We start from the raw sequence: 57,671 nt of genomic DNA on the forward strand, positions 1-57,671 counted from the left end.
GCCGAGACCGAACCAACAGCCGCCAAACCCGTGCCGAGGAACGTGCCGGTGGCAAGGTCGATCAGTGTCACTGCGCCAGCATCCGCCGCGCTGCTATTGTTCCAGACATCCGAGCGAATGTAAGCGACACCGCTGTCGCCGAGTAGGCTGACACCACCAATGCCGACGTAATCACCAGTCGTACTGCTGGTGATGGAATTGGAGGCCGAGACCGCACCGACCGCCGTCGTGGCCGTACCGAGAAACGTGCCCGCGGAAAGGTCGATCAGCGTCACCGCGCCAGCATCCGCCGCGCCGGTGTTGTTCCAGTATCGCGAGCGAATGTAAGCGATGCCGCTGTCGCCGAGCACGGCGACACCGTCATTGCCGACGTTGTCATTAGCGGTGCTGCCGGTGATGGAATTGGAGGCGGAAACCGCACCGACGGCCGTCGTGGCCGTACCGAGGAACGTGCCGGCGGCAAGGTCGATCAGCGTCACGGCACCGGCATTCGTCGCGCCGGCTGCGTCCCATTCTTGGGAGCGAATGTAAGCGATGCCGCTGTCGCCGAGCAGGTTGATGCCGCCATAGCCGATCCGGTCATATGCGGTACTGCCGACAATGGAATTGGAGGCCGAGACCGCGCCGACCGCCGTCGTCGCCGTGCCGAGGAACGTACCCGCGGAAAGGTCGATCAACGTCACAGCGCCAGTATCCGCCGCGCCGGTGTCGTTCCAGGAATACGAGCGAATGTAAGCGATGCCGCTGTCGCCGAGCACGGCGACACCGTCATTGCCGACGTAATCATAAGTCGTACTGCCGGTGATGGAATTGGAGGCCGAGACCGCGCCCACCGCCGGCGTCCCTGTGCCGAGAAACGTGCCGGCGGAAAGGTCGATCAGCGTCACGGCACCGGCATTCGTCGCGCCGGTTGTGTCCCATTCTTGTGAGCGAATATAAGCAACGCCGCTGTCGCCGAGCAGGTTCACGCCGCCTTTGCCGATATTGTCATTAACGGTGCTGCCGGTGATGGAATTGGAGGCGGAAACAGCGCCGACGGCCGTCGTGGACGTACCGAGAAACGTGCCGGCGGAAAGATCGATCAGCGTCACAGCGCCCGCATCCGCCGCGCCGGTGTCGTTCCAGTAGTACGAGCGAATGAAAGCGATGCCGCTGTCGCCGAGCAGGCTCACGCCGTAGGTTCCAATTCGGTCATCAGCGGTGCTGCCGAGGATGGAATTGGAGGCCGAGACCGAACCAACAGCCGCCAAACCCGTGCCGAGAAACGTGCCGGCGGAAAGGTCGATCAGCGTCACCGCGCCAGCACCCGCCGCGCCGGTATTGTTCCAGAAATCCGAGCGAATATAGGCGACGCCGCTGTCGCCGAGCAGGTAGACACCGTTTTTGCCGACGTTGTCATTAGCGGTGCTGCCGGTGATGGAATTGGAGGCGGAAACAGCGCCGACGGCAGTCGTGGCCGTACCGAGGAACGTGCCGGCGGCAAGGTCGATCAGCGTCACAGCCCCCGCATCCGCCGCGCCGCTATTGTTCCAAATATGTGAGCGAATGGAAGCGACGCCGCTGTCGCCGAGCAGGTCCACGCCGTAGGCTCCAATCCGGTCATTCGCGGTACTGCCGACGATGGAATTGGAGGCCGAGACCGAACCAACAGCCGCCAAACCCGTGCCGAGGAACGTGCCGGTGGCAAGGTCGATCAGTGTCACTGCGCCAGCATCCGCCGCGCTGCTATTGTTCCAGACATCCGAACGAATGTAAGCGATGCCGCTGTCGCCAAGCAGGCCGACGCCACCGGATCCGACTACGTCAGAAGCGGTGCTGCCGGTGATGGAATTGGTGGCCGATACAGCACCGACGGCCGTCGTGCTCGTGCCGAGAAACGTGCCGGCGGCAAGGTCGATCAGCGTCACCGCGCCAGCGCCCGCCGCGCCGGTGTCGTTCCAGCCATATGAGCGAATGTAAGCGACGCCGCTGTCGCCGAGCATGTAAAGGCCGCCAACGCCGACTTGGTCATGAGCGGTACTGCCCGTAATTGTCCCGATCAATTGACGGGTTTGCTCATCGAACACATAGACCGCGCCAGCATTCTCGGCCGCATCGTCGTCATTGTAGTCGGAGACGAGAAGCAATCCGTTGCTTGCGGCAGTATAAACTCCGAACGTGCCGGCGGCCCCGGAATTGTTGGGATCGTCGATCGCGTAGGCGACGAACGTGCCAGCGGAGTCGTCGACGAGAATGAATTTCGGATCGAGCAGCAGCGTCTCGCCTTCGGCGAGGCCGCCATAGCGTATCTGCTCATGACCGGAGACTTCCATGAAGCCCCAGCCACCCGGCGCCGTCGTATCCAGATGGCTGCCGACGGCGGTATCTTCCGTCGACCAGAAGGTTATCATTCCACCTGTTGCCGCAGAGGCCGTGGCAGTCGCCGAAAAGCTCGACGGGCCGTCGGCAAAGATCTGCCTGGCGGACGTGTCCTCACGCGTACCGCCGATGAGGATCGTGCCGCCACGGTCCAGCCCATCTGCCGAGAGGGACGCGGAGGCAAACTTGATCGTCTCGCCATCGACCGAAATGGTGCCGCCGTTGCCGGCGGTGCTGTCAACCAGCAACGCACCCGAGGAAAAGAAATTCGTTCCGGCATCGATAGCAACACTGCCGCCACCGGCACCCCCGGACGCATCGATCGTCGTTCCGGCCACTCCAAGGAAAGTCTCGTCCGTATTTATGGCCACCGTTCCGCCGTTACCGACATCTCCGGTCGCTTGAATATCACCGTAAAGATGAACGGCACGGCCATCGACACGCGCTGTCCCGCCCTCGTCGCCGGAAATATCAAGCAGTCCGCCGATGGACACAAAATCCGCATTGGCGAAGATGGTGCCGCCATCTGCTTTCGGGCTTGCCGGCGTCGGCTTTTTGCGTGCGCGGACGGTTTTCTTCACCGTTACCGAACCGCCCGGCGCGGTCAGGAAAACGCGGCCACCGCTCGTTGCGACACCGGTCGCGTTGATCGCGCCGTCATTGTTGCCGGCCAGCGCGTAGATGTTGCCGCCATTGGCGCGCAGTTCAACCTCGGCGGCCTCGACATGGCCCTTCTCGGTGATGGAGGAGCCCGGATCGCCGATACGGACAAAAAACTTGCCGTCATCAAGCGCAGCATCGCGCAACAGGATTTCCCAGCCGACAGCCAGGCCAACCGTGCCGTTCGGTGCGCTGATCCGGCCGTCGTTGACGACGGTTTTCGAAATCATGGCGACATCGCCGCCAAGAGAACCGATCCGGCCCAGATTGACGACCTGGGTATCGGCGACCCCTGCAAAGGTGGTGTCGCCACCATCAAGGAAATCTCCGTCCGCGACATCAAGCGTCGAGGCAATGAAGCTTCCCCCGGTCTCGACGACACCGTCCTCGCCTATGATCACGCCGTTTTCGTTGATGAGGAAAAGCGAGCCGCTGGCCGTCAGAGACCCATCGATCGCGGAAATCGAACTGCCGGTCACCCGGTTGAGGGTCGCACCCGTGCCGTTGTGGAAACTGACCGCGTTGCCCGACCCGACGGAAAATCCGTCCCACTCGATTATTCCATACTGACTGAATTGGTCGATCAGGAGTGAGCCAGAGGCCGGCGCGGAGATGTTCGCACTTCCCGATACGACATTGCCGCCGGTTGGCAGCGTTTCCTGCGCTGATACGGGAAACGTCGCGATCGCCTGACCCAGCAGAAACGTCGCAATAAAACCGGTCGTCCCGGTGCGCCTGCAGCGGCCCCCGCGCATTCCGGCACCTGGTATCTGGCGCGCCCCCACGCTTCGTATCCCTCTAAACTCGGCACCCCTAAAAACTGTTAGGCAAGATTTAACATTTTTCTGTATCGACAAGTCAATTCCCAATGCACTTCGTTCCGCAATACAGCGAATGATATGTTGGTGATACTTGCCTGCTTTCATTTCTCTGCATCGAAAGTACCCGGCACGGATTTCAGACTTTCCGAAATCCAAGTCAGGATACTAACCTCCCGCTTTGCGAACCCGATGCCACACGCAACCAAAGGTGATTTCCCCAATTCACAAGACTAAATAACGAAATACAACGCCACTTCATGACCCATATGAGCTATATTGCGCCATGAATCGCAGCCGCTCGCCGAAATCCGCTTTCGCGCAGCTCAATTCGAGGATGGCCCTCCAGGATCTGCCGGATGCAGATGCACCAAGCTCGATACCGAAGACTTATCTGTGCTGAGCGCCCCTTGCGTCACCTCGATCCTGTCCAGCCCCCATTGTCGGGGCCACTGATTTGGGATTTCCCTATTCGCATTTCCGGAACGGATGCTCGCATGCCAAGCGCGTGATGCGGGCGGATGTGATTGTGCTGGCGCAGCCATTGATTGATGGCGATCTCGGCCCGTCGGATCAAGGCGAAGCGCCGCCGGGCAATGGGAGAATGGCTGCTGCGAGAGCTTCAATGGCCATTTCCGCGATGAATTGCTCGAAAGGGCAATCGCCGACAGCCTCAGCGAAGCGCAGATCCTCGTCGAGCAATGGAGGAAACATCACATGCAAACGGCCGCAGAGTTCTTTGGGTGACCGTCCACCGGCTCCCGAAACCATCGTCCGGATGGACCGAAGGCCGGTCACGCACGAACAATCAACATGGTCTACTCGGGTGGGCCTGATCAGAAAGGCCAGAATCTGCTCGCGTGTAGTCGTTCACGATACGGGAGGAACGCCAACTCGAAAATGCCCGTTGGCACTCGAACGAACGGCCGCTTGATTGAGATAATCAAGCGACGTCAGTCCGTAACGAGTTTGAGGGCTGGTGACATCGCGATCCGGCCACCAAACCCTCGTTCCCCGTCGTAATCGTGTTACGCCTGCAATGCGCCTGCCTATAACGCGAATTCGGAAACGAATTTCGTGCGCTGAAAGGCTTCCAACCCTTCCAGGCCGCTCTCCGAGCCGAAGCCGGATTCGTTGACGCCGCCGAAAGGCGTTTCGGGGGTCGAGATGACCATGTGGTTCACGCCAACCATTCCGGCATTCAACCGGGATTCGGTCTTTTGCGCGAGGGCGGAGCTGCGGGTGAAGCAGAACGAGGCCAATCCATAGGGAAGCGCATTGGCGCGATCGATGACCTCATCCACATCCGAAAAGCGCATCAGCGGCGCGATCGGGCCGAACGGCTCTTCGGTGAGGATGCGCGCATCGTCACTCAGATCGGTCAGCACTGTCGGTTCGAAGAAATAGCCCCGGTTTGCGATCCGGCGTCCGCCAAGAGCAACCGTCGCGCCCTTGGATTTGGCGTCCTCGACAAAGTCCTCCATCACGCCAAGCCGGCGCTCGGCGATCATCGGCCCCATCTGCGTGCCGTCTTCCAAACCGTTTCCGACAACCAGCGACTTCGCTTGCGCAACGAAATCATCGACAAATTTTCCGAAGAGCTTGTCATGGACAAAGAAGCGGGTCGGCGAGGTGCAGACCTGACCGGCGTTGCGGAACTTGGCCGCCACCAGCGTCTTCACCGCATGATCGAGATCCGCATCCTCGTGGACGATCACAGGCGCGTGGCCGCCGAGTTCCATTGTGCTGCGCTTCAGCGTTTCCGCTGCACGGCGCTGAAGCAGCTTTCCGACCGCTGTCGAGCCGGTAAGCGTGAGTTTCTTGAAAACAGGCGATGCCAGAAGCGTTTCCGAAACGTGATCCGGCTCACCGAAAACCACATTCAGGACACCGTCCGGCACGCCTGCCTCCTGGAAGCAACGCGCCATCGCAATGGCCGTACCGGGCGTTTCTTCCGCCGGCTTGACGACGATGGAGCAACCGGCCCCCAGGGCTCCGGCGATTTTGCGGATGACATTGCTTGCAGGGAAATTCCAGGCGGCAAAAGCGGCAACCGGCCCCACAGGCTCCTTGAGAACCATCTGGCGAACGTTCGGCATGCGAGCCGGAACAATGCGGCCATAGGCGCGCTTGCCTTCTTCGGCATACCAGCGCGTGGCATCTGCCGAAAACTGGACTTCCGGTACGGCTTCAGCGAGCGGCTTGCCGTTTTCGATGGTCAAGGTCCGGCCGATGGCTTCCTTGCGCTCCTCGATCAGGGCGGCAGCCTTCATCATGATCGCATAGCGCTCGTTTGCCGTCTTGTTCTTCCAGACTTCGAAGCCGCGCTCGGCCGCCTCGATTGCCTCGCTCAGATCGTCGTCGCTGCAAAGCGGGACCTGACCGATCACATCCTCGTTCGCCGGATTGACGAGATCACGGGTGCGTCCATCGCTCGCCTGTCGCCATTTGCCATTGATCAGCAGTTCCAATTTTTCCTGATACATAGGTTGTCTTTCTTTCCGTTTTTTGTGCGGTTCGGAGGATGGTCACGCGCATAGGAAACCGTCCTGAAGCGGATCGTTTTCTCCGAGGATGAAAAAGTGTGTGCCCGTGACGTGCGCCATGCCTTCGATACGGGGCTGGTAGAGAGTTGGGGCCGAGGATGACGGTGACGGTTCGGGCCGGGCAGACGCGGCGAAGTCGATATCCAGAATGTTGCGCATTCTGACGCGTTCGCCGGGCTTGATCTCCCCGTCCTCCAGCAATTGCGCCAGACGTGCCGAGCTTCCCGTTCCACAGGGCGAACGGTCGAACTTGTTGGACGCCAAAACGACCAACTGGCGCGAAACGATACCGGCTGCATCGCTTTGCGTGTCGTAAAAGAGCACGCTGTGGACAGGCTCAACGGCACCATCGATCGCGCCGTTTTTTATACGGGTGTTGATGTCCGTCTTGATGGAGGACCCGATGGAAAGCGCATTCTGTACGCCATCGGGCTTCAGGGAGACGCCCACTTCGCTCGCCTTCACCAAGACATACCAGTTGCCGCCATAGGCGATGTCGCATTCATGGTTTTCTCCCGACAGGGAGAAAGGAACGCGTCGTGCCGCTAGGTAAGCTGGTACGTTCTCAAACTCGACACCGACCAACCGGTCGCCCTCGTAACGGGCGTGCACCGTGATCACGCCTGCGGGAACTTCGAGGGTGAAGCTGGCGTGTCCTTGCGCATCCGGCTTCAGCTTGCCCAGATAATCGAGTGTCGCGGCGAGACCGATCGTGGCGTGGCCGCACATCGGCAGGTAATTGTAGCTGCCCATGAAGAACGCGCCGTGATCGGCGATATCGCTTTCGAACAGCACCGCACCGACCATTGCGGAATGGCCGCGCGGCTCGTGCAGAAGCAGTTTGCGGACATCATCGTGATGCTGCTCGAACCAGACGCACTTTTCTTGCGCGGTCCGGCCTTCGAGCATCGGCACGCCGGACATGATGACCCGCGTCGGATGGCCAGCCGTGTGACTGTCGATCGTCCGGATTTCGTGTTTGTGGGCCACAGGGACTACTCAGTTCCCGGCCTTGATGGCATCGGCGATCTTCTCGCCCGCCATCACGGTCGTCAGCATCGTGTTGCCGCTGATGACGAAGGGCATGATCGAGGCATCGACCACGCGCAGGCCATCCACACCGATAACCCTGCCGTTATTGTCCACGACGGCGTTCGGGTCGTCCCTGTCTCCCATCTTGCAGGTGCCGCTGGCGTGCCAGCTGCCGCACGCATTGTCGATGATCCATGAGCGCAGCATGTTCGGGGAGTTCTGCAATCCTGCGATATCGACATCGGGAACGATGACGTTTTCAATCAGCAGCCGACGGAATATCGATCCCATCTGCATGATGCCGGCCGCAATCAGCGTCAGGAACCAGTTCATTGAACTGACGGCCCCGAGTTTTCGAACGCGCTCCGAAAACGTTGCGGGGAAGATCTCACCGACAGCTGACTTCATCTGCGGGTCGGCCATGATCTTGAACAGCCGCTGCATCCCGTCTTCGAGGCGCCTGAGATCGCGCTCATCGGTCAGCTGCCTGAAATTCACATGGGGCCCTGTCGACGGGTCACTGTCTTTCAGACGCACATATCCGGTGGAATACGGCCGGTTCACGCAAACGAGGATCGACGCGAGCCGTCGTCCGAGCGGATGCCAGGCTGCGCGGTTGGAGGCCAGGATGAACATGTCACCCGGCGTGGTTTCCGGCATACCGGATGTGTAGCGATAACCCATCTGGATATGCCGCCGCATCGTCGCTGGGAGGCGCGATTTTACGGGTAGGTAAGCTGCCAGCGCCACCATCGGGTGGTCCTGGAGGTTCTGTCCCGTACCGGGCCGATCGGCCCGCACGGGAATTCCGAGTTCCTTGAGGTGCTCGGCCGGGCCAATGCCGGCGCGCATCAACATCGCGGGCGACTGAAGCGCGCCAGCCGACAAAATGACCTCTTTGGCGTGAAGCGTCCTCTCGCCGGACGGTCCTGCGACCTCGACTCCGCATGCGCGATTGCCCTCGAACAGGATCTTGCGCATGTCGGTCGAGCCAAGAACAGTCAGGTTCGGCCGGTTGCGAACCTCGTTGGTCAAATATGCCCTTGCCGTCGAAATCCGCTTTCCGTCGACATTGTTGGTCGTCATCGGAAAATAGCCATCGTCCCAACAGCCATTGTGGTCGCGGATGTTGGTCTGACCCTGTTTCTCGAGAACGTTTGCCGTTGCTTTCGAAAAGGGCGACCAGTCCTTTTCCGGGATACGGCGCAATTTCATCGGCCCGCTATCGCCGTGGACATCGCTCGGGCCGAAATCCAGATCGTTCTCCAGCTTCTTGAAATAGGGAAGCACGTTTTCCCAGTTCCAGCCGGTCGCGCCTTGCTCGGCCCAGGAATCGTAATCCCAAGGCAGACCCCGGAACGCGAACTGGCCGTTGATGGCCGTACCGCCCCCGATGACCTTCGCCTGTTCGTAGCGACGCGGAGGCTCGTTTGCTGCCTGCTGATCGTTGAGATGAACCTGGATGTTCTGCCAGTGGTAATGGCGATTGAAGTAAGCAACGATCGGATAGGCGTCGAGAATGTCGTCCGGCTCTTCGCCAGGCTTCATGTCAGGGCCAGCCTCGATCAACGCCACCTGGCGGCTGCTGTCTTCGGACAACCGGTTTGCAAGAACCGCGCCGGCGGCTCCGCCGCCGACAATGATGTAGTCAAAATGATCAGTTTTCATGTGACTAGCCGTGATTGACCCAAACGGTTTTGAAACGCAGGAAGCTTTCGAGTCCTGCGCGGCCCATTTCCTTGCCGAAGCCCGATCCGTTGAAGCCGCCTTGCGGTGTGGAGAAATCCGGTTGACGGCCATGCGCGTTGACCCAGACAGTCCCCGCCTCGATCCTTCCCGGCAGTGACATCGCCTTGTTCAAATCGTCGGTATAGATGCTTGCCGCGAGGGCGTAGGAGGGATGGTTCGCCATGGCGATCCCCTCTTCCTCGTCGTCATACTCGTAGACCGAGAGGACAGGACCGAAGAATTCCTCGGTGAACCCGACAGACGTGTCGGGCACATTGCGAAGGATCGTCGGCTCGTAGTAGGCGCCGGCATTCTGGGATGCGACGCGGCTTCCGCCGATGATGGCTTCCGCGCCGTCCGAAAGCGTTTGCCGCATCAGATCGTCGATGCGTTTTGCCTGTTTTTCAGAGATGATCGGCGGAAGCGTGTTTCCAACCTCCCAGGTTGGACCCGCTCGCCGCTCGCCGGCGATTTTCGCAACTTTTTCGATGAGTTCATCGCGAAGTCCGGTCGGCGTGATCAGTCTGGTGCCGGCTGTACAGACCTGACCGGAGTTGGCCAGAAAACCGTTGGCGATATTCAAGGCGACCGCATCGACATCACGGATATCCTTGAGAACCAGCTGCGGTGACTTGCCGCCAAGCTCCAGCGTCAGCGGCTTGGTACCGGTGGCAGCCGCATCGGCCATGACCTTGGCACCGGTTGCCGATGACCCGGTAAAGGTGATCTTGCGGACGAGCGGATGGCGCACGAGCTGCGAACCGGTTTGGCCGGCGCCCTGGATGACATTGAAGAGACCGGCCGGAAGCCCCGCTTCGATGGCGAGTTCCGCAATCGCCAATGCCGAGAACGGTGTCATTTCCGACGGCTTGAGAACGACCGCGTTGCCCACGGCCAGCGCCGGAGCAGACTTCCAGATCGCATTGATTGCGGGAAAGTTGAACGGTGCAATCGACGCCACCACGCCGTAAGGCTCAGGCCGCGCCATCGCGGTGGTACCGGACTTGCCGGCCAGCAATTGCCCTTCGACCTTGTCGGCCCATTCGGCGAAATAACGAAGCGCACCGCTGGCGCGCACAAGATCGCGGTTGACGAGATCCTCGACCGGCCGGGTCGACGAGGCCGCTTCGATCTTTGCGATCCGAATACGATCACGATCGAGCAAATCGGCCCATCGCTTCAGGACCTCTGCTCGCTCCAGAGGAGAGGCTTCCGGCCAGCCGGTGCTTCGGAACGCGGTGTCGGCAGAACGCACAGCCCGGTCCACCGTGTCTTCATCCGCAACCGACATCTGCGCGGAGCCGTTGCCGTCCGAGGGACGATACACCGGCATTTTATTATCAGAATGGACCCGCTCACCATTAATGAGGTGCGCGCCGACAAGCTCAACGCTTGAAGGGTCAAATGATAAGCTCATGATAACTCCTTGCGATCCGCTCAAACGCCGGTCAGGCGAAAGCCATTCGGGAACGGATCATTTGGATCGAGGAAAAAGTTGAATGTGCCGGTGAGATAGGCGGATCCCGTCACCGTGCAGGTGATCGCCGGGAGGTCACCCACCGTCGTTTCTCCGGTAACTGTTCCGGTGAAAACCGTGTCGAGTATGCCGGAGTGACGGAACCGATCACCTGGCTTCAGTTCGCCACGCGCAGCCAGCATCGCCATTCTCGATGCAGTGCCGGTTCCACAGGGCGACCGGTCGATCACGGTCGGCGGGCAGATGACGGCATTCTTGCCGTCACATGTCTCGCCGTCGCCGTCCTGGATGATCTCGATCTGGTAAATCTCATTGATGTGCGACAGCGTCGGATGCTGGACCGGATGATCCTTGAGGCCATCGCGCAGCTCCGATGCGGCGCCGACGATTTCCCACGCACGCTCCGGCGAGATTTCGAGGCCGAGGTCACTTGCCTTGACGATCAGATAGAAGTCGCCGCCGTAAGCAATATCGGCCCGCACTTTGCCGAAGCTCTTCGTCTCCACGAGGATGTTTTCCTTGTAGAGAAAGCTGGCCGGCATCTCGAGCGTGACGGAAACCGCGCGGCCACCCTCCACCTGAAGCCGGGCGGGCACGACACCCGCAGGTGTGTCGAGCCGGACGAGAACTTCTCCGTCCTTTGCGTCGACATAGCCCGCTTCGACCGCGATCGTCGCGACAGCCATCGCGCAGTGTCCACACATCGGCGGGTAGGTATCCGGTTCCAGGATGATCATGCCGATGTCCGCGTCTTCGGAGCACGCTTCCGTCAGCACCGCGGCGGGCATGTTGAAACTGCCGCGCGGCTCGAACAAAACCAGCTGCCGCAGCCAGTCGCGCGTCATCAGATCGGCGCGCTTTTCAACCATCGTCTTGCCGCGGATCGGGCCAAATCCGGACGTGATCAGCCGCAGCGGACAACCCGCCGTATGCGAGTCGACGCCCTGAATGATACGGGAACTGCGCATCAGGCGTGTTCTCCGGCTTGCTGGATCGTCGCGGCGACGTTGTTTTCGGCGAGGATCGTCTCGACCTTCGCCATCTGGTCAGCGGTGAACGGCAATAGCGGCTCGCGGGGCAGGCCGGCACTTTGGCCGAGCGTGTTCATCACCGCCTTGATGCCGGCGTAGTAGCTGCCCTGCTTGAAGCAGGCGTAGATGGCAAAGAGCGCCGGCTCTAGGCGATCGATCGTCGCCTGATCATTTGCGGCACAGGCATCGAAATACGTACGGACCAGTCGTCCGGACAGCTGGTGCGCCATGGCGACGACGCCGACGGCTCCAACGCTCAGGGCCGGACGGATCATCGTCTCGTAACCGACAAAGACACTGAGCCTGTCGCCGAGCCGGCGCGCCAATTCGCTGACCTGAACGATATCGCCCGAACTGTCCTTGATGGCGGCAACTGTCGGCAGCTCCGCAAGCTCGCTCACGAGTTGCACGTCAAGCCCGACGCCTGCCCTGCGGGGTGAATTGTAAAGCATGACAGGCAGGCCGCTGGCAGAGCACAGCTGCTTGAAATAGTGCAGCGTCTCACGTCGGTCCGGCATAGCATAGAGCGGCGGCATGGCGAGGACACCATCAAGGCCGAGCTTTTCCGATGTGCGTGCGAGTTCCATCGCATTGGCCGGGAGAAGGTCCGAGACACCGGCGATAACGGGCACGCGCCCATTCGCGAATTTGGCGGTCTGCCCGAGCAGTTCGGCGCGCTCCGCCATAGTCAAGGCGTAGAACTCTCCGGTGCTTCCGCAGGCGATGAGGCCGTCCGCACCGTTTTCGATGTTCGTTTCGACCTGTTTTTCATAGGTGGCGAAATCGATCTTACCGTCCGTATCAAAAGGGGTGATGAGGACGCTGTGGATTCCGGACCATTTCGGCGTGTGCATGTTTATTCCTGTTCAGATTATTAGCTGACGAACGGCTTCATGAGCTGTGCCGTCTGGTGAAAGCGGTTTACGAATCCCTTGACCCGGTCATTGGGCGGATTCATCAGGATTTCGTGCGGGGCGCCCTCCGCACAGATCGTCCCCTGATCGAGGAAGACTGTGCGTTTTGCGACTTCCAGCGCGAAACCAAGTTCGTGCGTGACGACGATCATCGTCATCCCCTCTTTCGCGAGGTCGATCATCGTGTTGAGGACTTCGCCAACGAGTTCCGGATCAAGCGCCGAAGTGGGCTCGTCGAAAAGCATGACCTCCGGCTCCATGTTGAGAGCGCGGGCGATCGAAACCCTTTGTTTCTGGCCGCCTGAAAGGTTGTCGGGCCGCCGGTCGGCATATTCCGCCATGCCAACCTTCTCCAGAAGGGACATGGCGCGGTCCCGGTTGGTCTTCTCCGCCTCTTTCTTGACGGTCCGAGGCCCTTCCATGACGTTGGCAAGAACGGTCATGTGCGGGAACAGATTGAACTGCTGGAAGACCATCCCGATGTGACTGCGGATGGCGTTGGTCTTGGCGGACGACAGCTTGAGGACGTCCTTTCCGGAGTCATGTTGAAAGAACGGCTCACCGTTGAGCGAGATGCGCCCGTGATTGGGATGAGCGAGCAGGTTGAGGCAACGCAGGAGTGTTGTCTTACCGGAGCCGCTGGATCCGATGAGTGCCACGACGTCTCCGCGCCCGACCGTAAGATCAAGCCCCTTGAGGACCTTCGACTCGCCGAAGGACAGATGAAGATCTTCAACCGCTATGACGGCGTCGTCGGTTTTTGTGTTGTCGTCACGCATTATCTTGGCCCTTTGTCCTCGAGGCGTCGCGCGATGTAGGTGAGCGGGACCAGTACGATCAGGAAGATCACGGCGACTGCGGTGTAGGTCTCAAGCGGACGATACGTGAACGAGGCTATGTAATCGGCCTGATAGAGAAGGTCCGGCACGGTGATGACCGACAGAAGTGTCGTGTTCTTGAGCTGAATGATCATCTGCCCCGCAAGCGGCGGAATCATCCGACGGAGCGCCTGCGGCAGGATGATGCGAGTCAGTTTTTGCCGATAAGACATACCGAGCGCGACAGCGGCGTCGCTCTGTCCCGGATCGATTGACTGAATGCCGGCCCGGAATATCTCTGCGAAATACGCGGCTCCATAGAGGCTCAATGCGAGAATGCCGGCGGATTCCTTGCTGATGTTGATACCCATGAAGATCGGCAGGGCGTAGTAGGCCCACAACAACCAGACCAGAAGCGGGATATTCCGGAAAAACTCGACGAATAATCGTCCGACGAGGACAGTTACCCGAGCTGACGTTAACTGCATCAATGCGACGATCAGACCAATCGCGAGCCCTAGGGCCGAGGTGATCACGGTGTACTTGATGGTGATCCACAACCCCATGAGAAGAAGATGGGAATTTTGCTCAATGACGGACCAATCAAACATGATGGCTTTCCGATTTCAGTTTTAGCTGCCGACACTGACATGAAGCAGTGTCGGCATGTGTTGATCAGAAGCTGAAGTCGCCCGGCAGGACCGACATATCGAGGCCTGCGTCTTCGAACGACTTGGCGAGCTTGCCCTGTGCAAGGCCAAGCGAGCGCTGCTGTGACGTCCAGTTTTCGAGCCAGTTGATCCAACCCGCGTTACCGGCTTCACGTCGCACGCCGATCACCGCCGTGTTGGTCAGCGCAGGCGTGGGAACGAACACATCGCCTTCAACCTCTGGCGCAACCTGGATCGCATCAAAGCTCGCCAGGAGCATCGCGTCGGCGCGACCGGAGTTGATTTCGAGGACGCCGAGAGGACGCGTACCGACAACGATGATTTCCGCCTTCGGTGTCAGAGCTTCCGCGACCACCTGCATGGTGCTGCCCTTCTGGACGGCAAGGCGGACGGACGGATCGTTGAGTTCAGCCCAGCTCGTTTTTTCGAAGCCCTTTTTGGCAACGATTGTCCACGGTCCGTAGAAAAGCGGGGTTGTCGTGTAATCGACCACGAGCCCGCGCTGCGGGTTCGGATTCAGGCCGATTGCGATATCAACCTTCTGCGACTGGAAATCAGCCGCAAGATTGCCCCACGTCGTCTCAACGAACTCAAGGTCAACGCCGAGGATGTCAGCGATTTCCTCGCCCCACTCAACGTAAAAACCGCTCCATTCGCCGGTTTGCGGATCCTTGATGTAGCTTGGCTCCTCGCCGGTGATGACGGGAAACTTCAGAACGCCAGAATCGCGAATCCTGTCGAGTACCAGTGAGGGATCTTCTGCGTGAGCAGGTTGAAGTGTGGCCGCGGCCACCATGGCGAATGCGCCGAACGCAACTGCCAAGGATTTCAACTTTTTGATTAGCATTTACCTGTGCCTCCTTTTGAAGGGTTTTTGGTTCAAGTCCCGAGGAAACCGCGCTTCAGGGGGTCTTCCGGCTCAACGATGAGCGTGGAAACGCCGTTGAGATGCGCACGCCCCGAGATGTTCGGGACGCATACGAGGCGCCCATCGGTCGCCTTCGCAATGCTGATGATTTCGCCGCTGAGGCGGCCGCCAAAGATACTTTCGGCCTCGATCTTGTGACCGGTATCCAGCGTGCCGCGCGTCGCTTCCAGCGCCATGCAGGCGGACAGGCCTGTCACGCCGGGCGAGCGGTCGTAGCGATGCCGGTCGATGGCAAGAAAGAGACGCCGCGTGCCCTCGTCCGTTTTCCTGAACAACAGGACGTTGTCGATCGGCGGATGCGATGAGACCGCCTTCGCGATGTAGGCCTGCTTCAGCGCAGCGCCCAGCGAAAGGATATCATCGAGATTTTCCGAATTGAGGTCGATGTCCGCCTGATCGCAGTCAATGAGCAACTGGCACGAACCGCCACCGACAAGTGCGCCCTCGAAGGTTCTGCCGTCATGCTCGATCTCGATACCGTCCTGCAGCACAAACGTACCCGGCATTTCGACGTCGATCTCATCGCGTGTGCGTCGTAGCTTCACCGCGACTGTGGCGCCGGGCATTTCGATGGTGAAATCCGTGCGCCCTTCCAGCCGGTTCAGCGCCGACAGCGCCTTCGCATAACCGAAGATCGCATGGCCGCACAAAGACGGATAACCATAGGACGTTATGAAAAACGCGCCGAAATCCGCAGTCTGAGACGCGAAGGGAATTAACCCGAATGAGCCCGTGTGGCCGCGCGGTTCCTGCAGCAGAAGGTTGCGCAGATGGTCATATTTTTCGCGAAATGCTTCCGCCTTTTCAGCGGCCGTCTCGCCATCCAGCCCCTCGAGCGCTTCGATGAGAATGCGTGTCGGATGGCCGGCGGTGTGGGTCTCCATGACCCGGTAGGTTTCGCACCCCTCCTGCAACTGCAGATCAAGCGCACCCTCTCCGAGGCCGTCGCTGTGACTGGTGCCAAGCTCCAGCCGGCGCCCGCCACCCCGGAACTGCATTGCCGAAGCGCGCGCGCTGTCCGTATTGACCCACAGAACTACAGCCTTCCCGGCGCCAGGGTTACGCCAGCGGTGTTCTGTGGAGCTGCTGAAATAGGCGCTGTCACCGGAACGAAGGAGAACCGGATCGCGAGCGCCCAGCGTGACCTCCAACTCACCCGAGAGCACATGGAGAAGCTCTTCACCATCGTGCGAGTAGAATCCGTCGCTCTCGCGGCCTGACTCGATCGTCCAGAGCTCGACGTCCATCATGCGCTCTGCGACGGTCACCTGCTCGATGGATACACCCGGCCCGAATGTGCCGACGATGCGCCCGCCGCCTTTCCTGACGAATGGCAGGTTGTCGTTGCTCGTTCCGCCCAGCAGCTCGGCCAGCGACTTGCCGAAAACATCGGCAACCGCGCTTAGCCGCGCTGGCGAAAGGAATGCCGCGCCGCGTTCGAACATGCTGAGATGCGAAACCGTGATGTCGGTCTTGACGGACAGATCCCTCAGCGACATGCGCGCGAGCTTTCTCATCTCGCGCACCTTCGCACCGATCTTGTTGTAATCTATCGGGAGGCGCTGGACCTTGCCTTCGTCAGCGTCATCCGCCTTCGGAAGCGGATCGGATGAGATTTTCTTGCGTATTGCAGAGAGGCTTTGCCCCTCAATCCGCCGGAGCTGTTCAATCCTGCGAATGCGATCGATGTCTTCCGATGAGAACGAACGATGTCCACTTTCGGATTTGTGCGGCTGAACCAGGCCGAGACTTTCCCATGACCTGAGCGTCGAAACCGAGACGCCGCCCATCTTGGCCGCATGGCCAATCGAAAAGGGGCGCCGTTGGTTCACTGGATCAGACATCAAACCTACATATCATCCGTAGATATATTGAATTTTGCAGATCGTATGTTGATATTTTGAACGAGTCAAGGGTAGGAGGTACCAGCTTTTGACGCGCAGGCTTCCGGCGTGGCGGCATCGGCAATGCCGGCGCATCGGCCACCGGTGCGATTGGAGGGGCCTTAAAGCTCCCTAAGGGAAGCCGATGGTATGCACCGCCGACCCCGGGCTTCTCGCGATGGATGAAAGTGTCTCGTCAGGCGGCGATATGAAGATTGAACCGCCCGCGCGGTTTGCCGGAAGCTGGCTGGAGGGGGGCCGTCGGACAAACTCCAACCAGCCTCCGCTTGCCGAAAACGCCCCGCCCTATGCCGCAAGAAACTGGCGCCACTCGTTGGGAGCGACGCTGCGGTTGTGCTTGAACTTCTGTCGGCCAGGGAGACGGCATTTTTTGGCTGAAATGAATGTAGACCAGGCCATGAATGGCGGCGCGCTTCTACACACTTGTTACGCGCCGAAATCCCGGTATCGCCCGTTCTCGTCTTCTTAACGGAAGGGCTGTTCTCTGTTCTGTGGGTGTTCCATCGGCCGCCGGTTTCACGGCGGCTTGCGTCGATGCCGGTTTACCGCATCGCGGCGCCAGAAGGCTTCAGCTTGTCGGTGACGATTACCTCTGGCTTCAGCTGCTTTCGCGGCAATTCCAATGCCGTTTCTGCATCTCGGCGCCTAGTGACAACAGCATCAAGCACCGCACCGTCATGGACGACTGCCCGCGAAAGGCAGGCGGATGACTTCGCGCGGCGTCTTGAAATAGCGAAACGGATTGATCCTGCTCATGCCCAGTCGCGACGAAACCGCCCTCGACTGCTCAAGACCGGTTTCTTCTGACAAGGCAGTCTCGACGCAAGCATCGCCTGCATTCGGATTTCACGGCGACGCCAAGCTGCTATTTTCGGTCTGAGCGTATCGCTTTGGAAAGCCCTTTGGCGCGTATTGCGGCGAACTCTTCGGTCTCATGGCTGAGCTGATGAAGCTCGAAATGAGCTTCCAAGGCCGAACGCATGCCCTGCACGTCGAAGGTGCGATTCAGGGAACGCTTCAGGAGGCGCAGGGCAAAGGGCGGTGCCGCCGCGATCTTGGCGGCCTCCGCAAGAGCGGCGGCATCGAGGTTGTCTCGCGGAACTACGCTGTTGACCATCCCGATCCTAAGCGCGTCTTCGGCCTTCAGGCGACCACCGGTGAAAAGGAGATGTTTTGCCTGGCGCAAGCCCATCACCCAGGGGTGAATCAACACCTCGATCGAAGCGGTTGCGAGCGTGTGGCAAACGGGATCGGCGAAGAAGGCGTCGTCGGATGCGATTACCAGGTCGCACATATTGGCCATCATGAAGCCGCCGGCGACACAGGCCCCCTGAACCTGCGCGATCGTCGGCTTCGGGCTGTCCCAGATGCGGATGCAGTAGTCGAAATATCGCAGGGATTCATAGGCCCAGCGCTCCTCGACCGTGAAATTCGCCCGCTTCGCCTGCGCCTCCTTGAGGTCATGCCCCGCCGAGAAGTGCTTCCCCTTGCCCGCTATGATGATGACGCGGATATCGTCGTCGGCTTCGGCTCGGGTGAAGGCCGCATCCATTTCGTCGAGAAGAAGCTGGCTCTCCGCGTTGCTCGCTTCGGGACGGTTATGGGAGATGCGCGCGACGTTATCGAGCTTCTCGTAGGTAATGCATTCGTAGTCCGCCATGACGTTCCGCCTATCGGTCTTTTCTTGCTGTCAATTGTTGCGTTGGGCCGGACCACCTTTGGCGATACCGGCCCGGCCGTTTCCGAAATCAGACGGAACGATCACCGCGAGGCTGCTGCGAGCTTCTTCACCAGCAAATCAGATTCGACGAAATCGTGTTTCTTGAAAGCCGGACGAAGCTTGAGCTCGTCATACCAGGCGGCCAGGCCCGGATGATCCGCACGCCAATCCTTCTGACCCCAGCGGAAATCCAGATAGGCGAGCGCGTTGGAACACGCCACGGTTCCGACGGTCATTGACGCGGACACGCTTTCGATTTCACGTTCGAGGCAGTCGAGCCCCTCGTCGACCTTGCTCAACTGCTTGGAGATGCGCTCCGGCATCTGCTTGTCCGCCGGACGGGACAGCTCCTGCCGGGCGAAGATCGCCGCGTCGACCATCCCGTCACCCAGCGCCTCGTAGCGCAGGGCCTTCCACAACTCGTCGGGATCCGTGGGATAGAAGGAATTCCCGGCATCGCCGAAGGCATCAACATAGCGGCAGATCACCCGCGAATCGAAAATCGCGAAACCCGGCTCGATGACCAGCGCCGGCATTTTCGCAAGCGGGTTCTCCCGAACGATCCCTGCCTGCCCTTCCGGGGTGAACGGCGAAATGAACTCGAAAACGTCATCCTTACCGTGCTCGGCCGCAATGATGAGCACCTTCCTGGAATAAGGGCAGTTGGAATCGTGATACATCTTGAACTTCATGGTCTCCCCCGACTTTGCATGGACCGGGATCCGGTCAAACGGCCGCATGGCCGGCCATGCCTCACGCTAGCAAGCCGACGCCACATTGTCCAGAATTGTTTCAAACGTTTGTTGTAATTTTTGAACGCATGCGGCCTACCGAGAGGCCTTTGAAGGACCCTTCCCCCACCATCGCACCAACCTTGCGCCGGCGCATTTGACGGGGAACGCCGGTGCATTGCGCTTCGGCCGGCACGGCAAATAGCGCTTTCCGGCCAAAGCAAAATCGGAAACCGTTGTTTAAACGTTTGATAAAAAACTGTATCTGTCGGATCGTGCTTCGGATATCACGTTGAGCGCGATCTCTTGATGGAACAGAGCCCGGATAAATAGATGCCAGAAACCATGAAGCGCGGCGAAAAAGCCGGAAATTCGGCGGGCAAGAAAGCCGCTCCGCGCAAGGGCGATATACCGCCGACAAAGGAACGTATCCTTGACGCCGCCGAACGACTATTTGTCCGATACGGATACAAGGGCGTGTCCATGCGCCTCCTCACCCGGGAGAGCAAGGTCAATCTGGGCGCGGTACATTACCATTTCGGCGGGATGGAAAGCGTTCTCCGCGCGCTGTTTGAAAAGCACATCGTACCGCTCAATCAGGAACGTCACGAGCTTCTGGACAAGTGCCTGGCGGAGGAGGCCGACACTTATACGAGTGTTCGGAATTTGATCGAGGCCTATATCCGTCCTTCGCTGCGCTATCCAGCCAGTTCCAAGCCGCCCAAGAGCCTGTTCGCGAGGCTGCAGGCGCAGCTTTCCGTCGACCCCTCGCCCGAAGTCCGACGCGTCATCGACCGGGGATATGACGAGATCGGCACCAGGTTCGCCCGGATGCTGCGGGCGCATTGCCCTCACCTGGCGGACCATGAATTCTTCTGGCGATTGAACTGCTTGTACGGAACAATGTTCTACACCCAGGCCGATACCGGACGGACACAGAAGATCGCCGAACTCATGGGCGTCGAATTCGACCAGACCGACCGGGCGGATGACATCACGCTGATCGCCGGTTTCCTCGCTTCGGGATTTCTCGCGCCGGCCGTCGACACAAGCACATCGCCCGCCGCGACGGCAAAATCTCAATCCGGCAAGTCTTCGTCCGGCAAGTCTTCGTCCGGCAACGCAAAGGGCAAATAGTCCTCCGTTCGCGCCGTGTTGACGAGCGCGACCTCCCAATCGATGTAACCCTTCATGGCCGCCAGAAGATCCGCCGACCCGTCATAGATCGAACGGCGCATGTCTTGCGCGGGATGCAGTAAAGAGCGCGCGCCGGCCTCCAGCCCGAACCCGGCTTCGCACCAAGCCCGGTTGCCGCCGCGCAGCACTGCGACCGGTCCGGCAAAAAGCTCGGAGACCTCGGGTTTTGCCAGCATCGCGCGGACGCCGTCTTCACTGGTGAGCACGACAAGGCGGGGCCGGCCGAGCGTTTCAATCGCCTCGGCCGAAAGCTTCGACCGGATTGCGAAATGCGCACCCGGTACATGGCCCTTCTCATAGTCGAGGCTGGATGAGAGATCGATAACGGCGGCTTCCCTGCCGGCGAGCATTCGATCCAGCGCTTGCGGCTCCACCAGCTCGGCCGGATCGAACCCCGCCGGACATCCATTATCCTTGTCCGGTTCGTCCACAAGCGGCGGCTGAGGGCAGCGGTCCAGCGGGATCCAGGCGATGTCCCGCCATCCCATGCGCCACAACCAATATGCGGCGAAGGCGGCCCGGTCGCCCAGATCGTCGAAAAGAACGACTCTGGCGTTGCGGACGGCCATGAAACTGTCAGTTTCCTGCACCAGTTGCCCGGCCGGCGCATGGCGTGCCAGCGGATGATGCCCGGTATCGAATTCGGCCGCGGAGCGCACATCGAAGAAATAGGTCGCCCGGCTTTGGGAATGCGCGATCAGTTCCGCCAGACCGGTGTCGTCGATTTCCCGCGCCCCGCTCGCGCCATAGAGGCGGTCGAGTGCGAGACGCAGACCCGAGCCGGCCGGCTGAGGCTGCTCATGGGAAGCCTGTTCCGGGCCGGGGACCGTTTCCCGCCCCGATAATCGCCAGCCGATCGTCCCGTTCTCGAGCACCGAAACCGGATGGGGCAGCCCCGCCGCGACCACGGTCTGCGCAGCGATGATGCCGCGCGTTCGCCCGCCACAATGCAGGACGACCGACTGCCGGGCATCGGCGGCAATATCCGGCAAGGAACGCAGAAGCTCGCCCGCCGGAATGTTTATCGAGCCGGGCAAGGTCGATCGGCGGTATTCGTCGGGCGAGCGGACATCGACGACGATCACGCCTTCGCTCTCCTGTTGCGCGCCGGCGAGTTGTTCGGCTGTCACCGACTTCAGGCCGGCATCGTGCTCGACTACTTCGCCAAACAGCTTGCTGAAAGCGTGGATCCCGGTGAATGCGGAATAGCCGGCACCGACCCAGCCCGACAGCCCGCCGTCAAGAACGGAGACATCCTCATATCCGTGCGACGCCAGCTTTCGTGCCGCGCGAACGGCCAATCCGTTTTCCTCCGCCGCGTCGTCGTCCAAGACCACGACGGGCGACGCCTTGCACGGCACGAGCGCCGGGACAGCCATTTCCAGCGAACTCAACGGACAGGACGATGCCAGCAGCGCGTGGCCTTGGCAAAAATCCCACTGCTCGCGCACGTCAAGAAGGGCGATCTCCTCACCTTCCCGATAACGGCGCGCGACCTCCGGGGCCTCAATCCGCCGCACGTCCGGCCGCCAGATCGAAACGCCTGATGTTGGGCCGATGGGCGAAGTAGCTCCATTCGCCGGACGACTCTGAATAAAACATGCGCTCGGTCGTCTTCTCGAACGGCATGCCGTAACAGTGAAAACTGAAGAAGCGTTCCGGCGTCTTCTCGATGCGGATCGAATGCAAGTCCTCCGGCATCATCATGATCGCCGTTCCGTTCTCGACTACGCGGTGATCGGTGGCGACAGGCCGCACGTCGCCGTCGCGCGCGTAGAACTGGTTGAACTCGGCTCCGCGCAAACCGACGATGACCGCCCAGGTCGTATGGAAATGGACAGGCGTCGTCAGACCGGCGGGAGCGACACTGGCATAGAGCGTCGGCCCGTCATTTTCGCAGCGGAACAGCTCGAACATATTGGAATTGCGCTTCGGATCGTCCGGAGGCGCGAAATGCTCCGGCTGAAAGCATTCCGGATGTTCTGTCAGTCCGAGAAGCGTCTGCCCGACCTGATCGAGCCTGGCGCGATCGACCGCGTTCGACGAAACGATCGCGTTGACGCGATTCATCACGTCACTGACGAGTTTTTGACGTTCTTCCGTGATAGACGGCATGAGGCTCCCCCCGTTCAGTCGCAGTAATCGTCGACGAAATGATCGATGATGGCATTTGCGTCCGCATCGGCTTCGAGGCCGTTCTCCAGCGCCCAACGATTGTCGATCGCCTGCGGCCTGCCCTCGAATATCCGCGCGATTGCGGGGTCTGCCTTCCAGGACAGCGTTCCGACCTTACGGCCGCTTCTGTTTCCGACGGCGGCAGCCAGTTCGCTGACGCTGACATTGAGCGACGGCATGTTGATGACGCGGCCTTCCGTCAGCCGTTCGGCCGCGAGATCGTTGACGCGAACCGACATTTCGGCGGCTTTGTGCGCCGAGGTAACGGGCATCCGGAGTTCCGGATCGAAGGGAATCGCGAAATCGGCTCCAAGCATCGGTTCGCGAATGATGCCTGACATTGTTCCAGACACCGAGGCGTCGTTGCGCCCGGGGCGCGTCAAAACCATCGGATAGCGCAAGCCGCGCCCGTCAATCGCGCCAGCGCGCGAGAAATCGTCGATCAGCAGCTCCCCGATCGCCTTGTGGCTGCCATAGGAACTGACCGGCGCGTGACGGGTGAAATTGTCGATCGTGTCGTGACCGTTCGCGTAGACGCCGATCGAACTGGCGAAGAAGAATTTCGGCTTCGTGCCGAGCATGCGGCACCGTTCCAGCAGATCGATCGTCGCGCGTACGTTGAAGTTCAGCGCAGCGGAGAAATCCTTCGACGCATCGGCCTTGAGCATCGCGGCGAAATGAAAGACCGCACCGCATTCCGGCGTGATCACGGATTCCAGAATCTGCGGGCTGGTTATGTCGCCGACGACCTGCCTGACACGCCCGTCCGACGCCCATGACTGGGAAACGGCATTCAGGTCGGCGACGACGAGTTCGGAAATCTCCCGGGTCCGGCCAGATGAATCCGTGAACGACCCCTGCTGCAAGAGAACCCGCGCAACATGAGACCCGAGAAAACCACCGCCACCTGTCAAGACTACCCGCACATCAATCCTCCCAATCAGACCTTTTCGGGCGCCGCACCTCCCTGCGTCCGGCGCCACGCCAGACGCTAGCAGAACGATATTTTTCTATCAATCGTTTGTTTTAATTTTCGGCACCTTTGTTTCTTGAAATGGCGATGATATAACGTTTTTATGCGAGGTTTTGCCGATATGGAAAACTCTCGCAATTTCCATACGTTTGTATGAATTTTTGCGTTTCCGCATGGAGGAGAAAGCTTGAATAACGAAGCCAAGAACCCGATCCCGCCGCTGGTCTCGACGGACTGGCTGCTGGATCACCTGGACGATCCGGACATCCGGATTTTCGATTGCAGCACCTATCTTGCGCGCGATCCGGAAACGACGTTTCGCGAGGTTACGGGCGAGAGCGACTGGTGGAACGAACACATTCCGGGCGCCGGGTTCCTCAACATCCCCGAGGCGCTGTCGGACAAGACCAGCAGTCTGCGCCTGACCATGCTGCCTCCGGACGAGTTCGCACGGCGCATGGCCGCCTATGGCGTGTCGGAGGACACGCGGGTTGTGCTCTATGCGGCGGGCCAGATCATGTGGGCGACCCGGGTCTGGTGGATGCTCCGGGCGATCGGCTTCGACAATGCCGCGGTCCTCGATGGCGGTTTCCAGAAATGGAAGAGCGAGAACAAGCCGGTGTCGAACGCGCCGTGCCTCTACACACCCGGAACGCTCACTGCCCGCCCGCGCCCCGAGGCATTTTGCGACAGGCGAGAAGTCCTCTCCGCGATCGACGCACCCGGCTGCATTATCGTTAATGCGCTGCCGCCGGATCAGCACCGCGGCGAGTCGGATGTCAGCCACGGCCGACGCGGCCGGATCGCCTCCAGCATCAACGTCAACGCCTTCGACCTCATCAAGCAGCCCGACGGCACGTTTCACGGCACGGACGATTTGCGAAACCTGTTCGAGGAAGCCGGAATCGGAAAGGAAGACCGCGTGCTTTGCTATTGCGGCGGCGGCATTTCGGCGACCGGGGACGCATTTGCGCTCCTGATGGCCGGATACGACAATGTGTCCGTCTATGACGGTTCGATGAACGAATGGGCGAAGGATCCCGACCTGCCGATGGAGACCGGATAGGCCATCGCCTCGCAATGAGGGAACCCGCCGGCCAAGCCGGCGGGAGATCTCCCCTACTGCATGTAGGTGCCGCCGTTGACGTTCAGCGTGTGTCCGGTGATGAAGGCGGCCTGATCGCCGGCCAGGAAACGGATGGCGGCGGCGACGTCCTCGGGACGACCAAGACGCCCCAGCGGAACGACCTTGCTGAGAGCATCCCACTTCTCGCGCGGAATCATTGGCCCTTCGATCGGACCCGGCGCGACGCAATTCACACGAACCCCTTTCGGCGCCAGTTCCATGGCGAACGACTTGGTCATGGCGATCACGCCAGCCTTTGAAGAGACATAATGCGGCTTGGTCGCCACCGGATTGACCCCGTGCGCCGACGCGCCGACCTGCCCTGCCCGCGACGAGATCAGCACCACGCTGGAAGGCGCCGTGTCGACGAGCAGGTCCATCGCGGCCTGCATCAACAGGAAGCTTCCCGTGAGGTTGACCCGGATGACGTCTTCCCAGTCAGACAGCTTGATCTCGCCGGCAGGCACGGTTTCGCGGGTGATCCCCGCCGCATGCGCCAGGACGTGCAGACCGCCGGCCTGGCGAGCCGTATCGATCCACCGACGGCAGTCTTCTGCATTCGACACATCGCCACGCACGGATATGGCCCCGTTGCCGATCCGCTTGGCGAGTTCGGTGGTATCCACGACGTCCGCAAGAATAACGGTGTGGTCGCGACCAAAGTCCTCCGCCGTGGCCTTGCCGATATTGCTGGCCGCACCTGTCACCAGGGCGATTTTGTCTCCCGACATTCAATCCTCCAAAAATACAAATTGGTATCGCGGCCCCAGAGCCGCGAGAAAATGGTCAATCGTAGCTCACACCAAGACCCTCTGCCGGATCCATCCCGGTACCGTAGGGCAGAATCGGATAGCGGATGCCGACCTTTTCGAGTTCGGCAAGACCGACAATCGCCTCGATGAAATCACTTGGTGTCAAAGCAAACAGCATCTCGTCATCCGCCACGCCTCCAAAGCGCCTTTCGGCGAAACACGGGATCGAAAGGGAGGAACGGCCGCTCGCCAGCGCCTGCCCCCAGGAATCCGCGCAGGCGCTCTCGCCGGTGACGCTCATTTCGATGCGACGATAATTGTTGCGCTGGAGCCCGTTGATAAACAGGATCATCTGCGCAGGACTGGCGTAAAGCAGGATCGTGTCCGGCGGATCCAGGCGGGCTTTCGCCACCGGCGATGCCACAAGTCCCTGATAGCGCCCCTTTTCGACACGCGGCATCTGGTCCTGATGAAGACGCGCGGCTTCCTGATTGCCGAACCAGACGCCGTTCATGCGCTCTCCCGAAAGATGCTCATCGCTGGCCGCGGCGAGCCCGATCACGTCCGAACAGGTTGAATTGCGGATCACGGAATCGGACACGATCCCGAGCGTATAGCCGATCATTCGGCATTGGCTGACGAGCTGGCACGTCGTCAGCCGCCGCCCGCCGACCTTCAGCCGCAGACCGGGCGTCTCCATCATCTCTTCGCGACTCTCGAAGAGCTTCAGTCCGATCGGCTCCGTCCTCAGGCGCAGCAGGCGCACCAGTTCGGTGGAACGCTCCTTCAGTTCTTCCGCATTCGGGCTCATTTGAACATTTCCGTCAGCTTGAATTTCTGGGGTTTGTCGGAAGACGACCGCGGCAACGCGTCCACGAAATGGACCCGCTTCGGCACCTTGAAGCCGGCCAGCTGCGAGCGGCAGAAATCCCGGACCTCGTCCTCGGTCAGAGAGGCATTTTCGGTCGTTTCGACGGCGACGCACAGCATCTCGCCCAGATGATCGTCCGGAATGCCGAAGGCGGCGGCGTCGCGGATGCCGGGACACCGGATCACGACCTGCTCGACCTCCTGGGCGGCAACATTCTCGCCTCCGGTCTTGACCATGTCCTTGGAGCGGCCGACGAAATAGGCGAATCCGTCTTCATCGAAACGGAACAAATCGCCAGATTTGAGCCAACCGCCGTCCACAATCGCTTCGCTGGTCGCCGCCTCGTTGTTCCAGTAGCCCTTGAACACGACGGGGCCCTTGACCTGGAGCTCCCCGCTGTTGCCGATCGGGTCGAGCACCGCTCCGTCTTCATCGACAAGGCGATAGCGCACATGCCGCCAGCCATATCCCAGCGTCCCGGCGCGGCCTTCCAGCTCTTCGGTTCGCTGCGACTTGATGGTCGTGACACAGCTTTCCGTCATGCCGTAACCCCAGCCGAACTCCGCATTCGGGAAACGGGCGCGAATCTTTTCCTGACGCTCCTCGCTGAGAGGACCGGCAGCGGTCGACACGAATGTGGTGCCGGGGAAGGTTTCGCTGAGAAAATACGGATCCTCCGTCATCTTCACCCACATGGCGGATACCAGAAAGACGTGGCTCGGCTGAAAACTCCTGACCGCGTCAAGCACCGCTTCGGTCGAGAACCTGTCGACGATGAATAGCGCCCCTCCCGCATGCAGGAGCGGACCGTGCAGGACGCCAAAACCGGAAATATGGAAGAGCGGCGTCACGAGTACGGTCGAATGCGAAGGCCGCAACTCGCTTTCCATGATGTAGTTGATCGAATTCCAGGCGAGGTTTCCGTGCGTGAGCATGGCGCCCTTGGGACGCGACGTGGTGCCGGACGTGTAGATCAGCATCGCCACGTCATCCGTGGAAATGCAGCCATACTGCACCTGCTCGTAATCGCGCGCAGCGCGCCATTCAGCGACGGCCTGCGGCGACGGAGTTGCGCAATAGGAGCGTATCTCCTCGACCCGGGGCGGATTGGCCATACCGGACAGCGCCTCGGCAAGAAGCGGAGCATACTCCTCCCCGCACAACACAAGCGATGGCGTTGAGTCATCGACGAGGAAACGCAGTTCGTCGGCGGAGTAGCGGGTATTCGCCGGAACCATGATGCAACCGTTCAGCGCAGTCGCATGGAGAAACGCGATCGTTTCGATGCAGTTGTCGGCGAGGATGACAACCCGATCACCGAAACCGACGCCGTCTCCGTCAAGCCTGACGGCAATGCCGTAGATGTAGTCGACGAGTTCGCCGAAATTGAAGCTTCGACTCCGATCGCGAACAGCCAGTTTCCCGGGCCGACGGAGCGCATGCCAATTCAATGTCTGAAAGATATTCAAGCGAAGGTTTCCTCCCAAAACACTCCCGGCCGAAAACGCTACCGCAGCACCGCGCCGGGCCTTGATCGATGATAGAAAACTGTGATTGATATGTAAACAAACGTTTGTATTAATTTTCATCGCTACGAGACAGCGATGGACGCGAGGGAGAGAGACGATGTCGAACACAAACGGGCGCTTGCCCGCCAGAAGCACCGCGTGGCTCGAGGACAATCTGGCCGACCCCGGCCTGCGGATTTACGACTGCACGGCCTACCTCCGGCCTGACCCGGAGACCGTTTTCCGGGTTGAAAGCGGGCGCGAGGAATGGGCCCGGGCCCATATCCCTGGCGCGAACCATGTCGATATCGAGAAGGATATTTCCGATGCCGACAACCCGCTGCGCTTCACCATGCCGAAACGCGCGGACTTCGCGGCGGCGATGGGGGCGCTGGGCGTCGGCGACGATACCGAGGTCGTGCTCTACAGCGCGACCCATTACATGTGGGCGACGCGCGTCCTCTGGATGCTGCAGGATATCGGCTTCTCCAACGCCTCCATCCTCGACGGCGGTCTGCCCAAATGGCTCCGGGAGGGTCGCCCCATGACCAGCGAAGCACGGCCCTACGCACCGGGAAAACTCACTGTCCGACCGGCCGGCACACGCTTCGTGGGCAAGGATGCGGTCCTGTCCGCGATCGGCGGCTCCGGCGCGGCGCTGGTCAACGCGCTGCCGCCGGGCCAGTTCCGAGGCGATCCGAACGAGACCAATCACGGCCGGCTTGGCCGCATCGCGTCGAGCATCAACATTCCCGCCAATGCCCTGCTCGATCCGGAGGAAGGGATCCTGCGACAGATCGACGAAATCGCCGACATGGCGGCCGGCGCGGGACTTTCGCGGGACCAGCCCGTCATCTGCTATTGCGGCGGCGGCGTGTCGGCGACCTGCGTCGCGATTGCGCTTCAGGCGTGCGGATACGACGACGTCAGCGTCTATGACGGATCGATGAACGAATGGGTGCAGGATCCGGATCTTCCGATGGAAATCGGCTGACATGACAATGCCGGCGGCTCGCGCCGCCGGCATCGAAAAGGCTGACATGGTTTGTGTCGGCCCCGAGGAATTCAGGCCTCGGCAGCCGGTTTCTGCGTCTCGGCGCGCGCACGGCCGAACCACGCCGCGGCAAAGCCGGCCACGGCGGCGGCACCGCCGACCGAATCCGTGAACACACCGGGGCTCAGCAGCATGCCGCCCGCCAACAGGAAGAGCGCGCGCGGCACCATGCCGATCGGACCGACACGATAGGCCCAGCCCTCCATCGCCTGCGAGATCAGCACGATGCTGATGCATGCCGTGACCACGGCCGCGACACAGTCGATGAACTCTCCATGCAGGATCAGTTCGGGATTGAGCGCGAACATGAACGGCAGCACGAACAGAATCGCGCCGATCCGCATGCTCTTGAAGCCCACCGGCATGGTTTTGGTGCCCGCCACGCTCCCTGCAGCCATCGCACCGAGTGCGACGGGCGGCGTGATGAAAGACAGCATGCCCCAGTAGAGGATGAACAGATGCACGGCCATCGGGTCCAGCCCCTGCTGGACCAGTGCGCTCGGCAGGATCGTCGCCAGCAGCAGATAACATGCGGTGATCGTCATCCCCATGCCGAGAATGAAGCTGGTGATCGCGCCAAAACCGAGCAGCAGAAGCGTGTTGTTGCCACCGAAAAGGATCAGCTCGCGCGAAAAGGCCGCGCCGACGCCGGTGAAGGTCAACGCCCCGATCACCATGCCGATGCCGGCCAGGATGGCGAAGATATTGACGATGGTCCGGATGCTCTCCCGGACCAGCTTCAACAGGTCAAGCAGACCGATCTGGCGGCGCAAGAGCGACACGCCAACGACGAAAACCGTCGCATAATAGGGAGCATAGGTTTCCAGGCGCATGCCGATCAGAAGGTAGGTCAGCAGAACGAGCCCCCCGAGATGATGCCAGCCGCGTCCCAGCACCTCCCACACACTCGGCAGGTCCTCCATCGCGGGAACCGTCAGCTTCTTGCGCGCGGCGAACATGTCCACCTGCAATACCAGGGCAAGGTAGAACAGGATCGAGGGCACCAGCGCGGCGATCGCGACTTCGACATAGGACACCCGCAGGAAGTCCGCCATGATGAAGGCGACCGCGCCCATGACAGGCGGCATGAGCGTACCGCCCGTCGAGGCGCAAGCCTCGACAGCGGCGGCATAGGTCGCCGGATAACCCGCCTTGCGCATCGCGGGGATCGTCAACCGCCCGGTTGTCACGATGTTGGAAAGCACACTTCCGCTCAGCGAGCCGAACAGCGCGCTGGACATGATCGCCACCTTGGCGGTGCCGCCGCGCGTGCGCCCGAGCAGAGCCATGGCGATGTCCATGAAGAAACGCCCGCCGCCGGTGACGATCAGGGACGCGCCGAAAATCAGGAACCCCATGAGGACGGTCATGACAACCCTGATCGGCTGGCCGAGAATGCTTTCCGCGCCAAGAGCGTGCTCGCGCAGCACCGTGCCGACATCCAGTCGCGGCGCCCAAAGAAAGCCCGGCATGAGGTGCGCGATGATCGGATAGGCCCCGAAGATCGCGCAAACCACAAGAATGACCGTGCCGCCGACGCGGCGCACAGCCTCGAGCGCGAGCAGGCACAACAGGCCGCTCGCCACCGTCGCCGCAACTGGCGAGCGATAGACCCAGCCAAGATTGACGATGTTCTCGCCATTCAGCGCCAGGTAGCCGCAGGTCGCGGCACAGCAGACAAAAAGCAGCCAGTCATACCAGGGAACGGCACCGCTGGCCGTTTTTCTCGCCGGGTAGAGAAGGAAGGTGATCGACAGGAACAGGACCATCTCAAGATAGAGAAAAACGTTCTCCACCAGGACGATGCCCATTATCCGGAGCCCAAGAATGTGATTGAGCGCGACCAGTATCCCGGCCGCACCCATGAATAGCGCGATCATGTCCGGGAAACGCCGAAGATTTCGCTCCTGCGCCTCGAAAGTGAATTCTGCTGATTCCAATTTCACAATCCTGTGCGTTACGGACTCCGGCTGGCATGCTTACCTGCCCGGAGCACAGTGGCCACGCGATAAAGCCCGCCCGGGCTCATGCCAAGCTGACGCAGGGTTGGCCGGTCGCGGCGGATTTCGAAGGTTGAAGTCGCGACCCGCCGTCTTTCCGACGGCGGGTCGCCAGCCGGTCTTGGGACTAGCTCGTACGATATTCTTCCCAGAATTCGGCCCAGGCTTCGTCATCACTGCCCGTATAGCCGGCAGCCTTTTTCTCTTCGAGCCAGGGACCAAAAGCCTCCGTCGCCGCATTCCACTTCGCCTTGGCTTTCGCGAGGCGATCGAGGCGCTTTTCCTGCCAGGCGCGGTCTTCGTCCGTCCAGACACCTTTCTCCTCGAGATAGCGCACCGCGCCTTCGTGGAAGGGAACGTCCGCCGGAGAATGACCTGCCTTGGAGATATGAAGGTTGCCTATGTCGGGATGCGCATTCTTGTAGATGTCGTAGGATTCATCGAGCGCCTTGATGAAGGCGTATACCTCGTCAGCGTCACGCGAGTCGTAACAGGCGACCTGCGGATACTTCCAACCCATGATGTCGACCGGATTCTCTTTCGACATCGCCTCGCCATTCGTGTCGTGACGCGGCGTGATCGCCGGCATGATCGCCTGCAGGCGCGCCCAGCCTTCCTTGTCGTCCGGCGGGAACTCGACCCAGCGCAGGCCACGCGACGAAAGCTCGACTTCCTTCATGGCAGGAGAGTTGGTCGTGTAGGTGACGACGTCGATTTGGTTGTTGATCAACCCCTCCTTGGAGCCGACCGACGAATTGCTGAGCCAGACAACCTCGACATCGTCGCGCGTCAGACCCGCGAAGGCGAGATAGGCATCCGTCTTCACATTCACCGACGGGCTACCCTTCACATAGCCGACGCGCTTGCCCTTCAGGTCCTTGGGATAGAAGATATTCGCGTCTTTCGCGCTGGCCAGCGCCAAGGCTTTCGGCGGCGCGAGCACCATGCGCAGATCCTGCGGCCCGCCCCAGTCGCGCGTGCCGAACTCAAAGGCGGCTTCCGACGCAAAGAACAGCTCGTTGGCCGCGAAGGTGTAATCGGCCCCGCCGAGTTTCAGCGGCAGGACAAGAGCCACGCCATTGGCCGCGGGAGAAATCCTGACCCGTGATGACGTGGTCTTCTGCAGCGCATCCGCCACCGCGGTGGCGATGATATTGCCGGACCCGGTGCCGTGGCACTTGAAGATGAGTGTATCGGCCATGCCCGTCGCCGCCCTGGCGACATGCGGTGCAAAAACCGCTCCGGCGACGCCGGCGCCGCCGAGCTTGAGTACGCTGCGGCGTGATACGCCGGCGCTGCCCTTTGAATCGCGCATAGATTCCTCCCAAAAATGTTCGTTTGTCGAGCGTGATCCTCTTCACGCAGCTGAACGTTAACGGAGCCCCATTTGTGTGTCAAACGTTTGTTTGAATTTTCAAACTCTCCGACCCGCCGCATGCTCAAAATCCCCTCGTGCCGAACCTCCTGTCGGATGGCGCCAGATCGTGCGCCCCTCCCCCGATTAAGTGGTTTCGGTCTTCCGATATGGCGATGTACGAAACCTCACAACTGTCGGCCAAGTATGGCCCGAGCTTCGATCGCAATGCGTGGACGAATGGCGGAAAGACCCACATGGACGGGTTGCGCGGGCGTGGGCGGCCGGTTCGCATCGAGAGCGTCGGCGGAACCGTTCTCCTCGTCCGCGCCGACCTGCACCGCGACGGACTGATCTTCCCTCCATATCGCTACGGGCTGGAGAGCCCCGTCATTCGAGACGTTCACCCGGTCTGGGGAAAAGGTGAAATCGAGACCGAGGGGCTTGCGGCCATGGCACATGACATGGGCGTGCAGTGCTGGGGACTGCCGGACCTTCAGGTCGTGCACGCCTGACAATTCGGTGTCGTCTTGTGCCGGATCAGCCCAGTTCGAATGTCGTGATGCCGAAAATCCGGTCGAGCGGGAGGTGCGGATCGGGGCCCCGATACATGCGGGCTGTTTCGAACACTGGCGCAAGGCCGGCGCGCACGGCCATCGCGACCGCGGCCGCGTTGTCTTCCGGCGTGTCCAGCGAGACTTCCGCCTGCCGCGGCATCGTTTCCACGAGCATGGCGAACAAGGCCTCCGCGATTTCGGGTCTGTCGGCGAAAAGCGAGCCGATCTTGTAGCCCGTCCGGCATGTGCGGATCGTCCCGTACCCGACCATCCGGCCGTCATCGATGGCGACGAGGCTTTGGCGCTGCGTGCCGTCCGCCGGCAAGACCCAGTCGGTCACGAAGGCGTCCCGGCCGGCGGGGAAATGCGCCCGGTCATAGGCGGCAAGCGCCGAAAGATCGTCCACACGGACCGGCCTGATTTCGCAGCCCGGCGAGCCGGCGGACATACGCTTCGGCACGCCGGTGTGGCGGATGTTGCGCCCCGCCAAGACGAAACCGCTCCTGCGATAATTGTCCTGCTGCGCAACCACCCCGTCCAGCCCGATGACGCGGTCGCCCAGATGCGCCATGCCCGCATTCCAGGTCGTCATGCCGGCACCCAGCCCGCGATGGCCGGGCCGGACGATATAGAAACCGAGGAACCCGAATTCCGCGCCGTAGCGCACGACGGATATCGACGAAACCGGCTCGCCGCCGGCAAAGCCCATCAGGAACCCTTCAGGGTCGGCGGCATGGAAGGCTGCAAGATCGTCGAGACCGGGATTCCAGCCTTCCTGCGCCGCCCATTCGACCGCGACCGCGAACTCGTCGAGGCTGGCAGGCCGAATATCGAGGCCCTTCATGCCACGCGGTCTCCGCGATCGGGACCGGCCCAGCGGTCGGCATTGGCCGCGCGCAACGCTTCCGCGAAGGCGACCGCGGCCGCCACGCCGTCGATGACAGGCAGCCGGAAGCGGTCGGAGAGTGTCTTTGCGAGATCGGCCATGCCCGCGCATCCAAGCACGATCGCATCGGGATTGTCATCCGCGACGGCCCGCGCGATTTCCGCGGCGATGATATCGCGGGAATCATCCTTCGCCGTTTCAAGTTCCAGCACGGGCACTTCGGACGCGCGCACCTTTCGGCAGCGCGACGCGAACCCATAGGCTTCCAGATTGGCTTCGAGCACGGGCACGGATACGCCGAGCGTGGTCACGACCGAAAAGCTCTCTCCGACCAGCATCGCCGCGTGAAACGCCGCCTCCCCGATCCCGATCACGGGAATCGGCGACCGGCGTTTCAGGGCCATCAGGCCCGTATCGTCGAAACAGGCGATCACGCAGGCGTCGTAGCCCCCCTTTTCGATGACTTCCGCATCGAAAAGCCGGAACAGGCCCGGCAAGGCGGCCGCGCCATCCTCGGCACCCTGAATGGCGGGTGGCGTGTCGGCCGGATTGATTGCCGTGATCCGTGTTTCGCCCCGTGCGGCGTCTTGCGCCGCCTTCCCGATCGACCGCGTCATTGCCGCGGTCGAATTGGGATTGATGACGAGAATGTGCATCAAACCATGCCCTTGCCCGCATCCGAGCCCTGGCGCGCCCGCCGGCGATTCATGATCACCACCGTGACAAGGAACACGGCGATGATAACGAGGGAGAATGCCGTGGTCAGCGTGCCGAGCGCAAAGATGACCGGCGTGGTGACATTCGTGGTCATGCCGTAGATTTCGAGCGGCAGCGTGTTGTAGCTGCCCGCCGTCAGCAGGGTCCGCGCGAACTCGTCATAGGAGAGCGTGAAGCCGAAAAGCGCCACGCCGATCAGCATCGGCGCAATGATCGGCAGGACGACATGCCAGATGGTCTGCCATGCGGTTGCGCCCTGATCGCGCGCCGCTTCCTCGTAGGATTTGTCGAAGCGATTGAAGACCGCGAACATGATCAGGAGCCCGAAGGGAAGTGTCCAGGTCAGTTGCGAACCGTAGCCCGATGTCGACCAGTGAATGTCGAGGCCGGACTGCGAGAAGATCAGGCCGACACCGAGCGAGATCAGGATCGAAGGAATCACCAGCGAGGTGATGATCAGGTAGAAGATGATGCCCGAGCCGGGAAATCGCTTGCGGAAGGCGAGACCGCCCATCACGGAGACGACGACGGTGGTCACCATGACCATCAGGCCGAGCACGAAGGACCGCGCGAAAGAGCCCCAGATATCCCCGACCGCCTGCTGCTGGAAGAGTTCGTGGAACCAGTGCAAAGACACGCCCCGCATCGGGAAGGTCAGACCGCCCTGCGGACCCTGGAAGGACAGGATCGCGATCGTGACCGTCGGGCCGTAAAGGAAGATCAGGAAAGCGCCGAAGACAGCGGCCATGACGTAGAAGGAGCGAGGCCTTTTTTCCATCTCAGAGCTCCTTCCTGATGTCGACGAAGCGCAGCAATATCCCGATGACGATCAGGACCGTGATCAAAAGGATGACCGCCGTGGCCGCCGCTGACGGATATTGCAGCAGGGCGATGTCGTTGGAAATCAGCCGGCCGACATTCGCCTTCTGGCTGCCGGACATGAAGCGCACCGTGATGAAGTCGCCCATCACCAGCGTGACGACGAAGATCGACCCGATCATGATGCCTGGCTTGGTAAGCGGGATGATGACGTTGGTCAGGGTCTGGAAACCCGTCGCGCCATTGTCGTAGGCGGCCTCGATCAGCGACTTGTCGATACGCATCATGGTGTTGAAGATCGGCACCACCATGAACAGCGTGTAGAGATGCACGAAGGCGAGGATCACCGAGAAATCGGAGAAAAGCAGCCATTCCAGCGGTTCATCGATCACACCCATCGAGATCAGCGCCGAATTGGCGATGCCGTTTCGTCCGAGGAACGGAATCCACGAAATCATGCGGATGATGTTCGATGTCCAGAACGGGATGGTGCACAGAAGGAAGAGTACGATCTGCCATGTCAGCGTGCGGACGTGGAACGCCAGGAAATAGGCGATCGTGAAGCCGAGAACCAGCGTGATGGCCCAGGTGATCACGGCGTATTTGATGGTGTTGAGAAACACCGAATAGGTCACCGGCGAGGTGAGCAGAAATTCGTAATTGTCGAACTGGAAAGCCGGATAGATCGAGAATTCGGTCGCGCCCCAGAAACTGACGATGACGATCATCACGATCGGCAGCACAAGGAAGAAGAACAGGACCAGCGTCAGCGGCAGCGAAAGCAGCCAGCCGGTCACGGTGTCGGAGAGACCGAGCGATTTGCGCGCCTTCCCCGGTGCGGAAGTTTGGGCTTCGAGTGCCATGGTTTGCGTCAGATCCGACATGGTTTCGCGTTCGGCAGTTTTGTCGGCGCCCCGGCATAGGGAAGACCGGAGCGCCGCAATCTCATCGCGTTACGCCGCGATGAACTCGTTCCACTTGCGAACCATGTACTGGTTCTCGTCCATGACGGCGTTCCAGCAGGCGACCGAACCCATACGGTCGTAGAAGGAACCACCATCGCGCGTTTCGCCGGCCTCGGCCAACTTGTCGCCGGTCGGGCTGGTGATGACGTCCGTGGCTTCCTTGCCCTCGAACCAGTAGCCCCACTCGTTCTCGCTCATGAACTCCTTGGAGGTCTCCGGCACCGCGGAGTAGTAGCCCTGGCGCATCAAGTAGCCGCCGACCCAGCCGGAAAGGTACCAGTTGATGTACTCGTAGGCTGCATCGAGCTCGAGACCCGAAAGCGATTTCGACAAGCCGATGCCACCGCCCCAGGACCTGTAGCCTTCCTTCAGCGGCTGGTAGACGCAGGGAATGCCGCGGGACTTCACAGCGGTGATTGCCGGGGACCACATGGACTGGATCACCACCTCACCGGAGGCCATCAGATTGACGCTCTCGTCGAAGGTCTTCCAGAAGGCGCGGAACTGACCGTCCTTCTTGGCCTCGGTGAAGATCGCCATGGTCTTGTCGATCTCTTCCCTGGTCATGTTGCCCTTGTCGCCATACTGGATCTCGCCCATCGCCTCGCAGACCATGGCCATATCCATGATGCCGATCGAGGAGATATCGAGGATCGACGCCTTGCCCTTGAACTCGGGGTTCAACAGCTCGGTCCAGCTCTCGATCGGACGACCGATCAAGTCGGGACGGATACCCAGCGTGTCAGCGTTGTAGATCGTCGGGATGAGCGTCATCCAATTTGTCTGCTCGTCGGCGAAAGTCGTGGCGCCCGGCTCGGGAATGAAGCCTACCGTGTGCGGCGCGGTGCCTTGGGCGATTTCGCTTTCCGGGGTCAGCTTGCCGCTTTTGAAGATGCCGACGATCTTGTCGTAATTCTTGATCTTCGACACGTCCATCGCCTGCAGGTTGCCTGTCGGCCAGACCTTTTTGCAGATCCAGTATTCGATATCGGCGATGTCGAACGAGTCGGGCTGGGTCGCCGCACGCTGCGTGACCGCGTCGGAATCGAGCGCCGTCATTTCGAGCGTGAAGCCGAGGTCTTCCTTCACCTTCTGGGCAACGTCATTGAGGTTGGAGACGCCGGTGCCGAACTGGCGCAGGGTCACGTCCTTGATGTTCTGCGCCCAGATGGTCGGAAATCCGGTGATCGCGCCGGAACCGACAGCCGCACCGGCGGTGGCGGCAGCGCCCTTGAGAACAGAACGTCGGCTGACGCCCTTCTTTTCCTGTTTGATGCTCATGGTGGGGGCTCCTTTTCCCTTCCAGTGGCTGGCCGGCGACCGCATGCCGCAGGCCCTTTGCGGCTTACGCCGCAAGCGAGTGGGCATCCTCCGGCTTCCACGACAGGAAGACGGATTGGCCGATTTCTATGGGATTGGCGAAGAATGCCGTGTCGCCAACGGTCACGTTCAATTCACCGGTAGCTGGCGCCTCGACGGCGACGTTGACGCTCGTGCCGAGATATTCGACCGCGCGCACGACGGCCGACAGCGCGGCATCCGGGGTCTGCTCCTGATGCAGGAATATCCGGTCGGCGCGCACCGCAAGCTTGCCGCCCTCGCCCGCCATGATGTTGTGGCCGCCGATGAAGCGCGCGACGAATTCCGTGCGCGGCGCGTCGAAGACCTCCTGCGGCTTGCCGTCCTGCTCGATGAGCCCGCCATTCATGACGATGATGTGGTCGGCAAGCGCAAGCGCCTCGTCCTGGCTGTGGGTGACGTGGATGAAGGAGATGCCGAGTTCGCGCTGCAGGCGTTTCAGTTCGGTGCGCATGCGCAGTCGCAGAAACGGATCGAGCGCGGACAGGGGCTCGTCGAGGAGCAGGATAGACGGCTTCGTGATCAGAGCGCGGGCAAGGGCGACGCGCTGCTGCTGGCCGCCGGACAATTGTTCAGGCAGGCGCTCGCCATAGGCGGACATGTCGACGAGTTCCAGCAGTTCGCGGGCGCGTTCCTGCCGGGTGCCCTTGTCGACACCCTTCATCTTCAGGCTGAACGCGACATTTTCGGTGACGCTGAGATGCGGGAACAGCGCGTAGCTCTGGAACATCATCGCCGTGCCGCGTTTCGCCGGCGGCAGATCGGTGATGTTGTGCCCGTCGAGGACGATATCGCCCGATGACGCCGTTTCGTGGCCGGCGATCATGCGCAGCGTCGAGGACTTGCCGCATCCGGACGGGCCAAGCAGGCAGGTATAGGTTCCGCCCGGTATCTTCTGGTCAATCGCGTCGACGGCGATCGTGTCGCCATAGCGTTTTGTCAGGCTGACAAGTTCAAGCGCCGACTTATCGGACATGGGCAGGCTCCTTGCGCATCTGCATGACGCGTTGCAATCGCTGTGCCAGAAATCGCAAATCTCGTAATTATCTGATTTTAAACGATTATAATTTCACCTTCGACATTCCGATTTCGGAATGTGCCCGATTTTTAATCATGTCGGATACATCTTGCGCAATTTTTGTATACGATTTTTCCGTTGATTGAATCGCTCCACGGGCGTATCTCAAGGCTTCCGGCATAAGCTCTACCGACATCCAATTCGGGGAACCGACCTCAGATGAATCCTGGTGTGATCAACGGCACCTACTCCCTTCCTCCGGGACGGGCGCTGGAGATTTGCCACCAGATCGAGGGCGCGATTCTGCGCCACCGCATTCGCCCCGGCACGAAGCTGTCCGAGGACGAGGTCGGCGACACGTTCGGCGTCAGCCGCACGGTTGCGAGGACCGCCCTGCAGGCGCTGGCGCATGGCGGTCTCGTGACGATCGAGCGCAATCGCGGCGCCTTCGTATCGAGGCCGACAATCCGGGAAGCGCATGAGGTGTTCGAGGCGCGTACGCTGATCGAACCGCGCATCGCCCGCATGGCCGCGAAAGCGATGACCGATGAGGCGCTCGGCCGCCTTCAGCGTCACATCGACGCCGAACATGATGCCTTCGCAAAGGGCGAAATGGGGCTGGCCCTATCGCTGTCGGGCGCGTTCCACCTCGCCATCGCCGAAATCGCCGATCAGAAAGTTCTGACCCAGATCCTTCACTCGCTGGTTTCGCGATCGTCGCTGATCATCGCGCTCTACTGGAAACGCCCGGACACGGCTTGCGAAAGCCATTCGCACCACGCCCTGCTCGATGCCTTCTTGCGCCGCGACCAGTCGGCGGCCGAAGAGATCATGAACAGTCATATCGTCGATCTTCACTCCGGCCTCGACCTCATCGACCGCGATGAGAACGAGCCGTCGCTCGCGGACGTCTTCGCGACGAGCTGAAGCGTTCGGTATCGCCGATTTCGGTCGGAACCGGACCGGGAAAGCTGTCAGGTTCGGGTCGGCAGGTCTTCCGGCTCCCGGGACGCGACGCAGGAATGGATTTGCCTCGCCGTCGATTGCTCTCGTCAGCGCAGCAAACGAACCTCAACCAGTTGACAGGCAGCAGCGGATAATCACCATATATGGTGTGTGGTTCCGGCGATTCGCGTCGCCGGCGAAGATGGGAATCCGGTGCGCATGACGCTAGGCCGGAGCTGCCCCCGCAACTGTAAGCGGCGAGCCCGCGTCCGATAACGCCACTGGGACGAATGTCCCGGGAAGGCTGGACAAGGGCGGTGACCCGCGAGCCAGGAGACCTGCCACGCATCGACGACAACGACGGGCGGGGTGCCCGGAAAGGATGTATTCGTGACAGAACGGCCTGACCGCCTGCCGACATTGCCTTTTCCGCGCGCCCGCATTTTGCGCGGAGGGCGCCATGAGCATCGATCTCACACTTCAACAATTGCAATCGAAGACCGAATCGCCCGAGCGGGCCAAGGAATATGGCCAACTCGGCTACATGCAGTGGCTTGGATGGCTACCGGCGGACGCCTGCTACCGGACGGCGGCGATCCGCGCCTATGCGACGGCGAAGCCCATCATGCGAACCGATCCGGCCGTCGCGGTGTTTTGCCAGTTGTTGATCGAGTCGCTCGAAAATCCGCTTGCTCCGCTTGATCTCGCCCTGCCGAAACCACGACGGCGTGGCGGCGCGAGGGAGCGGCGGCTGTCACTCTGAGCGTTTCCGGAAATACGCCAACCGCGGATTTCGCCGGATCGACTCATACATCTTGAAACCGGCAGGTTGGACTGACGACGGCCGGGTGCGACATGTTCGACCGCTGCCTTTGGAATCGCCAATTGCGCGCTTAACTACGTATCCGAGATACATCTTAATACATGCAGCGCGAGATGAGTGAAGACGATGCAAGCCGAAAGGCGGTTGCGGAGGCCCGGCTTGCCGGGCTGCTTGCGCCGGTAAAGGGCAGGCTTTCGGCGGCTTCCGGACTGACCGTTCTCGCCGCGCTGCTCTGGCTTCCGCAGGCGGCATGCGTCGCGGCCCTTCTCGCAGCGCTGATCGCGGACGAAAGCCCGTTTCTCGGGCCCTGGGGCACGAGCGCGGTCTTCGTTGCGCTGGGGGTCGCGCGCGCCGGGCTCTCGTCATATGCGGCCGGACTGGCCTTCTCCGCCTCCGACGAGGCCGTCTCGCTGGAACGCAATCGGTTGCTGGCCGTGCAAAGCCGCCGTTCGCCCGTCCTCGCGGGACGCTATTCCTCGGCGGAAATCGCGACGCTGGCCGCCGACAAGCTCGATCTCGTCGCACCCTACGTGACCCGGTACGCACCGGCGATGGCGCGGACGAAATATGTCCCGCTGGCGATCCTGGCGGTCGCCTTTCCTCTCTCATGGGCCGCCGGCGTCATCCTGATGGTCGCCGGACCGTTGATCCCCGTCTTCATGGCGCTGGTCGGGCTCGCGGCACGCGATGCGAGCGAAAAACAGATGCAGGAGATCGGCGGCATGAACGCCCTGCTCCTCGAACGCATCCGCGCGCTGACGGATCTGCGCCTGCTCGATGCGGTGGGGCGCACCGTCACGGATTTCGAGGCGGCGGCCGATCGTCTGCGCCGCCAGACGATGGAAGTTCTGCGCATTGCCTTCCTGTCATCGACCGTGCTCGAACTGTTTGCCGCCATCGGCGTCGCGCTGGTCGCGGTCTATGTCGGCTTCGCGCTGATCGGCGAAATCCCGTTCGGGGCGTGGGCGACGCCGCTGACCGTGGGTGAAGGCATATTCCTGCTTCTGCTCGCGCCGGATTTCTTCCAGCCGCTCCGCGATCTGGCTGCCGCGTGGCACGACAAGGCGTCGGCCCTGGCCGTCACCGGCGAACTCGCCGACATGGAAGACGAGGCCGCGGTCGACATGCTCGGTGACGGCACGAGCCGTTCGGCGCTTGCCGGCCCCGCAAGCGTCGCCACCCGGTCGCTGGTCTGGGAGACACCGGCCGGGCGGCAGATCCGCTTTCCCGATCTTGAGATCCGGCCCGGCGAAACGGTCGCGATCACCGGGCGCAGCGGAAGCGGCAAGACGACGCTGCTCGCACTCCTCGCCGGTCTCGCGCCGGCCCATCAGGGCGTCATCGAAGCAGCCGGCCACGCGCTCGACGGGGACAACGCCGACGCATGGCGGGCGCGACTTGGCTGGATCGGGCAGATGCCGCATTTTTCCAATGAGAGTCTGCGCGCCAACCTGATCATGTCCGCATCAGACCGGGATGACGCGCGCCTCGGCCGGGCGCTCGCCCACGCATCCGCGGACGGGATCGTAAAGGCGCTGCCCCGCGCGCTCGACACCCGGCTCGGCGAAACCGGACACGGCGTTTCAGGCGGCGAGGCACGGCGCCTGATGATCGCACGCGCACTCTATTCCAATGCGGATATCGTGCTCGCCGACGAACCGACCGCCGATCTCGACATCGCAACCGCCGACGCGGTGACCGAGGGGCTGCTGACGCTCGCCGCACGCGGCGCGACGCTAATCGTTGCGACCCACGACATGACGCTCGCCGAACGGCTCGACCGCGTTATCGATCTGGAGGCCGGGACATGAAGCACCTCGTGCCGATCATCCGCCATGTATGGTCGCAGGACTGGTGGTCGCTCTTGCGCGGCACGGCGCTCGCGATCGTCGTTCTGATCGCCGGCATCGCGCTGCTCGGCCTTTCCGGTTGGTTCATCACCGCGGCCGGAGCCGCCGGACTGGCGGGCATCGGCATCGCCTTCGACATGTTTCGCCCCAGCGCCGGGGTCCGGTTCCTCGCCCTCGGGCGCACCGCCGCGCGCTACGGCGAACGCATCCTGACCCATGACGCGACGCTGCACAGCCTCGCGCGACTGCGCGTCAGACTGCTCGAGGCGATGGCAAAGGCTCCTTTCATTCGCCTTCCCGCTCTTCGCGCATCGGAACAATTGAACCGCATCACGCGCGACGTCGATGCGCTGGACGGAATCGCATTGCGGCTTTTCATTCCGATCATCGCGGCGGCCTCGGCCCTGGCGCTGACGGCGGCCGTGTTGTGGTTCCTGGTCGACCCCGCCCTGGTGATCTGGCTTCTTGCCGGATACGGGCCCGGAACGATTCTGGCGCTCGTCTTCGTCGCAATGCGTTCACGCGATGCCTCCCGCAGCGGCCAGCTTGCGCTCAACGCGTTCCGGACCCGTTTCGTCGACCTGCTTCGCACCCGTACCGATCTCGCTGTCTTCGGCAGGCTGGACGCGAAAGCGGCCCATGTCCGGACGGCGGAGCGGCGTATGCGCGACGCGAAGACGGAAAACGACCGGATCGAGCGTATCGGCGGCTTCATCCTGTCGACGACGGAATATGCCGCCGCTGCGGGCGCGCTGCTGATCGGAGCGCTGCTCGCAAGGCAGGGCACGATCGATCCGGCGCTGGCCGCGCTCGGTTTCTTCGCCACACTCGCGCTTGCCGAAATCCTGATGCCGCTCAGGCGCGGAATGAGCGAGATCGGCCGCATGACCGATGCGGCGCGACGGGTGAACAGGTTGCTGGAAAGCAAGCCGGAGATACAGACCGGAACGGCGACTTCCACGGTTGCCGGATGCCCCACCGCGCTGGTCATGCGCGATGTCGGCTTCGCCCATGAGGGCGCCGAGACGCCGGTCATCGCGGAACTCAGCCTCGACGTCACGGCCGGCGAGATCGTAGCGCTTGTCGGTCCGAGCGGCGGCGGCAAAACGACGCTCCTGCACCTTGCGGCCGGCATGGCCCCCGCGACCGGCGGTGTGGTCGAGATATGCGGGCGAGACATCCGGGATTGGGACGAAGCGGCACTTCGCGACACGGTCGCACTGTTGCCGCAGCGAAGCGCGTTGCTGAGCGGCACGATTCGCGAGGCACTTGCACTGGCAAAGCCCGAGCTCGACGATTCGGAGGCCTGGGCCGCGCTGAAGGCCGTCTGCCTCGATGAGGTGATCGAAGACCGCGGCGGCCTCGACAGCCGACTGGGCGAATCCGGCGCCGGGCTTTCCGGCGGCGAGAGCCGCAGGCTGGCGCTTGCCCGCGTGATCCTGCGCCGCCCGGCCCTTCTTTTGCTGGACGAACCGACCGAGGGACTGGACCGCGCGACGGCGGAGCAGGTCCTGTCAGGCGTCCGGGATTACCTGCCCGAGGCCGCTATCCTGCTCGCCTCGCACCGGACGGCCGAGCGGCAATTCGCCGACCGTATCTGCGAAATCCTGCCGCAGAGGACACCCGCCCCACTCGCGATTTGATTTGCATCAATGCCGCGCGGCCGGCCAATTGCGATGAGGGTGACATAAACATGCAAACGAAATGCATGTTTAATTGAGAAAGGACCGAAAGATGGAGCTCGATGTCGTTGAGCTGTCTCGCCTGCAATTTGCGATGACGGCCATGTACCATTTCCTCTTCGTCCCGCTCACGCTTGGCCTCTCGATCATCGTCGCTATCATGGAGACGGTCTACGTCATGACCGACCGTCCCATCTGGCGGCAGATGACGAAATTCTGGGGCACGCTGTTCGGGATCAACTTCGTTCTCGGTGTCGCCACCGGGATCACCATGGAATTCCAGTTCGGCATGAACTGGAGCTATTACAGCCATTATGTCGGCGACATTTTCGGCGCGCCTCTGGCGATCGAGGGCCTGATGGCCTTCTTCCTCGAGGCGACATTCGTCGGCCTGTTCTTCTTCGGATGGGACAAGCTCTCCAAGGTGGCGCATCTGGTCGTTGCCTGGCTGGTCGCCATCGGCTCCAACTTCTCCGCATTGTGGATCCTCATCGCCAATGGCTGGATGCAGAACCCGGTCGGTGCCGAGTTCAACCCCATGACCATGCGCATGGAGATGACGTCCTTTTACGAGGTGTTGTTCAACACCGTCGCACAGGCGAAATTCGTGCACACGGTGTCCGCCGGTTATGTGACGGCGTCGGTCTTCGTGCTCGGGGTTTCAGCCTGGTATCTCCTGAAGGGGCGGCACATCGAGCTGGCGCGCCGGTCGATCGGCATCGCGGCGAGTTTCGGCCTCATGTCTGCTCTCTCGGTCGTCGTTCTCGGCGACGAGTCCGGCTACACGACCACGCATGACCAGAAGATGAAGCTCGCGGCAATGGAAGGGATGTGGGAGACAGAGCCTGCACCAGCCTCGTTCACCCTGATCGGATTTCCCGATCAGGAAGCGCGCGATACCAAATATGCGATCCATATTCCCTGGGTGATGGGGCTGATCGGCACACGGTCGCTCGATACGGTCATTCCGGGTATCGCCCAACTCGTCGACGAGTCCGAGGACCGCATTCGTTCCGGAATGATTGCCTATGATGCGCTGATGACGATCCGTGCCGACCGGGGCGAAGTCGCCCAGGACATCCGCGACCGGTTCGAGACGCACAGCGACGATCTCGGTTACGCGCTGCTGTTGAAGCGTTATGTCGATGACCCCCGGGAAGCGACGGACGAGCAGATCGCACAGGCCGCGGAAGACACGGTTCCAACCGTCTGGCCGCTGTTCTGGGCCTTCCGCATCATGGTCGGCCTCGGCTTCGCCTTCATCGCGGTGATGGGCTATTTCTTCTACCTGGCCTCGTTCAAGCGAATGCAGTTTCCGCGCTGGTCGCTTTATTTCGGCGTGGCGATCATTCCAGCGCCCTGGATCGCGGCTGAACTGGGCTGGTTTGTCGCGGAGTTCGGTCGCCAGCCATGGACAGTGGACGGCGTCTTGCCGACGGCGCTCTCGGTCTCGCATCTGAGCGTCGGGGATCTGCTGATCACGCTGGCGGGCTTTGTCACCTTCTACTCGATACTCTTCATCATCGAGATGGGGCTGATGCTCAAATATATCCGCAAGGGGCCTTTCCAGGACGTCGAGGAAACCGACCGGTGGATTGCCCGTCACGAACATCGTTTGCGCACCCATGACGGCAATGTGCCGGGTGCGGTGCCAGCGGAGTAAGACCCATGATTTTGCACGATCTCTTAAGTTTCGAACTTCTGCGCGTCATCTGGTGGCTGCTGCTCGGCGTCCTGCTGATCGGCTTCGCGCTGACCGACGGCTTCGACATGGGCGTGGGCGCGTTGCTACCCTTCGTCGCGAAGACCGACAATGAACGCCGTGTCGTCATCAATACGGTGGGTCCGGTCTGGGAAGGCAACCAGGTCTGGTTCATTCTCGGCGGAGGCGCCATCTTCGCCGCGTGGCCGCCGCTTTATGCGGTCTCGTTCTCCGGGTTCTATCTCGCGATGTTCGCCGTGCTCGCGGCGCTCATCCTGCGGCCGGTCGGCTTCAAGTACCGGTCCAAGCGCGAAAGCGCCGCATGGCGTTCCAGTTGGGACTGGGCACTCTTCGTGGGCGGCGCGGTGCCGGCGCTGATCTTCGGCGTCGCGGTCGGCAATGTCCTTCAGGGTGTGCCGTTCTACCTCACCGAAGACCTGATGCCGATCTATGACGGGACGTTCTACTGGAAGTTCCTCGCCCTGTTGAACCCGTTTGCGATCCTCGTCGGCCTTGTTTCCTTCGGGATGCTCTTGATGCATGGCGCGGCGTGGCTGACGGTGAAGACCGAAGGCGTGATCGCCGATCGCGCCCGCACCATCGGCGCGGTCATGGGTCTGATCGCCATGGCGGGCTTCGCGCTGGCCGGGGTGTGGTTGGCCTTCGGCGTTGACGGCTATGCGATCGTCGGCGCTGTCGTTGCCGACGGCCCGTCCAATCCGCTGCATTCCGAAGTTTCGAGGGAAAGCAGCTGGCTGGCCGCCTACAGCGCCCGTCCGTGGATCGCAATCGCTCCGGTGCTGGGCTTCATCGGCATGGCCATGGCCATTCGCGGGCTGCGCAGTGGCGGCGAGGTTTCGACGCTGTTGTGGTCGAAACTCGGCATCTTAGGCGTCATCTCGACAGTCGGGCTGACCATGTTCCCGTTCATCCTGCCGTCCTCGGTCGATCCGAAATCGTCGCTGACGGTCTGGGACGCCTCGTCATCGCATCTGACGCTCTTCGTCATGCTGGTCGTGACGGTCATCTTCATGCCGCTCATCCTCCTCTACACCGCTTGGGTCTACAAGGTGCTGTGGGGCAAGGTGACCGAGGATGACGTGACCGCGAACAGCGACAGCGTCTACTGATCAAGGAGACCCAACCATGTGGTATTTCGCCTGGCTTCTCGGCCTGCCCGTCGCCGCCCTTTTCGCAGTGGTCAACGCGATGTGGCTGGAACTGCAGGAAGACCGCCTGCTGACGAGCGACGATCCGCCCGCCGAATAGGCGGGCGGGCCGACGCCCGAACATCCGGGGCGCCACGGGTCGGCGCTCCGGTTTTTAGATGCATCACAGATGCGTCTTTTTGACCCATTCCTCGGACACCTCCTTACATTTACGTATACGAATATAAGCATACGTCTATAAAGGGCGACGCTTTCATTTCGCAACGATTAGGGAGGCATTTTCCATGCTGGCCAACCGAAGACAATTTCTCGGCCTGTCCGCCGCCGGAGCGGCAGCCGTGGTCACAAGCTCGCCGGCGCGCGCCGCCAAGATCAAGAGCAATGCGCGTATCGTCATCCTGGGTGCCGGCGCCGCCGGCACGGCGGCGGCCAACCGCCTCGCGGAGCGCCTCGACGGCGCGAAGATCACGATCGTGGATGCCCGCAAGCAGCATCTCTACCAGCCCGGGTTCACACTGATTGCCGCCGGCCTCAAGCCGGCCAATTATTCGGTTTCTGGTACCGGCGACTGGCTGCCCTCGGATATCGACTGGATCGAGGAAGCCGCCGCGGAAATCGACCCCGTGGCGAAGAAAATCGTCACGACAGGCGGCAAGACCGTCGATTACGACTATCTGGTCGTCGCGACCGGCATCAAGCTCGACTTCGAGGCCATCGAGGGCATGTCGCTCGACCTGATCGGCAAGAACGGCATCGGTTCCGTCTATGCGGGACCGGACTATGCGGCGAAGACCTGGGCCGAGATGGACCGTTTCACCGAGACCGGAGGCGTTGGCCTGTTCACGCGCCCCGGAACCGAGATGAAATGCGCCGGCGCCCCGCTGAAATACACCTTCCTCACCGACGATTACGCCCGCAAGAAAGGCACGCGCGGCAAGACCGAGATCATCTACGCCGCCCACAACAAGACGCTGTTCGGCGTGCCGATCGTCAACGAGAAGGTGCGGATGCTCTACGAGGATCGCGGCTTCAACACGGTCTACGACCACGTGATGAAGGCCATCGATCCCGGCCGCAAGATCGCCACCTTCGCGACGCCTGACGGCGACAAGGAGATCGGTTTCGACTTCACCAATGTCATTCCGCCGATGCGCTCGCCCGACGTGATCCGCAACAGCCCCCTGCCCTGGACCGACAAATGGACCGACCAGGGCTGGGTCGAGGTCGATCAATACACGATGCGCCACCGGCGTTTTCCCGAGGTCTTCGCCGTCGGCGACGCGGCGGGCGTGCCGAAGGGCAAGACGGCGGCCAGCGTCAAATGGCAGGTGCCCGTCGCCGTCGACCAGCTCGTCGCCCAGATCGAGGGCCGGGAATCGAGCGAGACCTATAACGGCTACACGTCCTGCCCGCTGATCACCCAGGTCGGCAAGGCGATGCTGATCGAGTTCGACTACAAGAACAATCTCACCCCGTCCTTCCCGGGCATCATCGCGCCCCTGGAGGAATTGTGGATCTCCTGGCTGATGAAGGAGATCGCTCTCAAGCCGACCTACAACGCCATGCTGCGTGGCCGGGCATAAGGGAGAACCATCATGAAAGACGTTTCCATCGGCATGTTCATCGCGGTGTTCGAGGAGATCTTCGGCGCCGGGCTGTTCTGGGGAATGGTCGCCGCCGCGGCCGCGATCCTTCTGGCCTTCCTCTATCTGATCGTGCGTGACCACAAGCTTGAAAGCCGGCGCTTCCTGCGCGCGGAATTGTGGGCACCGGTCGGCGCGCTCGCGGCCATTCTGTTCGTGCAGTTCTGGACGAATTCCGGCTTCACGGACATTGGCGGACCGATCGACGTGATCGTCCTGATCCTGATCGGCTCCGCCGGCGCGATCGGGCTGACCATTCTCGCCTATGTCGTTCCGAGCCTGCTGTCCGGCCGGCGCAGCGCCTGACCCAAAGCATTCTTGCAGAAACCGAAAAGCCCGGGGCGATCACCCCGGGCTTTTTGCGTTTCGAAGATGCATTTCGGGAGCGTCAGCCCTCGTCATGTTCCCCCGGCGCCGACATGTGCTTGGCGACATAGGCGGGTTCGCCCATTCGGGCGATGAGATCGAGCTGGAGTTCCAGCCAGGACATGTGGCCCTCCTCGTCGAGAACGATCTTCTCGAACAGGACCCGCGATCCGATATCGCCGTCTTCCGAAGCCTGCCTGGCCGCGGCGGTGTAGAATTCGATGGCTTCCTTCTCGTCGGCGAGGTCGGCCTCGAACATGTCCACCAGCGACTGGGCGCGGGCCGGGGCCTTGGCGAAACGCAGTTCCGGATCGCCCTTCAGGAACATGATGCGCTCGATATAGGCGTCGGAATGGCCGAGTTCCTCTGCCATTTCCTCGCGCATCTTGTTCGCCAGGCGGTCGATTCCCCAGTCGTCGAGCACATGGGCGTGCAGCTGGTACTGATGTGCGGCGCTCAACTCCATGCCGAGCGCGATCTGCAGATTTTTCAAGGTTTCCTTGTGTGCCATGACGGCTTCTCCTTCTAGGTATTGATAGGGGCCGCGGGACGGTTCTACGCGAACCGGTTGAGCGGAATTTTCAAATAGGACTGACCGTTGTTCTCCGCTTCCGGAAGACGGCCGCCCCTGATGTTCACCTGCAGTGCCGCCAGCATCAGCTTTGGCAGCGGCAAGGAGGCATCACGCTTGTCGCGGGTCTCTACATAGTCGGCTTCGCTGGCGCCGCCTTTCAGATGAATATTGGCGGCCTTGTGCTCGGCGACGGTTGCCTCACATTGCGCATCCCGGCCATTCGGCCGGTAGTCGTGACCGACGAACAGCCGCGTATCGTCCGGCAGGGCCAGGATGGCCTGCAGGCTCCTGTAAAGCTCGTGCGAGTCGCCGCCCGGGAAATCCGCCCGGCTGGTGCCGCTATCCGGCATCATCAACGTGTCGTGCACGAAGGCGGCATCGCCCGCGACATAGGTGATCGAGGCCATCGTGTGTCCCGGCGAGAACATGACGCGCACCGGCACCCCGCCCACCGCAAATTCCTCGCCATCGGCGAACAGGCGGTCCCACTGGCTGCCGTCAGTCGGGAAGTCATCGTGCAGGTTGTAGATGTCCTTCCACAATCTCTGCACATTGACGACCTTCTCGCCGATCGCCGTCGGAGCACCGAGCTTTTCCTTCAGGTAGGGCCCGGCGGAGAAATGGTCCGCGTGGGGGTGGGTGTCCAGGATCCAGACAATTTCGATTCCGACGTCCCGCACATAGCGCAGGATTTCGTCGGCGTTCGTCGTGCCGGTCGAGGCCGCCATCGGGTCGAAATCCAGTACGGGATCGACAATGGCGCCCTGCATGGTGCCCGGATCGTGGAAAACATATTGCCAGCTTCCGGTCTGCTCGTCCCAGAACCCCTTCACGATTGGTGATGCGCTCATCTGTATTCTCCTCTGTCTGTATGACGGCAAACGCCCGAACCGCCGAAGCGGTTCGGACTTTGGATGCCGCAATGCTCAAAGCGTCCTGGTCGAGAAGTACCAGTCCTTCGTGTCATAGCCTTCGGAGGCGCGCGCCTCGGCGGCTGCGACGGTTCCCGGTGTGGGAACGATCACCGGATCGCCGGGCTTCCAGTTCTCAGGCATCGCGCACTTGTTCGCGTCGGCGGTCTGCAGAGCTTCCACGAGACGATAGATCTCGTCGACGGAGCGCCCGGCGTTCATCGGGTAGTAGACCATGGCGCGCAGGACGCCGTTCGGGTCGATGATGAAAGTCGCGCGCACAGCCGCCGTGTCGGATGCGCCCGGCTGGATCATGCCATAGGCATTGGCGACCTTCATGTTCAGGTCCGCGATGATCGGAAATCCGATCTCGACGCCGAACTTCTCCTTGATCGAGAGCACCCATGCGATGTGCGAATAGTGGCTGTCGATGGACAGTCCGAGAAGCTCGACACCCTTCGCCTTGAAGTCGTCCTGACGCTTGGCGAAAGCGATGAACTCCGTCGTGCAGACCGGCGTGAAATCAGCCGGATGCGAGAACAGGATCAGCCATTTTCCCTTGTAGTCCGCGAGCGTCTTCTCGCCGTCGGTGGTCAGCGCCTTGAAGTCCGGAGCGGGCTCGTTGAGGCGTGGGCCTTTCAGTTCGATTGTGTCGGTCATTGTCGTTTTTCCTTCAACTTGCGTTGTCTGCAAGGCGAATATGGCGAGCCTTGTAATATTTTTGAAACGAATTATTTTCCTCACAATAATCGATTTTTTGAATTTCTGGATCATGCTGCCAAGCCTGCAACAACTGCGTTTCCTCGTCGCGCTTGCCGACGAGCTGCATTTCGGCCACGCGGCGGATCGCTGCCACGTGACGCAGTCGACGCTCTCAAACGGAATCAAGGAGCTGGAAGCGATTCTCGGCGTATCGCTCGCGGAGCGCTCCAAACGTTCGGTGCTGCTGACGCCAGTCGGTATCGAGATCGCCGCGCGCGCAAGGCGGCTTCTCGCCGACGCCAGCGACCTGGTCGATTCGGCGAAACGCCACGCCGGGCCGTTTCGCGGCGACCTGCGGCTTGGCGCCATCCCGACAGTCGGACCGTTCCTCATGCCCAAGGTGATGCCGCGCCTGCGCGAGACCTACCCCGATCTGCGCTTCTATTTTCGCGAGGAACTGACCGAGTCGCTCGATGCCGGGCTGAAGGCCGGGCGGCTGGACGCGATCCTGATCGCCCTGCCCTTTCCGGTGGAAGGATTGGAGACGGTCGATCTCTTCGACGACAACTACCAGCTCGCCACTCCGCTCGGCCATCGGCTGGCGGACAGGAAATCCGTCGCCGGCCGCGATCTCGCCGGCGAAAAGCTTCTTCTCCTCGAAAAGGGGCACTGCCTGCAGCGGCATGCCTTGTCCGCCTTTCCGGATTCGCATGCGACACAAGACGACACATTCGCGGCGACCAGCCTCGTGACGCTGGTCTCCATGGTGGCGGAAGGCCTCGGAATCACGCTTCTGCCGCAACTGGCGATCGATGCGGGCGTGACGCACGGCAATCGGCTGGCGCTTGCGCCGCTGGTCGGCGCCTGCCCGCGCAGTATCGTGCTTGCGTGGCGGAAAACATCGGCAAGGGCGGAGGAATTCTCCGAACTCGCCAAAATATTCCGTGAGGCGCGCGCGGATCTCCGGGCCTGAGCGGTCACAGCACGCCGGTGCCGCTGAGGATGGCGGCCAGCCCGAAACCCAACACGACGAGGCCGGATGCAAGGTCGATCCAGCGAAGCAGAGCGGGCGGCAGCGCCTTGTGGATGATCGACACGGTGCCGACCAGGAACAGCCACCACGCGACGGATCCGGAGAAGACACCGGCGACGACCGTCAGGCCATGTCCGATACCGGCGGCGCGCTCCGTGTCCGAAAGGCTCGCAACGATCGCCGTAAAGGCGATGATGGTCATGGGGTTCGCCAATGTCAGGAGGAACGTCGTACCAAAACCCGCGACGGCCGATCCGCCTGAAACTGTCAGCCTCCTGGCCGCGCCGGGCTCCTGCCGTCTCGACCGCATGAACTGGCGCAGCGCCGACAAGCCAAGATAGACGAGCATCGCGCCGCCCGCGATTTTGAGGATGTCGGCAGATTCGACCAAGGCCGCCGTGATCAGGCCGACCCCGAAAACCGCGACGAACCCGTAGACCATGTCCGCGGTTGCAGCCCCGAGGCCTGTCGCGATCCCGACCAGCGGGCCGCGCACCAGGGTCTGGCGAATGCACAGCAGACCGATCGGACCGACAGGGGCCGCGACTGCGAAGCCGATCGCGAGGCCGCCGGCAAAGACGCTCACAACCTCCAGCATCACCGCTTCAGTCCTCCCAGTCCGCGCCGAGGACCGTCGTTTCCTTGTGGGTCTCCAGCACGATGACCGACTCCGTGCGGCTGACGCCCGGCAGGCGCTTGAGCTTTGTCGAGAGAAAGCGCTGCAGGTCCGACGTGTCGCGCAACCGCACTTTCAGGAGATAGGAATGGCTGCCCGCCACATGATGCGATTCCAGGACCTCCGGGCAGGCCTGCACACCGTCGATGAACCCCTGCTCGTCCGCCCGCATATCGATATCGACGAAAAGGAAGGCGCACAGCTTCAGATCCAGTGCATCGGGATCGACGATGGCGCGGTTCGCCGTCACTGTGCCGGATGCGTTCAACCGCCGCACGCGCTCGTTGACCGCCGAAACGGACAGACCGACCCGCCGCCCGATCTCGTTGCTCGAAAGACGGTTATCGCGCTGCACCAGCTGTAATATTGCCTTGTCAATCTCATCCATGCAGGACGATTACCGGCAATCAGATCATTTTTCAATAATCTTGGTCGTATATCCACGAACTAGCGCGCAAAAAAACGCCTGCAAATCACCATTTGCAAGCGATTATTCGCCGACTCCAGATTTCGGATTGAAAGGGCGGCTTCGCCTATCAGGAATCCCTGCGCCCGAAGCGCACCATTGCTGGCGGGCGCGGCGCCGAAGCGACGGACAGGACATCGCCAAACGGGCTGTCCGGAAGCCGTGAAACGTCGTCATCCGACAGGAGGTCGCCAAAAACCGGCGGCACCGAGGATCGATCGTCGAACACGGCGCAATCCAGCTCTTCGCCAATCGCCTCGCACGCTTTCGACAGTTCAAGTATCGGCGCGAGTTTCTCGGCAGCCCCTGCGATCAGCGCCTTGCGTCCGTCCTCGAGCAGCAACACGACAAGCGCATCGCCGGGATCTCCGCTGCCGAATGTCGAGGCGATGTTCTCGAGCGGGCCGAGTATGACGGCCGCGTCCAATCCCCAGTCCAGCGTCGATCCGACTTCTTCCTGGTTTTCGTCGTTCAGGTGAAAGACCCGCAGGATCTTTCGTACGTGAATGTCTTCGTAGGCGAATGTCGAGACCGGTAAGACCAGCGCCGTCACGGCCCCGGTTACAGACACGCGCAACGATACCTCGGCGTCAATGCGCCAATCTCCAGAAATGATTCTCATAATCGACCTGGCTCACTATTTTCCGGCTTCATGCCGTCAAGCATCTTAGGGGGCCAACCGATTAAGAAAGAGTTAAAACAAACTACAAGAAACTCTAGTCATAGTATTCGTTACAATATATTCAGATGGATTCCAGACATTTTTCAAATCCTCAATAACGAAATCATAACCATTACATTTCGCTGCTTTTTGCGCAGACACCAAGCGATACAGGCAACGCAGCCTCACGCCTGTGTCAGCTTTGGGCGTGCTCGAAGCGGGACCACGCGTCCTCGATCATCTTCGCGTCGAAATCCGGGCGGCGTGTCATATCAAGGAGATCCTTCTCGATCCCGCGCAGGCTGTTTATCGCGTCCGCCAGCCGATCGACGACATCCTCCGGAATCACGACCGCGCCGTGGCGATCCGCGTGGATCAGGTCGCCCTGCCGGATCGACAGTCCGAATACGGTGACGGGCATGCCGAACCCGGTGACATGGGCGAAGCCGTGGCTCGGTCCGATCGAGCCCGCAATGATCGGAAACTCCTCCGGCAACGCATCGAGGTCGCGAACCATGCCGTTGGTCAGCACGCCCGTGATGCCGAGGCCCTTGTGGATGGCGGCATTTGTCCTGCCCCAGAAGGCCCCGGCGCATTCCGGGTAGTCGATGTCCTCGACGACCGCGACCGACAATGCCCGCGCGGCCCCGACATGGCGGAAATAGCCGAGCCGTCTTTCGCGCTCGGATTCGGGCGACTCGACTGTTGGAAACTTGCTCGCGATCTTCCCGGTAGAGGCGTAGCCGACGATGGGCGGACCGTCCGGCACCGCCGCCACCGGCGTCGCACGCGAATAGCCGGAAAAGCCACGTTTTCCCTGGGCGGTCTCGATTGCGTTGCAGACCGTCGGGGTATTGACCGTTCTGAGCAATTGCAGAAGTTTGTCGTCCATCGTCCTTCCTCTTGGCCGCGCGTCATCGGCGTTCGGGTTCGTTTCATTCCCGACGCTAGAGCGTTTCGCACCCGATTGGAATCGTACCGCTACGTCACCACCGGCGACCGTTTTCGCGCTCAGCTTTTGACGACGAAATCGGCCGGACGGCTGCGGGCCAGCACGAGCCGCCCGTTCGGCAGATCGTTTTCTTCCAGCTTGCCGCGAATGTCCGCCGGGCTCATCCCGTATCCGCGCCATCTGGCTTCCAGCCGCTCGCGCAATGTCTCCTCGCTGACATTGATGCGAATGGTGACATCGAACAAAGGCGAGAGGTCCGACCAGGGGGCGTCGCCAAGAAGCAGGTAGTTTCCCTCGGCGACGATGATCCGGGCCTGACGGGGTATGAGCCGCGCGCCTGCGCGCGCAATCTCGATATCCCGATCGAATACCGGAACGGCGACCGCGTCCTCCTCGTCGGAGCGCAAACGTTGCAGCATGTGGCGAAATCCGGCCACGTCGAACGTGTCGGGTGCGCCCTTGCGTGCGCGCCTGCCCAATTTGTCGAGCAGCATGTTGTCGAAATGATAGCCGTCCATGGGGAGAATCGCTGCCAGGCCCGGCGCGTCCTCCGCGATCAGATCGACAAGCTTTTCCGCGAGTGTCGACTTGCCGGCACCCGGCGCGCCCGCAAGCGCGACGACAAGTCGCCCCTTGTCGCCGCGTACAACCAGCGTCTTCGCAAGGTCCGACAATTCGATTTCACGTTCAGGCACTGTATCCCCGTCGTCGTGGTCCGCCCCGAAGTTGGGCCGGGTCTGTAAGGCATGCCAGATCGTGACGCTGGCGCGCAACAATTACGGCAAGGCGCTGGACATCGCGCGCCCGGCGCGCGACATGGTTTGCGGCAAACGACCGAGGAGCAACAGCAAATCATGCGGCTTGCGCGAAATCCCCAAACAATCGTCCCCCATATCGGGTTTCAGGCTTTTTCACGATGAGCGACAGGCCACTTGAAGGACTGCGTGTTCTCGAACTCGCCCGCATCCTCGCCGGTCCGTGGGTCGGCCAGACGCTTGCCGATCTCGGCGCCGACATCATCAAGGTGGAGAGCCCGGAGGGCGACGATACGCGCCAGTGGGGTCCGCCCTTCATCGAGCGCGACGGCGACAGCTCCGCGGCCTATTTCCACGCCTGCAATCGCGGCAAACGCTCGGTAACGGCCGATTTCCGCGATCTGGAGGATCTCGATTTCGTGCGCCGGCTGGCGAAGGACGCCGACGTCGTGGTCGAGAATTTCAAGGTCGGCGGTCTCGTGAAATTCGGCCTCGACTACGAGACCCTGTCGGCCACCAATCCGGGCCTAGTTTATTGCTCGGTCACCGGCTTCGGTCAGGACGGGCCATATGCGGCGCGCGCCGGATACGACTTCCTGATCCAGGGCATGAGCGGCATCATGGACCTGACCGGCGATCCGGCGGGGGAACCGCAAAAGATCGGGGTCGCCTTCGCCGATATCTTCACCGGACTCTACAGCGTCATTGCCATTCAGGCGGCGCTCGCGGAGCGCGAACGGACCGGCCGGGGCAAGCATGTCGACATGGCTCTGCTCGACTGCATGACCGGCGTTCTCGCCAACCAGGCGATGAACTATCTTGCCTCCGGCGTCGTGCCGCATCGTCTGGGCAACGCCCATCCGAACATCACGCCCTACCAGACCTTCGCGACAGCGGATGGCTGGCTGATCATCGCCGTCGGCAACAATGCCCAGTTCGGTCGGCTTTGCGAGGTGCTCGGTCTCGACGGCATCGCCGACGATCCGCGTTACGCCACCAATGCCGCGCGCATCGAGAACCGGGACGCATTGACGGCCTTGCTGGCGGACAGGACCAGCGCCTGGGCACGCGACGACCTGCTCGCCGCGCTGGAACAGGCCGTCGTTCCGGCCGGACCGATCAACACGGTCGCCGATGTCCTCGCCGATCCTCAGATCGTCCATCGCGGCATGCAGATCGCGCCGGATGGCGTTCCGGGGCTACGCACTCCGGTGTCTTTCGCCGGCGCGCCCGCACCCGTTTCCGATCGCCCCTCGCCGAAGCTCGGGGAGCACACGGATGCGGTGCGCCGCAACGGCTGGGACTAGGCTGTGTACTCATAAATCGAATAGCACCGGCCTCGCGGTCACGACCGCTTCCAGGGGTCCGGCATCGAATTATCGCACCAGCACGGCAGCTTTGTGCCAATTTCAGTCATTTCTCATTTGTGCATGTTGCAGGCTGCCCATAGCCGAAATTGGATCCTTGATCCTTGACCGCGCGGCTAGCCGTAACGACCATAGTCGCGAGCCAACTCGATCATGTCCGCGACGAGGCGCTCCTCATCGGCACCTCCGCGCGGCTGTCGTCGCTGCGTGGAACGATGCTGGCCCAGAATGCGGCAGATGCGACGCTACGACACCTTCATCTGCTCGCTCACATGATTGATGCAGGCACGGCGACGAGAAGGGCTTAGAAGTTTTCCCTTGCAGCATCGGCCAAGACCAGCCTGTCCAACGTTACATCCGAAACAGCTTTCCGCAGACGATTTGTTCTCCTTCTGCAGGCGCTTCAGCTCTTTCAGTTGGTCGGTTCCCATGCCGCCATACTGTCTGCGCCACCGGTAATAAGTCTGCTCGGTTATGCGAACCTCCCGGATCGCATCCGCGAAGGCACGGGCCTTTTCTGGCGAACGGTTCCACACGGTTACGCGATGACCGCGCGCACGAGATTTCCAGCCATCGGCGCCCCCATGCGCCCAAGCCCCGCAAATCCGACCTGCATCACGCCGCCTTGCCGTTTCCGATGCCGGATATCGCCTGGACGAGATTGTCCTCGTTGACTTCATCCGCCGTGAACTCCCGCATGATCCGGCCCTGATACATGGCGATCACA

General features: G+C 61.5%; 52 protein-coding genes, 2 pseudogenes and 1 riboswitch (1 of these 55 only partly in view). Of the genes and pseudogenes, 16 read left to right on the forward strand and 38 right to left on the reverse strand.

From position 1 onward, the window contains the following. On the reverse strand, positions 1–3,773 hold a 3,773-nt coding region (locus LC343_RS05635; RefSeq protein ID WP_223476139.1), incomplete at its 3' end, for a beta strand repeat-containing protein. Positions 3,774–4,433: 660 nt separating this feature from the next. Between LC343_RS05635 and LC343_RS05645 the strand changes: the two are divergent. After that, a pseudogene (locus LC343_RS05645) lies at positions 4,434–4,608 on the forward strand (integrase core domain-containing protein); the annotation flags it as partial. A 277-nt stretch (positions 4,609–4,885) separates the two neighbouring features. Here the strand turns inward: LC343_RS05645 and LC343_RS05650 are convergent. The 13 genes from LC343_RS05650 to LC343_RS05705 form a co-directional block, all read right to left on the reverse strand. Then, positions 4,886–6,322, reverse strand: coding sequence for an NAD-dependent succinate-semialdehyde dehydrogenase (locus tag LC343_RS05650; protein WP_223476140.1), 1,437 nt, complete (start codon positions 6,320–6,322; stop codon positions 4,886–4,888). Between the two features lie 42 nt (positions 6,323–6,364). Continuing rightward, positions 6,365–7,372: a proline racemase family protein gene (locus LC343_RS05655; protein WP_223476141.1), complete on the reverse strand. Its 1,008-nt coding sequence runs from the start codon at positions 7,370–7,372 to the stop codon at positions 6,365–6,367. A 9-nt stretch (positions 7,373–7,381) separates the two neighbouring features. Further along, a complete protein-coding gene (locus LC343_RS05660; RefSeq protein ID WP_223476142.1) occupies positions 7,382–9,082 on the reverse strand; it encodes a GMC family oxidoreductase in 1,701 nt (566 codons plus the stop codon). Between the two features lie 4 nt (positions 9,083–9,086). After that, positions 9,087–10,475 (reverse strand): aldehyde dehydrogenase family protein, encoded by a 1,389-nt coding sequence (locus tag LC343_RS05665; protein WP_238484183.1) that lies wholly within the window; start codon positions 10,473–10,475, stop codon positions 9,087–9,089. 104 nt (positions 10,476–10,579) lie between these two features. After that, complete coding sequence (locus LC343_RS05670) at positions 10,580–11,587, reverse strand: proline racemase family protein (RefSeq protein WP_223476144.1); 1,008 nt, start codon at positions 11,585–11,587, stop codon at positions 10,580–10,582. Next, on the reverse strand, positions 11,587–12,504 hold the full coding sequence (gene dapA / locus LC343_RS05675) for a 4-hydroxy-tetrahydrodipicolinate synthase (protein WP_223476145.1): 918 nt from the start codon (positions 12,502–12,504) through the stop codon (positions 11,587–11,589). The genes LC343_RS05670 and dapA overlap by 1 nt, the downstream gene beginning before the upstream one ends. 20 nt (positions 12,505–12,524) lie before the next feature. After that, positions 12,525–13,343 (reverse strand): amino acid ABC transporter ATP-binding protein, encoded by an 819-nt coding sequence (locus tag LC343_RS05680; RefSeq protein WP_223476146.1) that lies wholly within the window; start codon positions 13,341–13,343, stop codon positions 12,525–12,527. Beyond that, positions 13,343–13,993: an amino acid ABC transporter permease gene (locus LC343_RS05685; RefSeq protein WP_223476147.1), complete on the reverse strand. Its 651-nt coding sequence runs from the start codon at positions 13,991–13,993 to the stop codon at positions 13,343–13,345. Before LC343_RS05685 ends, LC343_RS05680 begins: the two co-directional genes overlap by 1 nt. Positions 13,994–14,057: 64 nt before the next feature. Continuing rightward, entirely contained in the window at positions 14,058–14,849 is a 792-nt protein-coding gene (locus tag LC343_RS05690) for a transporter substrate-binding domain-containing protein (RefSeq protein WP_223476148.1), read from the reverse strand. 83 nt (positions 14,850–14,932) lie between these two features. Continuing rightward, on the reverse strand, positions 14,933–16,813 hold the full coding sequence (locus LC343_RS05695; protein ID WP_223476149.1) for a proline racemase family protein: 1,881 nt from the start codon (positions 16,811–16,813) through the stop codon (positions 14,933–14,935). A gap of 614 nt (positions 16,814–17,427) precedes the next feature. Beyond that, on the reverse strand, positions 17,428–17,628 hold the full coding sequence (locus LC343_RS25315) for a DDE-type integrase/transposase/recombinase (RefSeq protein WP_428982522.1): 201 nt from the start codon (positions 17,626–17,628) through the stop codon (positions 17,428–17,430). Between the two features lie 122 nt (positions 17,629–17,750). After that, positions 17,751–18,545, reverse strand: coding sequence for an enoyl-CoA hydratase (locus LC343_RS05700; protein WP_223476150.1), 795 nt, complete (start codon positions 18,543–18,545; stop codon positions 17,751–17,753). A 101-nt stretch (positions 18,546–18,646) separates the two neighbouring features. Further along, positions 18,647–19,297: a glutathione S-transferase N-terminal domain-containing protein gene (locus LC343_RS05705; RefSeq protein ID WP_223476151.1), complete on the reverse strand. Its 651-nt coding sequence runs from the start codon at positions 19,295–19,297 to the stop codon at positions 18,647–18,649. 372 nt (positions 19,298–19,669) lie between these two features. Between LC343_RS05705 and LC343_RS05710 the strand changes: the two genes are divergently transcribed. Beyond that, positions 19,670–20,473, forward strand: coding sequence for a TetR/AcrR family transcriptional regulator (locus tag LC343_RS05710; protein WP_223476152.1), 804 nt, complete (start codon positions 19,670–19,672; stop codon positions 20,471–20,473). Here the strand turns inward: LC343_RS05710 and LC343_RS25225 are convergent. The 3 genes from LC343_RS25225 to LC343_RS05725 are packed head-to-tail and all read right to left on the reverse strand — an operon-like array spanning position 20,416 to position 23,634. Then, positions 20,416–22,053 carry a rhodanese-like domain-containing protein gene (locus LC343_RS25225; RefSeq protein ID WP_223476153.1) on the reverse strand — a complete coding sequence of 546 codons (1,638 nt, stop codon included), beginning with the start codon at positions 22,051–22,053 and terminating at the stop codon, positions 20,416–20,418. The two genes, LC343_RS05710 and LC343_RS25225, sit on opposite strands and share 58 nt — an antisense overlap. Beyond that, on the reverse strand, positions 22,040–22,648 hold the full coding sequence (locus LC343_RS05720; protein WP_223476154.1) for a cupin domain-containing protein: 609 nt from the start codon (positions 22,646–22,648) through the stop codon (positions 22,040–22,042). The genes LC343_RS25225 and LC343_RS05720 overlap by 14 nt, the downstream gene beginning before the upstream one ends. 14 nt (positions 22,649–22,662) lie before the next feature. After that, the gene (locus tag LC343_RS05725) at positions 22,663–23,634 is read right to left on the reverse strand and encodes an NAD-dependent epimerase/dehydratase family protein (protein WP_223476155.1); all 972 of its coding nucleotides are present in this window, start codon (positions 23,632–23,634) and stop codon (positions 22,663–22,665) included. A 234-nt stretch (positions 23,635–23,868) separates the two neighbouring features. Here LC343_RS05725 and LC343_RS05730 point away from each other — a divergent pair, with 234 nt between their 5' ends. Beyond that, the gene (locus tag LC343_RS05730; RefSeq protein WP_223476156.1) at positions 23,869–24,747 is read left to right on the forward strand and encodes a sulfurtransferase; all 879 of its coding nucleotides are present in this window, start codon (positions 23,869–23,871) and stop codon (positions 24,745–24,747) included. Positions 24,748–24,800: 53 nt separating this feature from the next. Here LC343_RS05730 and LC343_RS05735 read toward each other — a convergent pair whose 3' ends face one another. Genes LC343_RS05735 through LC343_RS05745 form a run of 3 tightly spaced genes read right to left on the reverse strand, consistent with a single transcriptional unit; the run spans position 24,801 to position 27,899 of the window. Beyond that, on the reverse strand, positions 24,801–25,538 hold the full coding sequence (locus LC343_RS05735) for an SDR family NAD(P)-dependent oxidoreductase (RefSeq protein ID WP_223476157.1): 738 nt from the start codon (positions 25,536–25,538) through the stop codon (positions 24,801–24,803). A 55-nt stretch (positions 25,539–25,593) separates the two neighbouring features. Further along, the gene (locus LC343_RS05740; protein ID WP_223476158.1) at positions 25,594–26,370 is read right to left on the reverse strand and encodes a DUF169 domain-containing protein; all 777 of its coding nucleotides are present in this window, start codon (positions 26,368–26,370) and stop codon (positions 25,594–25,596) included. Beyond that, positions 26,367–27,899: a class I adenylate-forming enzyme family protein gene (locus tag LC343_RS05745; RefSeq protein WP_223476159.1), complete on the reverse strand. Its 1,533-nt coding sequence runs from the start codon at positions 27,897–27,899 to the stop codon at positions 26,367–26,369. Before LC343_RS05745 ends, LC343_RS05740 begins: the two co-directional genes overlap by 4 nt. A gap of 157 nt (positions 27,900–28,056) precedes the next feature. Here LC343_RS05745 and LC343_RS05750 point away from each other — a divergent pair, with 157 nt between their 5' ends. Then, the gene (locus tag LC343_RS05750) at positions 28,057–28,932 is read left to right on the forward strand and encodes a sulfurtransferase (protein ID WP_223476160.1); all 876 of its coding nucleotides are present in this window, start codon (positions 28,057–28,059) and stop codon (positions 28,930–28,932) included. Positions 28,933–29,003: 71 nt separating this feature from the next. Here the strand turns inward: LC343_RS05750 and LC343_RS05755 are convergent, their stop codons facing one another. Together LC343_RS05755 and LC343_RS05760 are read right to left on the reverse strand one after the other, a co-directional pair. Beyond that, positions 29,004–30,932 (reverse strand): TRAP transporter permease, encoded by a 1,929-nt coding sequence (locus LC343_RS05755; protein WP_223476161.1) that lies wholly within the window; start codon positions 30,930–30,932, stop codon positions 29,004–29,006. Between the two features lie 187 nt (positions 30,933–31,119). Beyond that, positions 31,120–32,307, reverse strand: a complete 1,188-nt coding sequence (locus LC343_RS05760) for a TAXI family TRAP transporter solute-binding subunit (RefSeq protein WP_223476162.1) — start codon at positions 32,305–32,307, stop codon at positions 31,120–31,122. Between the two features lie 215 nt (positions 32,308–32,522). Here LC343_RS05760 and LC343_RS05765 point away from each other — a divergent pair, with 215 nt between their 5' ends. Further along, the gene (locus LC343_RS05765; protein WP_223476163.1) at positions 32,523–32,861 is read left to right on the forward strand and encodes an ANP1/MMN9/VAN1 family protein; all 339 of its coding nucleotides are present in this window, start codon (positions 32,523–32,525) and stop codon (positions 32,859–32,861) included. 25 nt (positions 32,862–32,886) lie between these two features. On the opposite strand, the gene LC343_RS05770 is transcribed toward LC343_RS05765, so the two are convergent. The 6 genes from LC343_RS05770 to LC343_RS05795 all read right to left on the reverse strand — a co-directional run bounded on the left by LC343_RS05770 (position 32,887) and on the right by LC343_RS05795 (position 38,625). Then, complete coding sequence (locus LC343_RS05770) at positions 32,887–33,747, reverse strand: GNAT family N-acetyltransferase (protein ID WP_223476164.1); 861 nt, start codon at positions 33,745–33,747, stop codon at positions 32,887–32,889. Then, on the reverse strand, positions 33,744–34,445 hold the full coding sequence (locus LC343_RS05775) for an aspartate/glutamate racemase family protein (RefSeq protein WP_223476165.1): 702 nt from the start codon (positions 34,443–34,445) through the stop codon (positions 33,744–33,746). Before LC343_RS05775 ends, LC343_RS05770 begins: the two co-directional genes overlap by 4 nt. Further along, positions 34,445–35,284 carry an ABC transporter permease gene (locus tag LC343_RS05780; RefSeq protein ID WP_223476166.1) on the reverse strand — a complete coding sequence of 280 codons (840 nt, stop codon included), beginning with the start codon at positions 35,282–35,284 and terminating at the stop codon, positions 34,445–34,447. Before LC343_RS05780 ends, LC343_RS05775 begins: the two co-directional genes overlap by 1 nt. A gap of 1 nt (position 35,285) precedes the next feature. Further along, positions 35,286–36,188: an ABC transporter permease gene (locus tag LC343_RS05785; RefSeq protein WP_428982523.1), complete on the reverse strand. Its 903-nt coding sequence runs from the start codon at positions 36,186–36,188 to the stop codon at positions 35,286–35,288. A 90-nt stretch (positions 36,189–36,278) separates the two neighbouring features. Beyond that, complete coding sequence (locus tag LC343_RS05790; protein ID WP_223476168.1) at positions 36,279–37,571, reverse strand: ABC transporter substrate-binding protein; 1,293 nt, start codon at positions 37,569–37,571, stop codon at positions 36,279–36,281. A gap of 64 nt (positions 37,572–37,635) precedes the next feature. Then, positions 37,636–38,625, reverse strand: coding sequence for an ABC transporter ATP-binding protein (locus tag LC343_RS05795; RefSeq protein WP_223476169.1), 990 nt, complete (start codon positions 38,623–38,625; stop codon positions 37,636–37,638). Between the two features lie 261 nt (positions 38,626–38,886). Between LC343_RS05795 and LC343_RS05800 the strand changes: the two genes are divergently transcribed. The 9 genes from LC343_RS05800 (at position 38,887) to LC343_RS05840 (ending at position 48,787) form a co-directional block, all read left to right on the forward strand. Then, the gene (locus LC343_RS05800; RefSeq protein WP_223476170.1) at positions 38,887–39,594 is read left to right on the forward strand and encodes a GntR family transcriptional regulator; all 708 of its coding nucleotides are present in this window, start codon (positions 38,887–38,889) and stop codon (positions 39,592–39,594) included. 173 nt (positions 39,595–39,767) lie between these two features. Then, a riboswitch (cobalamin riboswitch) is annotated at positions 39,768–39,972 on the forward strand. A 100-nt stretch (positions 39,973–40,072) separates the two neighbouring features. Continuing rightward, a complete protein-coding gene (locus tag LC343_RS05805; RefSeq protein ID WP_223476171.1) occupies positions 40,073–40,375 on the forward strand; it encodes a hypothetical protein in 303 nt (100 codons plus the stop codon). A 173-nt stretch (positions 40,376–40,548) separates the two neighbouring features. Continuing rightward, on the forward strand, positions 40,549–42,246 hold the full coding sequence (gene cydD / locus LC343_RS05810) for a thiol reductant ABC exporter subunit CydD (RefSeq protein WP_223476172.1): 1,698 nt from the start codon (positions 40,549–40,551) through the stop codon (positions 42,244–42,246). After that, complete coding sequence (gene cydC, locus LC343_RS05815; protein WP_223476173.1) at positions 42,243–43,928, forward strand: thiol reductant ABC exporter subunit CydC; 1,686 nt, start codon at positions 42,243–42,245, stop codon at positions 43,926–43,928. Before cydD ends, cydC begins: the two co-directional genes overlap by 4 nt. 91 nt (positions 43,929–44,019) lie before the next feature. Next, positions 44,020–45,630 carry a cytochrome ubiquinol oxidase subunit I gene (locus LC343_RS05820; protein WP_223476174.1) on the forward strand — a complete coding sequence of 537 codons (1,611 nt, stop codon included), beginning with the start codon at positions 44,020–44,022 and terminating at the stop codon, positions 45,628–45,630. A 5-nt stretch (positions 45,631–45,635) separates the two neighbouring features. Then, complete coding sequence (gene cydB / locus LC343_RS05825; protein WP_223476175.1) at positions 45,636–46,799, forward strand: cytochrome d ubiquinol oxidase subunit II; 1,164 nt, start codon at positions 45,636–45,638, stop codon at positions 46,797–46,799. A 16-nt stretch (positions 46,800–46,815) separates the two neighbouring features. Further along, on the forward strand, positions 46,816–46,938 hold the full coding sequence (gene cydX, locus LC343_RS05830) for a cytochrome bd-I oxidase subunit CydX (RefSeq protein ID WP_223476176.1): 123 nt from the start codon (positions 46,816–46,818) through the stop codon (positions 46,936–46,938). Positions 46,939–47,122: 184 nt separating this feature from the next. Continuing rightward, entirely contained in the window at positions 47,123–48,421 is a 1,299-nt protein-coding gene (locus LC343_RS05835; protein WP_223476177.1) for an NAD(P)/FAD-dependent oxidoreductase, read from the forward strand. A 12-nt stretch (positions 48,422–48,433) separates the two neighbouring features. Then, positions 48,434–48,787 carry a DUF5368 domain-containing protein gene (locus LC343_RS05840; protein ID WP_223476178.1) on the forward strand — a complete coding sequence of 118 codons (354 nt, stop codon included), beginning with the start codon at positions 48,434–48,436 and terminating at the stop codon, positions 48,785–48,787. A gap of 82 nt (positions 48,788–48,869) precedes the next feature. On the opposite strand, the gene LC343_RS05845 is transcribed toward LC343_RS05840, so the two are convergent. From LC343_RS05845 to LC343_RS05855, 3 genes are all read right to left on the reverse strand, one after another. After that, complete coding sequence (locus tag LC343_RS05845; protein WP_223476179.1) at positions 48,870–49,358, reverse strand: bacterioferritin; 489 nt, start codon at positions 49,356–49,358, stop codon at positions 48,870–48,872. A 44-nt stretch (positions 49,359–49,402) separates the two neighbouring features. Further along, positions 49,403–50,272 carry an MBL fold metallo-hydrolase gene (locus LC343_RS05850; protein WP_223476180.1) on the reverse strand — a complete coding sequence of 290 codons (870 nt, stop codon included), beginning with the start codon at positions 50,270–50,272 and terminating at the stop codon, positions 49,403–49,405. A gap of 75 nt (positions 50,273–50,347) precedes the next feature. Further along, a complete protein-coding gene (locus LC343_RS05855) occupies positions 50,348–50,992 on the reverse strand; it encodes a peroxiredoxin (RefSeq protein ID WP_223476181.1) in 645 nt (214 codons plus the stop codon). Positions 50,993–51,104: 112 nt separating this feature from the next. On the opposite strand from LC343_RS05855, the gene LC343_RS05860 reads away from it, so the two are divergent. After that, complete coding sequence (locus tag LC343_RS05860) at positions 51,105–52,007, forward strand: hydrogen peroxide-inducible genes activator (protein ID WP_223476182.1); 903 nt, start codon at positions 51,105–51,107, stop codon at positions 52,005–52,007. 4 nt (positions 52,008–52,011) lie between these two features. Here LC343_RS05860 and LC343_RS05865 read toward each other — a convergent pair whose 3' ends face one another. The 5 genes from LC343_RS05865 to LC343_RS05885 form a co-directional block, all read right to left on the reverse strand. Further along, on the reverse strand, positions 52,012–52,665 hold the full coding sequence (locus tag LC343_RS05865) for a LysE/ArgO family amino acid transporter (protein WP_223476720.1): 654 nt from the start codon (positions 52,663–52,665) through the stop codon (positions 52,012–52,014). A 7-nt stretch (positions 52,666–52,672) separates the two neighbouring features. Next, on the reverse strand, positions 52,673–53,131 hold the full coding sequence (locus tag LC343_RS05870; RefSeq protein ID WP_223476183.1) for an Lrp/AsnC family transcriptional regulator: 459 nt from the start codon (positions 53,129–53,131) through the stop codon (positions 52,673–52,675). Between the two features lie 148 nt (positions 53,132–53,279). Further along, a complete protein-coding gene (locus tag LC343_RS05875; RefSeq protein ID WP_223476184.1) occupies positions 53,280–53,780 on the reverse strand; it encodes a hypothetical protein in 501 nt (166 codons plus the stop codon). Positions 53,781–54,066: 286 nt separating this feature from the next. Further along, entirely contained in the window at positions 54,067–54,762 is a 696-nt protein-coding gene (locus LC343_RS05880) for an RraA family protein (protein ID WP_223476185.1), read from the reverse strand. 119 nt (positions 54,763–54,881) lie between these two features. Next, the gene (locus LC343_RS05885; RefSeq protein ID WP_223476186.1) at positions 54,882–55,517 is read right to left on the reverse strand and encodes a nucleoside triphosphate hydrolase; all 636 of its coding nucleotides are present in this window, start codon (positions 55,515–55,517) and stop codon (positions 54,882–54,884) included. A gap of 221 nt (positions 55,518–55,738) precedes the next feature. On the opposite strand from LC343_RS05885, the gene LC343_RS05890 reads away from it, so the two are divergent. After that, positions 55,739–56,884: a CaiB/BaiF CoA transferase family protein gene (locus tag LC343_RS05890; protein WP_223476187.1), complete on the forward strand. Its 1,146-nt coding sequence runs from the start codon at positions 55,739–55,741 to the stop codon at positions 56,882–56,884. A gap of 179 nt (positions 56,885–57,063) precedes the next feature. Here LC343_RS05890 and LC343_RS05895 read toward each other — a convergent pair. Together LC343_RS05895 and LC343_RS05900 are read right to left on the reverse strand one after the other, a co-directional pair. Further along, positions 57,064–57,441: pseudogene (locus tag LC343_RS05895) on the reverse strand (transposase); the annotation flags it as partial. Positions 57,442–57,559: 118 nt separating this feature from the next. Beyond that, a protein-coding gene (locus LC343_RS05900; RefSeq protein ID WP_223476188.1) for a sugar ABC transporter ATP-binding protein crosses the window boundary here: on the reverse strand, positions 57,560–57,671 show its 3' portion. It continues 1,400 nt past the right edge of the window; the window shows 112 of its 1,512 coding nt (coding positions 1,401–1,512); the start codon falls outside the window, past its right edge; it ends in the stop codon at positions 57,560–57,562.

The sequence above is a fragment of the Oricola indica genome (genome assembly GCF_019966595.1).
GTDB classification, from domain to species: domain Bacteria; phylum Pseudomonadota; class Alphaproteobacteria; order Rhizobiales; family Rhizobiaceae; genus Oricola; species Oricola indica.

Bases quoted from the DNA above. Each gene is read 5' to 3' on its own strand.
- LC343_RS05710 (WP_223476152.1), top strand. From the start codon at position 19,670: ATGCCAGAAACCATGAAGCGCGGCGAAAAAGCCGGAAATTCGGCGGGC.
- LC343_RS05860 (WP_223476182.1), top strand. From the start codon at position 51,105: ATGCTGCCAAGCCTGCAACAACTGCGTTTCCTCGTCGCGCTTGCCGAC.
- LC343_RS05770 (WP_223476164.1), bottom strand. From the start codon at position 33,747: ATGAAGGGCCTCGATATTCGGCCTGCCAGCCTCGACGAGTTCGCGGTC.
- LC343_RS05665 (WP_238484183.1), bottom strand. From the start codon at position 10,475: ATGCCGGTGTATCGTCCCTCGGACGGCAACGGCTCCGCGCAGATGTCG.
- LC343_RS05880 (WP_223476185.1), bottom strand. From the start codon at position 54,762: ATGGACGACAAACTTCTGCAATTGCTCAGAACGGTCAATACCCCGACG.
- LC343_RS05785 (WP_428982523.1), bottom strand. From the start codon at position 36,188: ATGGCACTCGAAGCCCAAACTTCCGCACCGGGGAAGGCGCGCAAATCG.
- cydC (WP_223476173.1), top strand. From the start codon at position 42,243: ATGAAGCACCTCGTGCCGATCATCCGCCATGTATGGTCGCAGGACTGG.
- LC343_RS05835 (WP_223476177.1), top strand. From the start codon at position 47,123: ATGCTGGCCAACCGAAGACAATTTCTCGGCCTGTCCGCCGCCGGAGCG.
- LC343_RS05855 (WP_223476181.1), bottom strand. From the start codon at position 50,992: ATGACCGACACAATCGAACTGAAAGGCCCACGCCTCAACGAGCCCGCT.
- cydD (WP_223476172.1), top strand. From the start codon at position 40,549: ATGAGTGAAGACGATGCAAGCCGAAAGGCGGTTGCGGAGGCCCGGCTT.
- LC343_RS05650 (WP_223476140.1), bottom strand. From the start codon at position 6,322: ATGTATCAGGAAAAATTGGAACTGCTGATCAATGGCAAATGGCGACAG.
- LC343_RS05775 (WP_223476165.1), bottom strand. From the start codon at position 34,445: ATGCACATTCTCGTCATCAATCCCAATTCGACCGCGGCAATGACGCGG.
- cydB (WP_223476175.1), top strand. From the start codon at position 45,636: ATGATTTTGCACGATCTCTTAAGTTTCGAACTTCTGCGCGTCATCTGG.
- LC343_RS05720 (WP_223476154.1), bottom strand. From the start codon at position 22,648: ATGCCGTCTATCACGGAAGAACGTCAAAAACTCGTCAGTGACGTGATG.
- LC343_RS05705 (WP_223476151.1), bottom strand. From the start codon at position 19,297: ATGAAGTTCAAGATGTATCACGATTCCAACTGCCCTTATTCCAGGAAG.
- LC343_RS05890 (WP_223476187.1), top strand. From the start codon at position 55,739: ATGAGCGACAGGCCACTTGAAGGACTGCGTGTTCTCGAACTCGCCCGC.
- LC343_RS05760 (WP_223476162.1), bottom strand. From the start codon at position 32,307: ATGCGCGATTCAAAGGGCAGCGCCGGCGTATCACGCCGCAGCGTACTC.
- LC343_RS05680 (WP_223476146.1), bottom strand. From the start codon at position 13,343: ATGCGTGACGACAACACAAAAACCGACGACGCCGTCATAGCGGTTGAA.
- LC343_RS05845 (WP_223476179.1), bottom strand. From the start codon at position 49,358: ATGGCACACAAGGAAACCTTGAAAAATCTGCAGATCGCGCTCGGCATG.
- cydX (WP_223476176.1), top strand. From the start codon at position 46,816: ATGTGGTATTTCGCCTGGCTTCTCGGCCTGCCCGTCGCCGCCCTTTTC.
- LC343_RS05850 (WP_223476180.1), bottom strand. From the start codon at position 50,272: ATGAGCGCATCACCAATCGTGAAGGGGTTCTGGGACGAGCAGACCGGA.
- LC343_RS05780 (WP_223476166.1), bottom strand. From the start codon at position 35,284: ATGGAAAAAAGGCCTCGCTCCTTCTACGTCATGGCCGCTGTCTTCGGC.
- LC343_RS05805 (WP_223476171.1), top strand. From the start codon at position 40,073: ATGAGCATCGATCTCACACTTCAACAATTGCAATCGAAGACCGAATCG.
- LC343_RS05735 (WP_223476157.1), bottom strand. From the start codon at position 25,538: ATGTCGGGAGACAAAATCGCCCTGGTGACAGGTGCGGCCAGCAATATC.
- LC343_RS05795 (WP_223476169.1), bottom strand. From the start codon at position 38,625: ATGTCCGATAAGTCGGCGCTTGAACTTGTCAGCCTGACAAAACGCTAT.
- LC343_RS05700 (WP_223476150.1), bottom strand. From the start codon at position 18,545: ATGGCGGACTACGAATGCATTACCTACGAGAAGCTCGATAACGTCGCG.
- LC343_RS05865 (WP_223476720.1), bottom strand. From the start codon at position 52,665: ATGCTGGAGGTTGTGAGCGTCTTTGCCGGCGGCCTCGCGATCGGCTTC.
- LC343_RS05670 (WP_223476144.1), bottom strand. From the start codon at position 11,587: ATGCGCAGTTCCCGTATCATTCAGGGCGTCGACTCGCATACGGCGGGT.
- LC343_RS05840 (WP_223476178.1), top strand. From the start codon at position 48,434: ATGAAAGACGTTTCCATCGGCATGTTCATCGCGGTGTTCGAGGAGATC.
- LC343_RS05685 (WP_223476147.1), bottom strand. From the start codon at position 13,993: ATGTTTGATTGGTCCGTCATTGAGCAAAATTCCCATCTTCTTCTCATG.
- LC343_RS05765 (WP_223476163.1), top strand. From the start codon at position 32,523: ATGTACGAAACCTCACAACTGTCGGCCAAGTATGGCCCGAGCTTCGAT.
- LC343_RS05820 (WP_223476174.1), top strand. From the start codon at position 44,020: ATGGAGCTCGATGTCGTTGAGCTGTCTCGCCTGCAATTTGCGATGACG.
- LC343_RS05790 (WP_223476168.1), bottom strand. From the start codon at position 37,571: ATGAGCATCAAACAGGAAAAGAAGGGCGTCAGCCGACGTTCTGTTCTC.
- LC343_RS05690 (WP_223476148.1), bottom strand. From the start codon at position 14,849: ATGGTGGCCGCGGCCACACTTCAACCTGCTCACGCAGAAGATCCCTCA.
- dapA (WP_223476145.1), bottom strand. From the start codon at position 12,504: ATGCACACGCCGAAATGGTCCGGAATCCACAGCGTCCTCATCACCCCT.
- LC343_RS05750 (WP_223476160.1), top strand. From the start codon at position 28,057: ATGTCGAACACAAACGGGCGCTTGCCCGCCAGAAGCACCGCGTGGCTC.
- LC343_RS05800 (WP_223476170.1), top strand. From the start codon at position 38,887: ATGAATCCTGGTGTGATCAACGGCACCTACTCCCTTCCTCCGGGACGG.
- LC343_RS05660 (WP_223476142.1), bottom strand. From the start codon at position 9,082: ATGAAAACTGATCATTTTGACTACATCATTGTCGGCGGCGGAGCCGCC.
- LC343_RS05740 (WP_223476158.1), bottom strand. From the start codon at position 26,370: ATGAGCCCGAATGCGGAAGAACTGAAGGAGCGTTCCACCGAACTGGTG.
- LC343_RS05870 (WP_223476183.1), bottom strand. From the start codon at position 53,131: ATGGATGAGATTGACAAGGCAATATTACAGCTGGTGCAGCGCGATAAC.